Origin of the sequence: Cellulophaga baltica, assembly GCF_900102165.1 — a bacterium.
GTDB classification, from domain to species: Bacteria; Bacteroidota; Bacteroidia; order Flavobacteriales; family Flavobacteriaceae; genus Cellulophaga; species Cellulophaga baltica.
In genome coordinates, this window is record NZ_FNBD01000011.1 from 57,672 (window position 1) to 115,342 (window position 57,671).

Genomic DNA, 57,671 nt, shown 5'->3' on the forward strand with positions numbered 1-57,671 from the left:
ATGATGTTATTTACACTTTCGTAGGTAGATTAGTTAAAGATAAAGGAATCAATGAATTGGTCGCTGCATTTACGCAACTAGAAAAAGAAAAAGATAATGTCAAATTGTTATTAGTAGGCACTTATGAATCAGAATTAGATCCTTTGAGCACTGATACATTACATTTTATCGAAAATAATAAAAATATTATAAATGTTGGTTGGCAAAACGATGTAAGGCCTTATTTTTCCATCTCAAATTTCTTGACCTTCCCTAGTTACAGGGAAGGTTTTCCAAATGTAGTACTTCAAGCTAGTGCTATGAAATTATATAGTATCGTTACGGATATAAACGGTTGTAATGAAATAGTAATTGAGGGTCTAAATGGAACAATTATTCCGACTAAAAACACGGAGCAATTATATACTAAAATGTTAAATCTACATGACAAAAATATTTCAGGTTTAGATCTTGAAAAATGTAGAAGTCTAATAATTGAAAAATATGAGAGAACTTTTGTCTGGAAAAAACTCCTTGAAGAATATCAAAGCTTAGAAAATGAAATTTATTAAGTTCATCAATAGAACTATGTACAAAAAAAAAATAAAGCGATTCATAGATTTCTGTATTGCATTGTTACTATTATTCATTATGTCTCCAATTTTTTTAAGCTTAATTATAATTAACGCAATTATCAACGGAAATCCATTTTTCACCCAACAGAGACCTGGAAAAAATGAAAAAATTTTTCAAGTCCTAAAGTTTAAAACAATGACAGAGAAAAAAGATAAAAACGGTAATCTTTTACCTGATAATGAAAGATTAACAAAATTTGGTGTCTTTTTAAGAAAAACCTCGCTAGATGAGATACCACAATTAATTAATGTTCTTAAAGGAGACATGAGTATAATAGGTCCAAGGCCGCTTTTAGCACAATATTTACCATATTATAATACCCAAGAAAAATTAAGGCATACTGTTAGGCCTGGAATAACAGGTTTAGCGCAAATTTCAGGTAGAAATTTTATTTCGTGGGAAGAAAAATTTAAGTTTGATCTTCAATATGTTAAAGAAATCTCATTAGCGTTAGATTTAAAAATACTATTTAAAACTATATTAAAAGTCATTATTCGTAAAGATGTGGCAGTTGCAACAAACGAAGTAAGTGAGTATTTCGATACTTATAGGAAAAAACAAATTAGCAATGTATAAATTACTAGTAAAGCGAATATTGGATATTATCATCGCTATGATTGCTTTTTTACTGCTATCTCCTTTCTTTTTAGGAGTAGCCTTAATTCTCTTATTTACCAATAACGGGAAGCCCTTTTTCTATCATCCCAGACCCGGTAAAAACGGTGAAATATTCAAAGTAATAAAATTCAAATCTATGAATGATAAAAAAGATGAAAACGGAGAGTTTTTACCTTTTCATTTAAGAGTTACCAAATTTGGTAACTTCATTCGTAAATATTCCTTAGATGAAATTCCTCAATTACTAAATGTTTTAAAGGGTGATATGAGTTTAATAGGGCCTAGACCACTTTTAGTACAATATTTACCCTTATATAATGCAGAACAGGCAAAAAGACATGATCTGAAACCAGGCATAACAGGTTGGGCACAAGTAAATGGAAGAAATGCCATTTCTTGGGAGAAAAAATTTGAATTAGATGTTTGGTATGTGGAGAACATCTCATTTTTTTTAGATGTTAAAATTTTATTTTTAACGCTAAAAAAGGTACTAATTAGAGAAGGTGTAAATGCTAGTGAAAATGTAAACATGACTACTTTTACAGGTAGTAAAAAAGACCAAGGCATTTAAATTATAACCCCCAATAAAAAGCTAAAACATAAAAGCATGAAAAATGCCGTAATATTAGGAGGAGGTACTTATGGTGAAGTATTTTTAACCTATTTAACAGAGCAAGGTTTTAATATTATCGGTTTTGTAGATGATAACAAAGAAAGTCTTGGAAAATTAATTCATGGAGTCCCTGTCTTGGGTAATTTTCAAGATTTAGTGAAAAATAATTTTTCTAAAAAAATACATCAGGTATTTTGCCCTATTGGTGATAATATTATTAGGACCAAATACTTAGGAATCTTAAATAGAGAAGGTTTTGAAACCCCTAATTTTATTCATGATACTGCTTTAATTAATAAAGATGTTCAAATTGGGAATGGTGTTTATTTATTACCTGGAGTAATGATTATGCCACATACCAAAATAGAAGATTATGTAATTATTAGTATGGGGAGTCACGTAGCTCATCATACTTTAATTAAGAGAGGATCTTTTATATCTACAGGGGTTAACATTGGAGCTGGAATATTAATAAAAAGAAAAGCATTTTTAGGCATCAGTTCTACCGTTATGACCGGTGTTAAAATAGTTGGAGAAAATACTATTATTGGATCAGGCGCTGTGGTAATCAGAGATGTTGAAGATAACCATGTAGTTGCGGGAGTACCTGCTAAAACCTTAAAAGTTAGAGATCCTATTAATGATGAAGAACTAATACTAGAGAAACCTAAAAATAAAAATCTTAAATTACTTGGGTATAGCCTGCAGTGTTATAATTTAAAAAGTGAAGATGATATTGCCACCTATAACGTTCATCTAAAAAACTTTGAAGGCTGCGATGTATTCTATAAGACCGCGTTATTTAACATTGAAAATTCTGAAACTGAACATTTAAAATACTTTATTTTAAAGAAAAGAAATACCGTGATCGCTATGATGCCTTTTTCTCTTCGCAAAATTATTTTGCAAGAAAAAAACACGACCTATTATGATGTGAGTTCCTTTTATGGCTATAGCGGCCCACTTTTTAACAAAGAAATAAGCCCAACTGATACGGATACCTTCTGGCATTTAGTAGATGATTGGTACATAAACAATAAAGTTATCACAGAGTTTATCCGCTTCAATTTAGAAGGAAATTATAAGCGATATTCCGGAAATTTAATTCCTACCCTAAACAATGTAAAAGGAACTATTTTTTCTGATGAAACGCTGCAATGGGAAGGATTTACACCTAAGGTTAGAAATAATTACCGCAAAGCCGTTTCAAATGGCTTAACTTCTAAAATTTATCATGGTACCATAGATGAAAATTTAATAGAAGTTTTTCATGAAATCTACATTAGCACAATGAAACGTAATAATGCAGATCAGACTTATTATTTTAGTTTAGGCTATTTTAAAAAATTAATACACGATAACCCCCAAAACACAGTTTTGGCATTAATTTTTAAAGATAAAATTGCCATCTCTTCAGAGCTTTTATTACTGAACAATACTACCATGTATTCTTTTCTTGGTGGAACTTTAGAAAATTACTTTGATTTTAGACCCAATGATTTTTTAAAAATGGAAGCTATTAAATGGGGGCGTAAAAATGGTTACGCCAATTATATTTTAGGAGGAGGAAGATCTAATGATGACAGTTTATATAGGTATAAGAAAAGTTTTTTTCCAAAAAATAATGATGTCATCTATTACACTGGAAGAAAAATAATTAATGAAGTGGTTTATGAAAAATTGACTACGCTAGCTAGAAAATACGCGTACAAGCTAAATAAGAAAGATATCGTCGAAGATTTTTTTCCACTATATCGAAAAGCTGAGAAAGAACAATAGACTAACTTTTTTTGTAAGTTATAAATGACTATTTTACCTGCTTTAAGACAGCTCTCTTTCCTTTTCGTTCTAAATTAGAGAATAGGTAACGTTCATTTTCCGTGCGTGCTCTAATAATTTTTGCAGGACTACCATAAGCCACAATGCAATCAGGAAAATTTTTAGTAACCACTGCTCCTGCTCCTATAATGGTATGATCTCCTATCGTAATGTTCTCAATGACTGTAGCCCCAATTGAGATTGCACTACAAAAACCTAAATTAAAATTCCCGCCAATTTTCACTCCTGGAGAGATGCTAGAGAAATCTTTCAAAATAGCTTCATGACCTACACTAGCATTGGTATTTACAATACATGAGTCTCCGATAGCAGCATCACTGTTGATAATTGCGCCAGGCATCACGACAATACCATTTCCCAAAGCTACATTCTTGCCAAGAACTGCATTAGGATGTATAGCATTAATAAATTGAAGTGTTGGACAAATTTCCTGTACTTTATGCACAATAGTTTTTCGCTTACAATTATCTCCTATAGCCACTATAATTCCGTAAATATTATGTTCTTTTACAAGAGCCGGAAGATCATCTTCATTCCCCAATATTGAATACTCAAATAGGAGCGATTTTTTTGGCTTAAAGGAATCAACAAGTCCAAAAATCTCATATTGGTTTTCCTGCTCGATAATATCAATAACTACCTTAGCATGACCTGAAGCCCCAAAAACGATGACTTTTTTCATTCCTTATTATTTATCAGTTAATAACTTTAATTAAGCATCATATTGATTACTAGTTTCTTTTTTCCAGAATTTAAGGCTGGAATAATATCTACATATTCAATATTCACTTTAGACGCTTCTCCAAAATAAGTCTCATATTCTTCAATAACCTTACGCTCATCTTTAAAAGAATCTTGGTGTAACAATTTTATTTTTATAGTATACGTAGTCTTAGATTCTTGAATAAATTGAAATTGATCTATATTGTCATATTGCAAAATTTTATGGACGATATGCGAAGACAATAATTCTCCGTTTGTTGCTATAAACATATCCATTTTACGTCCATCAATTTTAGAAAAAACAAGATCTCCTTCTATACATTGCATGACACCTACATCTCCAGTATCATAACGAATCATTGGCATCGCATAATTATACAGATCTGTAATTACTATTCGTCCTAATTCTCCTAAAGGAACGGCATCATCAGAATCAAAAGCTAACACTTCAACATGATAGCTAGCCCAATTAATTTTATAGTATTTATGAGTTGCATTAAGTTCTTGTTGCCCTAAAATACCATTCTCACTATTCGAGTATCGTGAAATTGCTTGAACTCCAAAATAATGAAATAACTTATCACTGACATATTCATTTAAAGATTCTGCAATACAGATAATAGAACTACATTTATTTAAAATTGGCTTGCTGTTCGTTTTATCTAAGTAATTACACAAATTTTGAAAAGCAGAAGAGTAGCCTAGTAACCCAATGGAAGCATTTGTGTCCCTTAATTCTTCTACAGCTTTCTTATTTCCGGAATCATCCATTTCATCTACAGAATACATAGCAATGTTCTGAGTCCGTGCCAACCATTTATTCTTTTTATATTGTTTGTCCCACAATCTGAAATAAAAAAGACGATCTCCGATATTATATCCTGCTTTTTCTCCAAAATAAATAGTATCTGCCGTATTTCTCTGCCGTTTGTTATGATCTTGCTCTACGAAAAAAGGTTGTCCCGTAGAACCACTAGTAGCCACTCTATGCAACTTTGCTGTTGCGAATTTATCACTCTTAAAATGATGGCCTCCATTTCTAAGGGCCAACTTATTAACCACAGGAAAAGATGCTAAAGTAAGTGTTTCTCCTGCATATGATTTATAAAAAGAAACCGTATTTGTAGCGTGCTGTAGTAGATCTACTATTTTTGTTGCATTACTATTTACAAGCGCTTCTCTAGAAGTCTTTTCATGCAATGCCTTTATTTCTTTATAATGAAATGCCACCTGCCCTCCTTTGGCAAAGTCTAACAACCAAAATAACTTTCTACGTAAGTTTCCTAACATATCTTAGATCAAGTATTCTATAAAATTTAACGGGGGAACTATGCTACTTAGTACTAATATAAATAATTTTATTCGCTATACTATCAATACTAAATGTCACTCTTTCATTATTTGTCTTTGGCAACACCAAATACCGTGCATAATTAACTTCATTATAAATACCGTAAAATAACGGATCTTGCTTTAATGAGTTATAATTTATGGCGGAATAACTTATCGTATCATAAGCCTTTAAAGTGCCAATATTCTTAGAAAAAACAGAAATGTTTGTAAAATGAAGCGCCGTATTGTTAACAATTCGATACTTTATTTTCAAGATTTCAGTAGATGGTTTTAAGAAAATACAAGAACTCAAAACCAATAACGAACAGAAGCAAAATACAATGTATTTCATCTTTTTCTAATTAATTTTAAAAGTAGGTTAAAATGTATTTTATTTTATAACAAAAGGATGAAATACCAAAAAACTCTATGAAGTACTCTATAGATAAAATAAAACCAGCAGTGTAACCTCATAGAAAAAAAATAAATTAAATTTACCTCACGTATTACTATCTCTTACAGCCTTTTTATATGGTTCTAGAGTTTAAAATGTTTTAATGAAACCTATCCCCTTTTTCATATTACTTCTACTAACTCAATGCGCATTTTCACAATTGAAAATTACGGGAACCGTATTAGAACGCACAGAAAAAGGAGATCCGGATACCCTAGCCGATGTGCATATTTCTTGGCTAAATTCAACTTCCGGCACCGTCACCGATAGTAGTGGTAATTTTTCTTTAACCTATAGCACAGACCATAAAAAAATTGTATTAAGTTATGTCGGATACGTTTCTGATACCATTACTGTAAACAGACCTAACTTAGGAAAACTATACCTGCAACCTAATATTGCTTTGGAGGAGGTTGTGGTGAGAAAAAAAGTTAACTCCATTCAGAAATCTTTATTCAATCCGCAAAATACCGTAAATGTAGATAGTAGAGAAATGTTAAAAGCAGCTTGCTGCAACCTCTCTGAGAGTTTTGAAACCAACCCTTCTGTAGACGTAAGCATTTCTGATGGTATAAGTGGCGCTAAGCAAATTCAAATGTTAGGGATGAACAGTCCGTATTTACTGTTTACCCAAGAAAATATGCCTTTTATAAGAGGTGCCTCTCAGATCTATGGTTTGTCTTTTATACCTGGATCTTGGATTGAAAGTATCCAAATCACCAAAGGCGCAGGAGCTGTTTTAAATGGTTCTGAAAGTATTTCTGGACAGATAAACACAGAGCTAGTAAAACCGCTCACTGACCAAAAGTTTTTCTTAAATACCTACGCCAATAACAATGAACGCTTTGAACTCAACACACGCTATAATACGGTTCTTAATGACAAATTAGCCACAGGCCTTTATCTTCATGCAAATTCACGCTCTGGAAAATTAGATAGAAATGATGATAATTTTTTAGATACCCCTATCGCCAAACAGCTTAATCTAATGAACAGGTGGCAATATGTAGATTTAGAAAAAGGATGGGTGAGTTATCTTAATCTACAATACTTAACCGATAATAAACAAACTGGAGAGACCAGTTACGATCCAGATGTTCATGCCTTCTCTAACCAATTTTGGGGTAGTGAAATTGAAACCCATAGGTTTGATGCTTCTGCTAAGATTGGGTATGTCTTCCCGGAGTTACAGTACCAAAGTTTTGGTTATCAAACTGCTTATAGTAATCATAGACAAAACTCGTATTATGGCAACAAGAGATACGACATTAACCATACCTCTTTTTACAGCAATCTTTTATTCAACAGTATTATAGGAAGCACCCAACATAAATTTAAAACAGGGTTTAGTTTTAATTACGACCAATATGATGAACTCGTAAATTCTGATGTTATTTCTAGAATTGATAATGGCGTAGGCTCCTTCTTTGAATACACGTATGATAGTCTAGAAAGATTAAGTTTTGTTGCTGGTTTGCGAGCAGATCATTCTAATAGGCTAGGTAATTTTATCACCCCTAGACTCCATGTACGCTATTCCCTATGGGACAAAGCTAGCCTTAGATTTAATCTAGGCCGAGGTAAAAGAGCTGCGAATATCTACGCTGAAAATCAACAGCTCTTTGCTTCCAACAGAAACATTACTACCATAAATTCCTTAGGAAAAATCTATGGTTTAGATCCTGAAATAGCTTGGAATTCAGGCGTAAATTTCAGTCAAAAGGGCTATTTATTTAACCGCCTTTTTGATATCTCTATAGATTATTACCATGTAAATTTTAAAAACCAAGTAGTGGTAGACTGGGAAACGCCACAAGAAATTTCATTTTATAATCTTAATGGAAAAAGTACTTCTAATAGCCTTCAATTTGATTTAAATTATGAAATAATACAAAACTTAGACCTAAGAGCCACCTATAAGCATTACGATGTGGAGGTTACCTATAACAAAGGGCTTTTAGAAAAACCTTTACAGCCTAGAAATAGAGTTTTCATAAATTTAAATTATGAAACTCAAAAAAAATATGAAGGGAGACAATGGGTGTTCGATTTCACCTCTAATTGGCTAGGAAAACAACGTTTACCAGATACAAGTACAAATCCTACAATATATCAATTAGACGCCTACGCCGTACCATATACCGTTTTAAACACGCAGATTACAAGAATTTTCAACACTAGCTTTGAAATGTATATAGGTGGGGAAAACATCGGGAATACTATTCAAAAACGACCTATTATTGCAGCAACTGACCCTTTTGGCCCCTATTTTGATAGCACTATTACTTATGCTCCTACATTAGGAGGTATTTACTATATAGGATTACGTTATAAAATAAAATAGCATCATGATAAAATTAAAAGTACTCACAATTTTTAGTACAATCTTAGTTACATTTTCCATGTTTTCTCAGGATAAAAACAAGAATGCATCCTTTAAAGTTCAAGGAAATTGTAGTATGTGCGAATCACGAATAGAGAAAGCCGCTATAAAAACAAAAGGCGTAAAATTTGCCAGCTGGAATTCCAATACGAAAACTTTTGAAATGATTTTCAATGAAAATATGTGTACTATAGCAGATGTAAAGAAAGCCATTGTAAAAGCAGGTCATGATGTAGATAGTCTGAGTGCTGACATAAAAGTATATGAAAAGCTACCGCCTTGCTGTCAATACAGAGATCCTAAATCTATGGAAATGGATCATCATTAATCTATAATTTTACAACTCTTTTAGCGATTACAATGTTTCCTTCGTTATCAACTATACGAATTACATAAAAACCAGATGCTAAGCCATACAAATCTTTAATAATGACTTTATCCGTGTTTTGAAAAGACTCATCACGGATTAACATTCCCATCATATTAAAGACTTCTACCTTGCAATCTATCTTTTTATTTAGATTGATATTAATAGTTTCTGTAAATGGATTAGGGTAGGTAGAAATTATAATAGGGGTATCATCTTTATCATCTTCTTCCCAAACGATCACTTGTAAATTGGATACCACGTCATAAGGCTTATACGTTCTATTGGTACTTTTCTTACCTGTATTAGCATTTTGCACGTCAATAGCAGCAGTAAAATTAGCACCACTATGTGCTTCAAAGCCTGGCTTTAATACAATTTCATTTACCGATTCTATTACACAATTGGTGCCTGTAGGCACTATAAAGTTATCCCCTGCCTCTACCGTAAATTGATAATAAAAAGATTCTAGAGGTCTGTATGTATTACTTACAATGTAATTGTCTAAGGAAGCTAAGCCATTAGTTGCATAAAAAACGCCCAATGCTCTTGTATCAATAATATCATTAGGGTTTACCACGGGCAGTGTTTCTCCATTAAAACTGTAGGTACCATCAAAACGAATCATATCTGTTCTAATAAACGCAGAATTATGATGTAGTTCTTCCCAAGTATTCCACACATAATCTACATAAGTATGGTGTAGAAAAAACACAGGATCTCTTGGGGATAATGGAGTTGGCATCGCCCCGCCTGTCCAAACATGCGAACCTCTATGTACTGGCCTTCTTTCTAATTCATTTGTAAATTCAAAGAAATCTGACATTCCGTACAAGGTGGCCAAATTTGCAGGTGTAGGCATAGGACCATTACCTCCTAAATTTCTATTCAAACTCCAATTGGTATTAAAACTTCCCATAAACTCATCATCCCATAAGACGGAAGTTGTTTCTTGATCTGTTGGAGATTCCCAATAAGGAATACTTAATTTTGGATTGTAATCTTGCACATAGCGTTCCAATTCAAAAACTGCTCTTCTATGCCACGCTAAAAAAATCTCTTTTTCAGATTCATCAGGTAAGTTAAAGTGCAAATCTAACCTTGATGTATCCGTTGTATTATCAAAATTAAAAAAGTTCATGTGAAAGGTAGCAATATCATCAAAGAAATTGTTTCCCGATCGTATATCATAAAAAGAATCAATTAATTCTGATTTTTCATAATCGGTCATTTCTAAATAATTTTTTCTAATACTTTGAGCGTTACTAACGTTCAGTATCAAAAGAAATATACAAATGGACAAGAGTACTTTTTTCATGCTGGTTATGCTATAATATTAAGCTCAATAATTCTTACTTGTTAGATAATGCTTTTTGAATAGCCGCTACTTGTTGTTCTAACAATTTAATTTTCTTTTCTTGGGTTATGGTATACAAAGTTAACTCTTCTATTTTTCTTAAAAGCTTCGCATTCATTTCACCTAATTGAATTCCGTTTTCTTGTACCTCAGATGCACTTGGCATGTGAATTAGATACCCATTTTCATTAATATGGTTTTCAACTTGCTCCAAAGAAGGCAAGTTATAGGCTTTATCGAAAACATAATCTGGCCAATTTACCTGTAAGGCTACTTTTACTTCCTCTGCTACTATATTACCAGCCACAGCTAATCTATATCCTTGCGTATTTGTGGTACCGATCCCTACATTCTGTTCTGCATACAGATCTCTAGCGGTCCAATCTACCGTTGTTAAATTTGAATTTAAGGAGGTATAGTTTATTTCTGGTTGAACACCGGCCAAGGTTACAACCGTTAGTTCTGAGCTCTGCAAAGATGCATTATTAGCTACATCTAAGGCTGCAACAGTAAATATATAGGTAGTTTCAGAAGCAAGTCCGCTTACGACAAAATTGGTGGCTCCCCCTGTTAAACCAATAGTGCTACCATCCTGAAAAATTTCGTAGTCTACAACCCCTACATTATCTGTAGCGGTATCCCAGAAAAGTTCCGTACTTGTTTCTGTCGTATTAGTTGCTAATAGCCCTTCAGGAACCGTTGGTACTTCTGTATCGGATACGGCCAGTGTAAGTACTGTAATACTTTCACTAACTTCGGAATTATTTGCTGCCGCATCTACGGCCGTTATCGTAAAATTATAAGTTGTTTCAGGAGTTAATCCATTTACTGCAAATACGACACTACCACTAGAAAGGCCAATTGCCACTCCATCTTGAAAAATTTCATAATCAACAACGTCTATATTATCTGTAGCTGCAGTCCAACTTAAATTAACACTCGTTGTAGTTATATTATCTACCACTAAATTGGTTGGGATTGTCGGAGCTTCTGTATCAGGAGTAGCTAAGGTGTTTACAGATATACTATTACTTTGTCCTGAGGTATTCGCCGATGCATCTAAAGCGGCAACCGTGAAATTATAAGCAGTTTCAGGTGTAAGTCCATCCACAAGGAATGTTGTTGCACCACCAGATAATCCTAGAGAGACCCCTTCTTGAAAAACTTCATAATCTGTAACGGCCACATTATCTGTGGCTGCTGTCCAATTTAGAGTAATACTAGTTGTTGTTATACTATTGGCAATTAATGCCGTAGGAACTGTAGGTGCTTCCGTATCTGGTAATGCCAAAGTCAAGATGGAAAGGTTATTGCTCTGCGCAGAGACATTCGTCGCTGCATCTAATGCAACTACTGTAAAGTTATAATCTGTTTCAGGCGCTAATGCACTTACTTCAAAAGTCGCAGTTCCTCCCGTAAGTCCTATAGATACCCCATCTTGAAAGACTTCATAATCTATAACTGCCACATTATCTGTAGCCGCTGTCCAATTTAAAGAAACACTAGTTGTCGTTATATTATTGGCAATTAATGCTGTAGGAACCGTAGGTGCTTCGGTATCTGGTAATGCTAAAGTAGTTACGGAAACGCTATTGCTCTGTACAGAAGAATTTGCCGCAGCATCGATCGCCGCTATCGTGAAATTATAGGTGGTTTGAGGCGCTAACCCACTTACTTCAAAAGTTGTATTTCCTCCCGTAAAACCTATAGATACACCTTCTTGAAAAACTTCATAATCTGTAACTGTTACATTATCTGTGGCGGCAGTCCAAGAAAGATTGGTTGTTGTTTCTGTTGTTGCGGTTGCTACTAGATTAGAAGGACTTGTGGGTGCTTGATTATCCAATGCTGTAATGGATACGTTATCTATATAAATAGTATTTCCTGCCACAAGTCTAAACGGATAATTACTGGTATAAATTCGAATCCTAGGATTGGTACTTGTAGCGGTAACATTAAACACATACTCTGTCCATGTGGTACTGGTAATTGGCGTTACATTAAAGCCAGACATGCCCGACCAAACTGCAAAGGCTGGCGAAACAGTTGGACTAGTAAGTGTGCCTATTTTTGCCCAAATTCGGATCACATATTCTTGTCCTACTACGGCATTAAAATTATAATCTAAAGTTCTACCATCTGTTGCTGTAGACACAGCACGAATAGAAAAAGCTCCATTCTGAACGTCTGTAGCTTCGGAAAACCGCTCTGCTAAACCACTCCATCCCGTAGTTCCATTACTCTCATTTAATGGAGAAACGGCATTACTATCATCATGTAAATTTTGTGAAATTAAAGTGCTGCTGGCAAAGATAAAAATTAGTAGTGTGTAGAAATACTTCATGGCGGTTGGTTATAAAGGCTAGTGTAAAAACAAAAAATACATACAAAACAAACCAAAAAAGCGATCACCCTAAAGTATTCTCTTCTAAAAGCTAAAAACATCTGTGAAATACACAAATAGTCTTAATAATTTACTATAAAAATTATCTCCTATTTCTTGCAGGAAAGGCTTTAAACTAATAATTAGTAGCAGATATGTCTAAATAATCTAAAACTAATTTAGCAACTAGACTTCGCCCACTTTTACTCCAATGTTGATCATAAATCAATGTAGTAGGTGTTTTGGCTTTAGAAAATGTGGTATTAATATCTAAAAAATTATATCCGTTGTGGTTAAGATACTCCAAAAACTGAACAGTACATAAACTACTATCTAATAGAAAAGTAAATTTCTCTTTATCAATAGGGTACTCAGCCAATAATGTTTTAAAATTATTTAAACTAAGCTCATTCTTTAATTTTTCTTGCTTCCTTAATTCCTCTTCAGATAGTGAAATTTCTTTCTTTCCGGATATGAAGTTCATGATTCTACCAGGTAACTGCAGCACAGGATCCAATGCGCCAATATCCTTTAGATAAACTAGCAACTTTATTTGTTTCGCAATTCTGGTAAAAGGAGTATCTAATCGTAGCCTTGATGATTCTTGATAAGCATCTCTATCCAAGTCATCTGTAAATCGTATGTAAATAAAAGTATGATCTATCTTCTCAAAAATATCTTTATACGCATGTATTAAATGTAATTCATCTGCTAAATCATAACCCGCATATCCAAACTCTAAAACCGTGGTATTGGAAAGGTTTTTTTCTATTTGTTGCCCTAATGAATTTGTATAATCTTCATGGAAACCTTCTATAAAAGAATCTCCTACTAATGCAATTTCAAAAGCATCTTCTTTTGGTTCATACTTATCATGCACCGAATTAAATCCAAAATCGTTAATTCTATACTGCCCTACATTCTGCTTTCTATTTCCTGTTATAGAATACTCTGATTGATTAGGTACCCATTTCTCGACCCCTTTTGTATCTGCAAACCGATTAGGCATTTCATTATGCAAATGAAAAAGACGCACAAGACCTTCTAAAATTAAAAGAACGAGTACCGCGTATATGATAACTTTTTTTATGATGCTTCCCATGCTTAAAATTGAAAATAAATGAATGATCTATCGACACCATCGTCATAAAACAAAATAATTGCAAATATCATCAGAACATACAAACAGAAACGCAATGCTTTACTCTTGAAATAAAACGGATTCCTTTCATTATTCCTTATAATATATTCAAATACGACAAAGCAAATTATCATTATAAAATAATCTATCATTCGATAGCCACTCGGATGCACATAAACATCTGCTGTAAAATCAAATAACATTTTCTTCAAGTACAACAGCGCCTGATTAATGCTTTCACTTCTAAAAAATACCCATCCAATGGTAACTAAAACAAAAGTTTGTAAAAACCTTAATATATCAAAAATAAAAGTCTTTGGCGATTGAAGCACATTAATAGTTCCTGTAAACTTTCTATTGGTACGCGTAATAAAGGATGGTAAAAATAATAAAGCATGAAAAAGCCCCCAAATAACAAAAGTCCAATTAGCTCCGTGCCAAAACCCACTAACGATAAAAATGATGAAGATATTTCTAATGTTACTAACTTGTGAGCCCTTTGACCCCCCTAATGGAATGTATAGATAATCTCTAAACCATGTAGATAAAGAGATATGCCACTTACGCCAAAACTCTCCTATATTTCTAGAAAAGTATGGGAATTTAAAGTTACTCATTAACTCCACCCCAAAGAGTTTTGATATACCTATCGCTATATCTGAATATCCACTAAAATCTCCGTAAATCTGAAAAGCAAAGAAAACGGCACCAACTATCAATGTGGTACTAGAATAGTCTGAAGAATTATTAAAAATATCATTTACAATAGGAGACAAACTATCTGCTATAACTAGCTTCTTAAAGAAACCCCATAACATTAATTTTAACCCATCGGTAATTTGAGTTTTATCAAAGTTTCGCTTTGTACTTATCTGCGGTAATAAATTTACAGCTCTTTCTATAGGTCCTGCAACCAATTGCGGGAAGAAACATACGAATGCAGAAAAGGCTATAATATCTTTAGTAGGCTCTAACTCTTTTTTATAGACATCAATAGTATAGCTTAAAGTTTGAAAGGTGTAAAAGCTAATCCCTACAGGTAAGATAATATTTAACGAGCCCGCATCTATAGTGCTACCAAAAAAGGTGAAGGCATTAACAAAGCTATCTACAAAGAAATTATAATATTTAAAAAAACCTAAAAAACCTAAATTAATAATAACACTTACCCATAACAGGGCTTTTCTTCTTGAAATACGCTCTTCATTTCTTAAAAAATTTCCTATGCTATAATCTAGAAGGGTACTAAATATGATTAAACCTAAAAAACGCCAATCCCACCAACCATAAAATAAATAGCTCGCAAAAACAATAAATATATTTTGAACCTTTAAATTTCGATTGCATACAAACCAGTATAAAAAGAAAACAATAGGTAGAAATATGGCAAAATCAATGGAGTTAAATAGCACTTTCTTGGTTAAATTTAATAGGTTATTGGCTTTAAGCTTTAATTTTGGTGTGACCCATCATTCAGATTTATATCAATTTCTCTCTCGTGGCAAAAATTACGTAAACACAGGTCTATTTTTACATGAGAACCAATTACTTTCTCTAATCCAAAATCAAAAAAGTAAAGATATTTTTAGGCAAAGACGTACACAATTAAGTCCTACAATCCGTAAGAATATTCGATATAGCGTAGCTTTAATCAGCCTAACACTAATCTGCTTTTACGAACTGTAGCTGTTTGGCTGTTTTTTTAATCCTATACATGGCAAATGGCGATGCCATTACTTCTGTGGAAGCTAAGGGTTCCTGCGAAGAACATTCAATAAAAACAACGCTGCTATCTTCGTCAACAATACGCAATTGAGGAATAGCTGTACTATAGTTTTCGCCACGGGCATAAATAATAATTTGCTCTTTAGAAAAATCTACTTTAGGAAATGCCAAGCCTGGTTTCCTTGTTTTATTTACCGTAGCAAAAAAAGTTCTAAGACTGGAAACTTCTTCAATCACCAATATCTGAGGTGCAGCTATATTACTATGAAGATCGCTCAGAATAAGAGTTAGATTCTCATTATTCCCAGAAGCTTTCGTCGATGTTTTTTGAGCACTACAAGACACAATAAAGAAAAAAAGAATGATATATTTCATAATTAGTGGGCATTTTTAAAGCGTGCATGTAAAGCTCGTTCATAGGCCGCTTCGTACAATGGCAATATTTTTTTGATATCAAATTTATGGGCATTAGCCACTGCATTATCTTTAAACTGCGCTAGAACTTTTGTGTCTCTTAAAATCTTAAGTGCATTTTCTGCCATTTCAGCAACATCTCCTACATCACTTAAGTATCCTGTAACTCCTTGAATGTTTACTTCCGGAATTCCACCCGCATTACTAGAAACCACAGGCGTTTTATTAATCATAGCTTCTAACGCTGCTAGACCAAAACTTTCTGTTTCCGAAGGCAGTAGAAATAAATCTGAGAAACAAAGAATTTTATCAATCTGATTACTATTTCCTAAAAATATCACTTTATCTGATATCCCTAATTCTTCACAAAGCAATTCTGCTTTCTCTTTTTCTGGCCCCTCTCCTACCATCAATAATTTTGCAGGAATTTCTTTCTGAACCTTATTGAAGATTTTAATCACATCGGGTATCCGCTTTACTTTTCTAAAATTACTGATATGTGTAATAATAGACTCATCTTCCTTAGCCATCATAGAGCGTTGACAATCCGTGAAGTTGTTATCATGATTATCTACATCAATAAAATTAGGTATTACTTCAATAGTGTTTTCTATATCGAAAAGCTCTAAAGTAGCATCTTTTAAATTTTGAGAAACAGAGGTTACTATGTCTGATTTATTAATGCTAAATGTTACGGCTGGTTTATAAAAAGGATGTTTTCCTACCAAGGTAATATCTGTACCATGCAGGGTAGTAATCATGGGAATAAAGATACCTTCCTCTTGTAGCATTTTCTTAGCCATATACCCGGCGTACGCATGTGGTATTGCATAGTGAACATGCAATAAATCTATACCATATAAACGTACTGTATCTACCAATTTACTAGACAAAGCCAATTCATAAGGTTGGTAATGGAAAAGTGCATATTCTGGAACATGTACTTCATGAAAAAAGATATTGTTATTTAATAATTCTAACCTTACAGGTTGTTTATACGTCACAAAATGAACTTCATGACCTCTATTGGCAAGTGCGATGCCTAATTCTGTAGCAACAACACCACTCCCTCCAAACGTCGGGTAACAAACAATAGCAATTTTCATCTTTATTAAAAATTTTAATCTCAATAGTACGGACCGACTTTCGGGCTGTAACCTGAAGATAATTTATCACTCACAAGTTTCCTTGATGGAGCTATGAATTTGGAATAGGTCGCAAAATCTTACCCCAAATTACACTCAAATCTAGTATTTAATTTTCTATTGCATCGTAAATTGCTCTTTGAATTCTGGTTCTTAACCCAGATTTAACTAAAAGCGTATTGGTAGCTGAAGGAAATGTTCTATTGGACAAGAATACATAGACAATCTCTTCCTCTGGATCTGCCCAAGTATACGTACCTGTAAATCCGCTATGACCAAAACTTTTCTGAGATACACACCCACAAGTAGGCGATCCTGTTCTAGCATCTGGCTTATCAAACCCTACTCCTCTTCTTACATTCTCTTTGCAAAAATAACAGGTATTAAATTTCTTTATGGTTCTTGAACTAATAAAACGGTCTCCCCCATAAAAACCTCCCTGTAAATACATTTGCATAATTTTAGCAATATCACCCGCATTGCTAAACAAGCCCGCATGACCACCTACACCACCTTGCATAGCTGCTCCCATATCATGCACATAGCCTTGCACTCTTTCATAGCGGTAGTAGTTATCTTCTTCACTAGGCACAATACGATCTTTTGCAAATTTATCTAAAGGATTATAGGTAGTTGTCGTTGCCCCGAGTGGCGCATAAAAATATTTATTCGCTAAAACATCTTGCTTATCGTTGTATGTATCCTCTATATATTTATGAAACACGTAATAACCTACATCACTATACCTATACCGGTTAGACTTCAAATCTTGCCTTCCAATACGGTTATAAATAGAATCTTTGTAGGCATCTGCTAGAAAAAGCTTATCCGTAACTCTTGTTGAAAATCCTGGCAATAGCTTATCTCTATAAAATTCGCCAGAAGGTTTTCTATTCTTATCTAAAGTACTGGTATAAAAAGCAATCCAAGCAGGCAAACGGCCATAATGAGACAATGCTTTTAAAACACTTACATTTTTAAGTTCTGTATCTGCGTACGCAGGTATTAACTCTTGAAAAGTCTGATTTAAAGATAATTTACCATCTTCTTCCATTTTCATTAAAAGTGGTAAGGTTCCTAAAATTTTTGTCAAAGATGCCAAATCATAAATATGGTCTAAGGTTAGTGCTTCATTAGCGTCATACGTAGGTTTTCCAAAGGCTTTTTCATAGACAATCTTTCCTTTCCTGGCTACCAGTATTTGAGCTCCTGGAAACATTAAAGAATCTATCCCTGCTTTTACAAGTCGGTCTATCTCTGTTAATTTAGAAGAATTCAAACCCACACGCTCTGGCAAACTATAGCCTAACCTTAAAATAGAATCAAATTGTATACTCCTATTTACTGGAAGCTCTGGGTGGGCCGTAACAGGCAATTTACCTTTAGCACCTATAGCTCCAAAAATAACTTCGGCTACTTTTTCTTGGGCAATTGTACTATTTTGATAGCCAATAACAACACTATTTATTTTTTCTAAATTTATGGTAGTTAACGCATAGGGCTTTGCAAATTCAGCCAAGATTAAATTAGAGGTTCTTAAGGCTCCGATACTACTTAAGACCTTTAGATCACTGCTAGAATAGCTATACGATTTCCAAGGACTTTCATTACTCTTATGATGTCCTACAATGATCAAATTATATGCTGATAAGCTACTCGGTGATGACAAAACAGTATTCTTATCTACATTTGTTACCGTAGTGTACTTATTTAAAGCATTTAAAAAATCTGCTCCTGAAATATCTCCTAATTCCACATAGGCTATCCTTTTATTTTCTAAGGTTTTCACAGGCAAAAGAGAAAAATCATTTTTAGCTACTGTAATTGCATTTTCAATAGCTCTTTCATACACCAGATCATTTTCCAAACTATTTAAATCTTCATATAAGTTTTTTAAGGCAATAGGTTTATAATTATCTAAACCAACTTTATATTTTGCCATTAAAATTTTCTTCACAGAAGTTTCTAACCTTTTTTCTGAAATCCTTCCTTTCTCATAGGCTTTAAGTAGCCTGCTTTTGGCTGCCAGAACATCTTTAGGCATTAATAAAATATCATTACCTGCATTAAATGCGGCTAGCTCTACATCACCCGGCGTTTTGGAAACCCCTACGCCATTCATATTTAAAGCATCTGTAAATACCAAGCCTTTAAATCCTAATTGATCTTTTAGGATCCCTGATATGATTTGTTCGGATAATGAAGATGGAATGTCTTTTTGGAATTCTAAACTTGGTACACTTAAATGTGCTACCATTATAGAACTGATACCAGCATTAATAAGTTTCTTAAAAGGATACATTTCAATACTATCCAATCTTTTTCTAGAAAAAGGTATCTCGGGTAGTGTCTTATGAGAATCTGATGAAGTATCTCCATGACCTGGAAAATGCTTACCACTAGACAATACTTGCTCACTTTCCATTCCTTTCATGAAAGCAATTCCATTTCGTGTTACATTATCTCTATTTTCTCCAAAAGAACGATTTCCTATAATTGGATTTTTTGGATTGGTATTAATATCAATATCTGGCGCAAAATTGATATGTACTCCTAGGCGTTTAGCATGTTTTCCTATTTGTTTTCCTACCCGTTCTACAATTGTACTATCTTTTATGGCTCCCAATGTCATATTCCAAGGGAAAGCGTAGGTAGAATCTAGGCGCATTGCCAATCCCCATTCTGCATCCATCCCTATCATTAATGGTATTTTAGAAGCAGATTGATATTTATTGGTAAGTTTTGCCTGTTGCACAGGTCCGCCATTAGAAAATATAACCCCACCTATATGATGTTCTGATATGAGTTGTTTTACTTTATCTGTTGCTGCTTTATTTTGGTTTGAAGCGACACTTACCATAAATAACTGGCCTACACGCTCTTCGAGAGACATTGCATTGTAGGTTGAATTCACCCAATTTTTTTGAGAAACACTATCTTTTACAATTAAAGGATTTCTTTGCGCTTGTACAAAGAATGATATACCAAATAGGAAAATTACAAGGGAGTTTTTAAACATAAAAAAGAGAATCTAACTGTAGACAACCAAAAATAATGTCTTTTATTGCATTTTGTCGATTGATTATAGTAAAATTAGGGTTTTTGATTGAAACAAAATTAATTAAAACACTAAATTCTATATAAATTTTAGCCTATTATTTATAAAAAAAGCATCTAATTAGAAGGTTCTAATTAGATGCTTGTTCTTTTATTTTCTTAACTCATTTTTACATGAATCTAGCATGCCAACTTTCTTCGGCAGGAACTTCCCAATGGTTTAAATATTCTTCTTTGTTCGTTACCAAATTATTAAAAACAATCGTATTCTTAGAAACTGATTTATTTTTTGCCATTTTCTTAAAATCTAGTAATGTTTTATAGGCAACAAATTCTCCCTGCTTGTAAGACACATTCATTTTATCTAACAAATCTACCGAATATTTCTGCTCTAAGGCTTGAATAAAACGAACAGAAGCATCTATGGAACATCCTGTAGCTCCGGCAACATTCTGATCTAAGGCGATAACAATAAATCTATTGTAAGGCATTTCATAACCCGCATTCAAATCGCTTCCATGTGCCGTCCAATCTTTTAAAAAGGCATCTAATTCTGAACGTATCTCTGTAAGTTCTTTCTCAGAAAAACTTCTACTAGCTTGATATATCCAAATTCTAGACGAATCTGGTAAGTCTTTAAAATCTATTAACATCTATCTTTTTTATTAAAGATCATCTGCAGAAGCAATAAGCTCCGCAATATCCATTACAGCAATACTTGCCTCTTTTTCTTTATTCTTAACCCCGTCCGTCATCATCGTATTACAGAAAGGACACCCAGCTGCAATAATATCTGGCTGTGTTTCTAAGGCTTGCTCTGTACGCTCAATATTAATGTCTTTAGCACCTTTTTCTGGTTCTTTAAACATTTGAGCTCCACCAGCACCACAACAAAGACCTCTAGTTTTACAGCTCTTCATTTCTACAAGCTCTGCATCTAATTTTCTAATAAGCTCTCTTGGAGCCTCATAAACATCATTGGCACGTCCTAAATAACAAGGATCATGAAAGGTAATACGCTTCCCTTTAAACTTACCACCTTCCATAGTAATACGCCCCTCTTCTAACAATTGTTTTAAAAATTGCGTGTGGTGTACCACTTCATAAGAACCACCTAAGCTAGGGTATTCATTCTTAAGGGTATTAAAACAATGCGGGCAAGCGGTAACTACCTTTTTTACATCATAAGCATTCAAAACCTCTATATTGGTTACAGCCTGCATCTGAAATAAAAACTCATTTCCAGATCTCTTTGCAGGGTCTCCAGTACAACTTTCCTCTGTACCCAGAACCGCAAAATTTACGTTTGCTTTATTTAATATTTTTACAAATGCTTTGGTTATTTTTTTTGCTCGATCATCAAAACTACCCGCACAACCTACCCAAAAAAGGACTTCTGGTTGCTTACCTTCTGCAAAAAGAGATGCCATTGTAGGCACATTTATTTCATTACTCATACCTAATAATTCTTATGATTCGTTAGCCCAGTTTAATCTATCTTGCTGATTAAAAGGCCAAGGTGCTCCATTGTTTTCTATATTTCCCATCATATTATTTAAATCTGATGGTGCAGCAGATTGCTCCATAACTAAATATTGACGCATATCCATAATAATAGATAACGGATCTATACTTACAGGACAAGCTTCTACACAGGCATTACACGACGTACAAGCCCATAATTCTTCATTTGAGATATAATCACCCAACAATTGCTTCCCGTCCGGAACAAAGGTTCCTTTATTAGCATCTATATTCTTACCTACTTCTACCAAACGATCACGTGTATCCATCATGATCTTACGTGGAGAAAGTTTTTTACCTGTAATGTTTGCAGGACATTCACTAGTACAACGACCGCATTCTGTACAGGTATAGGCATTTAATAATTGTACCCAACTTAAATCTGTCACGTCAGACGCACCAAATTTCTCAGGAACTGGAGCATCTTCTGCTGGCGCTGCAAACGGATCTGCTGAAGGATCCATCATTAATTTTACTTCTTTTGTTACCGCTTCATTATTTAGAAACTGTCCTTTAGGTCTTAGCTTACCATAGTACGTATTTGGAAACGCTAAAAGGATATGTAAATGCTTAGAAAAATACAAATAATTCAAAAACACCAATATTCCAATAATATGAATCCACCATGCGGTGCGCTCAATCATATGCAAGCTTCCTTCAGACATACCATCAAACAAAGGAGCAATAAACTGACTGATAACATTTCCTGAACCTAAATTCTGAAACGTAGTATCTGTCGCATTCATAACTAAGAACAAGCACATTAATACAACTTCAAAATACAAAATAATATTCCCATCACTTTTTGGCCAACCCGTCATTTCAGCACTTAAAAAACGCTTAATTTTTATCACATTTCTACGAATCCAAAAAGCAATCACAGCAACTAAAACTAGCAGCGCTAACACTTCAAAAGAACCAATTAGAAAACCATAAACAGAAGCATTCAACACCTGTAAACCTATACGGTGTGTGCCAAATACCCCATCAATAACAATTTCTAAAACTTCTATATTGATAATGATAAAACCTACATAAACAATAATATGAAGAAAACCCGCAATAGGTCTTACGACCATTTTGGATTGACCAAGTGCAATTTTAGCCATGTTCTTCCAACGCTGCGGTTTGTTATCACTAATGTCAAGGTCTTTTCCTAAACTTATATTCCGAAATAGCTTTTTTACATTGGAAGCAAAATAGCCAATACCGGCAATAAGAATAAGGGTAAATAGTATTTGTGAAATGTACTGCATAATTTAGTCTTGAATAGTTTGGGCTGGATCATTCTCAGGCACTTCGTAATCTATCTGTTTTTTTCCAAATACAGAAACATTTACGTAACGCTTAGGATTTAAACGAAAATCTTGAAGTAATAAATCTAATTCTTTAGATGAGTTTGCTAAATTGGTATATAGTTCCTCATCCGTCATCAATTTACCAATCGTACCATCTCCATTTTCCATCTTAGCCAACATAACATCCAAACTTGCAACAGTAGATTCCAAGCTTTTCATAGTTTCTACCAAACCTGCTTTAGAAATAGAGTCTGAAAGGTTTTTAAAATTATCAGTCATGGCAGCCATGTTCTTAATAGAAGTATCTAAATTCCCCTTATTATCTGCTAGAAGACCATTTAAGGCATTAGCACTTCCTTGAAAACTTTTCACTAAACTATTTAAACCGCTAATGCTTTCCCTTAAATCTTTCTTTGTCTTGGTATCTAAAACCTGGTTGAAGTTTATAAGTAACGAATCTGCATTGGTCACTGCTCCTTCTATTTTACTTTGTAAAGGCGCTAAATTTTTCTGGACTAAATCCGTCAGCCCCGGTTTTATGGAAGAGATTAAAGTATCTCCAGATTTTGCTGAGGGCGAACCATCAAACATTGGGATAATTTGAATTCCTTTTCCTCCTATGATACCTGTATCGTAAAGCTCTGCTTTACTGTTATTAGAAAAATCAAACTCATTACTCACAGAAAATGTAACCAACAACTTACCAGAATCGTCTTTAAACTTAATTCCGTTTACTTTTCCAACATTATATCCGTTTATAGATACTGGCGTTCCGGTCTGTAAACCACCAACATTATTATACACAGCATAAAATGTTTTGCTATTATCAAACAAGGATGATGATTTCAAATAACTGAATCCCATTAAAAATAATAGGATACCGCCCACAACTATAATTCCCGTTTTAATCTCTCTTGATATTTTCAAATGAATGAATTTAGGATTTGTAACAAAATTAGAAATAATTTATTTAAGACTTGTTATTTATCTTAAACCTATTTGATTGCTTCTTTAATATTGATTCTAACATCATTTTTATAGGCTACAACATAAGCTCCTTTAAACCCCTTATCTTCCGCATCTTTCCTTAAGGTATTCGCATAATCATAGGATGTAGTACTGCCATACATATACCTATAAATATTCTTAAAAGCTTCTTTTGATATTGTATTTAATCCTTTAAAATTTGCAGGAGTTAAACCCAAATCTTTAGAACTAGCCATTATTTGAACTTTAAATACTACTTCTGACTTCGGTGCTTCTTTTGCTACTACAGGCACTTCCTTAGGCTTCACCACTTTTGGGGCAACCACTACAGGCTCTTTAACCACTTTAGGCACTTCTTTTACAACCGTTTCTTCTTTTACCACTACTGGCGCCACTGGTTTTACTTCCGTTATTTGATCACTTACATTAGAACTAATAGCTTTCTTATATTGAAGAATAGCATTAGCAATAGCATCTCCCATATCATTTTGACCCTTTACAGAATTTAAATATTCTCCTTCTGGCTTATGGGTTAGAAAACCTGTTTCTACCAAAACGCTAGGCATAAATGTTTGATGCAATACAATAAACCCCGCTTGTTTTACTTTACGGTCTACACGCTGTAATTTACCTGTAAAATTATCCTGCATTGTTTTTGCCAACATAATGCTTTGGTCCAGAAACTCTTCTTGCATAATAGTTAACCCGATAACGGATTCTGGAGAGTTAATGTTGTATGCCGCATAGCGCGATTCATAATTATCTTCTAAATAAATAGAAGAGTTCTCTTTTTTAGCAATTTCAAAATTTTGCTTGTTCGCATGTAATCCTAATACAAAGGTACCTGCGCCATGTGCTTCTGATGTATGAGAATCACAATGAACAGACACAAAAAGATTAGCATTTGCTTTATTGGCAATTTCTCCTCGCTTGTATAAATCTACAAAAGTATCATCATCTCTAGTATAGATTACTTTGACATCTTTCTCCTTAGCTAAAATTGCCCCTACGCGTAAAACAATCTTCAGCGCTATGTTTTTTTCTAAAAAGCCATTCCCTAAATTTCCTGGATCATGACCTCCATGACCTGCATCCAAAACAACAATAAAAGGATCTTGTACTGTTTCAATTTTGTCATTTCCACCAAACGAAGTAAGCGTAAAACCTATTAATAAAAGTAATAGTGGATAAAAACAATTCTTAAGCATATGTTATTATATTTGTAATAATGGTTAAATTAATTGTAATGTATCCTATACAGAACAAAAAATATATGTAAGTTTGACTCCGATTCTTTAGTTAACAATGACAAGACAAACTATTACAAAAATAGGATTTATAGCCTTGCAATCAAACAAACAACATCTACTTTTAATTTTACTGCTATTCAGCGGTATTTCTGGTCTGTTTGGCCAAGAAGGAAAAGTAATTACCTTGCCAACTCAGCGCATTTCTGATTCTGTTAAGATTACCGCAACTACAGATTTTTCGGCAATTGCCATTAAAGATAGCATTCAAACAGATTCAATTCCTGCAGATTCTATATCGAAAAAAGAAACCTTACTTTTAGATAAGATCAAATATAAAGCCAAAGATTACGTAAAACTTAGTCAGAAGGATCAAAAAATCTATTTGTACAATGAAGCTGAGATTCTTTATCAAGATACAGAACTTAAAGCCGGCATTATTATCATGGATTATATTAAGAATGAGGTTTACGCCGGAAGGATTAAAGATTCTTTAGGTAACTACTCGCAGACACCCTATTTTAAACAAGGTGATAATGTGGTGATCCCTGATTCTATCCGTTTTAATTTTGATACCCAAAAGGCATTAATTTGGAATTCGAGAACAGAACAACAAGCAGGCTTGGGCTCACTTGGTAGTGACTCCATGAAAGTTTACGCAGAGATTACAAAAAAAGAAAACGATTCGGTTTACTTTCTAAGCAAAGGAAAATTAACCACCTCAAAAGATACGATAAATCCGGATTACTACATCTTAATAAATAAAGCGAAATTTGTCCCTAAAAAGAAGGTTATCGCTGGCTTCAGTAACATGTATATTGCAGATGTCCCTACTCCCATTGCATTACCTTTTGCTTATTTCCCTATGAGTACCGGTAGAACTGGAGGATTAATTTTCCCTACTTTTGGTAGCGTTGATGATCGTGGCTATTTTATACAAGGTGGTGGGTATTATTTGCCTTTAAGCGATTATGCCGATTTAGAAGTTACCGGAGATTTATATACCAATGGTAGTTACGGTCTTAATTCCAGGTCGGTATATGTAAAACGTTACAAGTATAGAGGCGGATTTAATTTACAATACCAAAACATCATTAATAGTCAAAAAGGTTTTGATGACTATAGCAGATCTACGAGTTACAATATTCAATGGAACCATTCTCAAGATCAGAAATCTAATCCTAATTCTACCTTTTCAGCTTCTGTAAACTTAGGTAGTAGCCAATACTACCAAAACTCATTACGTCTGCAAGATATTGCTAATACACAAAATAACACTTTAAACTCATCTATATCTTACTCAAAAACTTTTCCAGAATACCCATCTGTAAACATGAGTTTAACAGCCTCTCATAGTCAGTTAACAAGCACCACTATAGAAGGAGATAATATAGACATTACCTTACCTACCCTTCAAGCAAGTATGGAACGTATCTACCCTTTTGCCAAAAGAGACGGGATTAAAAAAGGAGCCTTTCAAAATATAAATTTTCAATACGATATAAATGCTCAAAACAGGATTTCTACCAATGATGATGATTTCCTAACAGGAAAAATGTTTGATGATGCACGAATTGGAGCAAAACACAACCTACCGATTAGTACTAACTTTAAAATAGCGAAATACTTAAGTGTTACTATGGGAGGTACTTATGAAGATGTGTGGTCTTTACAAACCTACAATCAAACTTATGATAATGATGAGAATGCTATTGTAAGAGATACGATACAAGGTTTTGATAGATTTAATAGCTACAATTTATCTACAAGTATAGGAACTACCGTATATGGTACTTTTAATTTTGGAGAAGACAAAAAAATACAAGCCATACGCCATGTCATGCGTCCTAGTATAAGTTATGGTTACACGCCCGCTTTTGATCAATACTATGACGACCTGTATGATTCTGATGGCGCACCAAGAACAGATACCAATGGTGATATCACTCAATATACTCGTTTTAACGGAACCTTATACGGAGTCCCCAGCCTAAGTAAATCTAACTCGGTTAGTTTCTCGCTTGCCAATACCTTGGAAGCCAAAGTACGATCTAAAGATTCTACCGATTTAGAACCAAAAAAAGTTGATATCCTTAAGAATTTAAATTTCTCAACAAGCTATAATTTTAATGCAGATTCGTTAAAATTAAGTCCAATTAGTGTTAGTGGAGGTACGGCTATCTTGAATAGCAAAATGTCTATAAATTTCGCAGGTACATTAGACCCCTACGCTATAGACAACAACGGAACAAGAATTAACACATTTAATAAAGCAAATGGCGGTAGCCTATTTAGACTAACAACCGCTAGAGCAAACATGAGCTACAGTCTTTCTAGTAAAGATTTTCAGAAAGACGATAAAGACAAAGGCAAAGAGGACGAGAACAAATATGATTATGCTGCAGCTAGTGGAGGTAGAACAGATGATTTATTTGGAGATGCAGATTTTAGCAACAACAGAAGACCTGGAGACGAAGAGGAAGAAGAGCGCGAAACTAAATTTTATTCTAACGCAATTCCTTGGGATCTTCGTTTAGCCTATACCGTTGGATATACAAACCCTAATAGACAAAATAGCATTAACAGCCACAGTTTAATGTTTTCAGGAAATATTGAATTAACTCCTAAGTGGAAAGTTGGAGCTTCTTCTGGTTACGATTTTGTAAACAAAGGATTCTCTATTACACAACTACGTTTTCAAAGAGAGTTAGGTAGTTTTAATCTTAGATTTAACTGGACTCCGTTTGGAACGTATGAGCGCTGGGATTTCTTTATCGGGATCTCTAGTTCTATCTTACAAGATCTTAAATGGGATAAACAAAGTAGAAGAAGTAACTAATAGCATACACAATGAAAAAAATAATAAATACTCCTAATGCTCCTGCCCCAATTGGGCCTTACAACCAAGCTGTTTTAGCCGGAAACATGTTATATATTTCCGGACAAATTCCTATAGATCCTAAGACTGGAAATTTGATAGAAGGAGATATTAAAGAAGAAACAAAGCAATCTATGGAGAATCTTAAAGCGATTCTTGAAGAGGCTGGGATGACATTTGAAAACGTCATTAAATCATCTATCTTTATTAAAGACATGAATCAGTTTGCTCAAATAAATGAAGTATATGCTACTTATTTTGATGCAGAGACTGCTCCAGCTAGAGAAACTGTAGAAGTTGCTAACCTTCCAAAGTTTGTAAATGTAGAAATTTCAATGATTGCTATGCTATAATCATCAGCAACTACTATAAAAAAAAAGCATCTAAGAACTTAGTTCTTAGATGCTTTTTTTATACTAATAACTAAAGAAGTTTATTAGATACTTTTTTGGTGAAACTTTACTAAACCATCAATAGGTTTTTGCAAAATCTGACCTACAATTAAATCATTACGTTCTAATGCTTTTCTAAGCTCATCACGTAAATAATACGCAATACTCCCCACAAACGATACAGGCACTTTAGTTGCCAGATCAAACTGCATGATGTAATTATTTATAAATTGTTGAAATCCTTTTTCAATAACTCCTTTGCAGTAAGGGTGCTCTTTATTCTCTACAATAAAACGCGCAAAAGTAGCCAGGTACGTATTTGGATTAGGCTGCTTATAAAGATTTTCTTTAATCACATCTGCCTCCAAATTATACTCACTTGCAAATTTCTCTGCCAACTCTTTTGGTATTTTGTTGAAATAATAATCTCGGATTAGTTTTCTACCGAAAAAATTACCACTACCATCATCCATAGGAATATATCCTAACGAAGTTACTTTTTGGTATAATTTCTCACCATCATAATAACTACAATTAGAACCTGTTCCCAAAATACACACAATACTTTGATCTCCTATTGCTGTAGTAGCATACACTGCTGCATAAGTGTCTTCACGCACTTCAGCTATAGCGTTAGGAAAGAATACTTTGAAAATTTCTTTTAAGAAATCTTGCATTCTATCCGTTCCACAACCGGCTCCGTAAAAATATAAAGCAGAAACATCTTCTCTATTTTTAGAAAGTTCAAAATTATTAGCCAACCTATCTTCTATAACAGGTCTTGTTAATACTTCTGGACTTAAGCCTAAGGTCTGCGTCAAAAAAAGTCTTTCTCCTTTTTCAGTTAAAGCAATCCAATCAGATTTTGTTGCGCCACTATCTACAATTAATATCATATGTGTTGGGTATGAGTAGTAAAAAAAATCCTGAAAGTAATCTTAGACTACCATCAGGATTTATTAAGATTAAAAATTATAATTTTGAAACGTGCTGAACTAAATCTAACATTTTGTTAGAAAAACCTGCTTCGTTATCATACCATGATACCAATTTGAAGAATTTAGAGTTTAACTCAATTCCTGCACCTGCATCAAAAATACTTGTTCTAGCATCACCAATAAAATCTTGAGAAACTACTGCTTCTTCCGTATATCCTAAAATACCTTTTAGGTCACCTTCTGAAGCTGCTTTGAAAACTTTTTTAATTTCTTCGTAAGAAGTTTCTTTTTCTAAACGAACCGTTAAATCTACAACAGAAACATCTGCAGTTGGCACTCTAAAAGCCATACCTGTAAGTTTTCCTTTTAAAGAAGGAATTACTTTAGTTACTGCAACAGCAGCACCAGTAGAAGCTGGAATAATGTTTAACATTGCGCTACGACCACCTCTCCAGTCTTTTCTAGAAGGACCATCAACTGTCATTTGCGTTGCAGTAGTTGCATGTACTGTAGTCATTAAAGCTTCTTCAATACCGAAGTTGTCATTTAAAACTTTCGCTAAAGGTGCTAAACAGTTTGTAGTACAAGATGCATTAGAAACAATAGTATCAGATGCCTTAGCATCTTTATGATTAACGCCCATTACGAACATTGGAGCATCTTTAGAAGGAGCAGATATAACTACTTTCTTAGCACCACCATCAATATGGTATTGAGCAGTTTCTAAGGTAGTAAAAATACCTGTACACTCTGCTACAATTTCTGCACCAACAGCATCCCACTTAATATTTTTAGGCTCTCTTTCTGCAGTAATACGAACAGTTTTTCCGTTTACTACTAAGTGACCATCTTTAACTTCAACAGTACCATCAAACTTACCGTGAACAGAATCGTACTTTAATAAGTATGCTAAGTGCTCTACATCTAACAAATCATTAATTGCAACAACATCCACACCCTCTTTGGCAACACTAGTTCTAAATACTAATCTACCTATTCTACCGAATCCGTTAATTCCTATTTTTAAATTTGACATTTTAAATTTATTTGTTATTATTATTTGTTTCTAAATTATACGGTCATGATATCTGAAACTCGCATAAGTTCCTTATCTATTTTTGTATGACCTTTTATTGCTTTACTAATTGGCGTAAGCGTTATCTTGTTATCTTGAATACCTACCATTAAGCTAGATTTCCCTTCAAGAAGCGCCTCTACAGCTCTAACACCCATTCTACTTGCCAATACTCTATCAAAACAAGAAGGTGAGCCTCCTCTTTGCATATGCCCTAATACAGAAACACGACAATCATAAATTGGCAAATGCTCCTCTACATATTCTTTTAGTTCAAAAACATTCTTCCCTGTTTTATCCCCTTCAGCAACAACAACAATACTTGAAGATTTCCCTGAAGCTTTACTTCGCTTTAAAGATTCTAACAAGCGCTCTAATCCTAAATTTTCTTCTGGTATAAGAATTTCCTCTGCTCCGGCACCTACTCCTGCATTTAAAGCAATATGCCCCACATCGCGGCCCATTACTTCAACAAAAAATAAACGGTTGTGAGAACTAGCAGTATCTCTAATTTTATCAATTACTTCTACCACTGTATTTAAGGCGGTATCAAAACCTAGTGTATAGGTCGTGCCAAAAATATCATTATCAATAGTTCCAGGGATACCAATAATTGGCACATTGTATTCTTTATGAAATATTAATGCTCCTGTAAAACTACCATCACCTCCGATAACCACTAAACCATCAATCCCTGCGGCTTGCAATTGGTCGTAAGCTTTTTTCCTACCTTCTTTAGTCTGAAACTCCATAGAACGAGCAGACTTTAAAATGGTACCTCCTTTATTTATAATGTTATTTACACTTCGCGCATCCATAGGCTTGAAGTCGCCTTCAATCATACCTTGGTAGCCACGGTAAATTCCCATGCAATCTATTTTCATATATGCACAAGTACGCACAACAGACCTTATTGCTGCGTTCATTCCGGGTGAATCTCCCCCAGATGTAAATACACCTATTTTTTTTATCTCCACTGTCATTTACTTCTATAAGTAACAAATTTAGGAAACTTTTCGGATTTAAATAAGCTATAAAACCCTTTATTTATAATAGTTACAAGCTATAACGTTTTCGTAACAAAGAGTTACATAAAAAAAGGAAATCGAACATTAGGCGCATCAAATTCTTAAGAATAATCTTACGATTTTGCCTTAGGCTTAAAGCGCATGAGGCTGTCCTTTGCCATTTCTGTACGGATAGAATCTGAAGCTATTGTCTTTTGCTTTTTAGGTTTTCGAACAAATAGTTTACTTTTTAGCTCCTTAAAAGAATTAAAATCTACTTGATAAGATAATCCCACTCCTTGGGTATATCCTTGCGTGTCTCCTATTAATTGCTCATCGGCGGTCTCTCTATTAAAGACTTTCCCTTTTAAAGAACCATCTTCATTAAATAAGTACTGCAACTCAAAATCGCCCCCAACATTAGAATTCGTTAGTCCGTCACCACCACCTACAGGAATCCCCACACTACCACTTAACAACCACTTTTCACTTAAGGTAGTCGCAAAATTAAAAATTGCTTTATTCTCGGTTTGATAACTAGAACTACCACTACTCCCCTGCTCATAAGAGAACCCAATATCTAGATTGTCATCATTATTATCAATCACAGAATTTAAAATCCCAGAAGCAGATTGCAATAAATTCCCCGTCAATGCTTGTTGATTAAAACTACCATTAGCCTCATTAACAAATGTACCTTGTGCCAACAGGAAGAAGGCATTATTAGCCGTTACCGTTGGATCTTGCAACTTATAAGCTAACTCTGATTTTATCACAGAACTCGCTGATGGAAAATCTATTTCATAATCAATAGTTGGGTGTTCTAAAGACTCTGATAAACTAATGATTACATTGGTGGCTATTCTTTTGGTGTAATCAGAATTATCCAATAGCGGCGCAGGATTTGCGTTTAAAGAATAAACCGCCTGCATTTTTAGTTGCGCATCCAAGGGGTCTCCTTCCCAATTTATAGTACCCCCAGGCACTACTTTAAATGTTTTATCTATAACCCCACCTAATTTAAACCTATATTCTCCTGTAACCACAACGAAATCTCCGTTCATGATAAACTTATCTCTAGTATTCAGTTCTATCTGGACTAACCCTGCACCAGTACCTTTTAAACTACTTCCTGTTTTCTGATCAACAATAATTTCTACTTCTGCATCTGGTGTAATATCTAAATCAAAGGTCAGTTCTAATCCCTCGTATTTCTTTTCATTACGTCCCGTTTCTTTTTCTTCTACTTTATTTTTGCTGATAAAGTTTATAAAGGAATAATCTCCGACACTAGCTACATCACTAATTGGAATTTTTAAAGATGTGCCTTTTGCCGTTTCTCCTTCTACATTTATAGTCAACGCAGTGGTTGGTCCGTAGATACGTCCTTTCCCATTTAAATATCCTGTACCATAATACAATTGCTCTTCATCAAAACTAGTATTTAAGATTAAGAACCTTTTGTTATTCGTATCCACATTAAGATCTAAATCCCAATCTCTAAAAAAGTTATGATTAATAACTCCGTTCAAAGAAGCCTTTGTTTTATGCAATACATCGGTAAGTTGAATATTCTGAAAATCGAATGTTTGGTCTGATAATACCACTTGCGAATTAAAGCCAAAATCATAATCTACATTCAAATATGGAATACCTAATCCGGCATTTGAAAGGTTTAATACTCCTGAAATATCAGGATTATCTACCCTACCCTCTATTCTTGCATTACCAGAAACATACCCTCGAATATTAGAAAGAATAGGCTCTCCCAAAGGAGCAAACGGTTCTAGATTAAAATCATTAAACGTAGCCATCAAATCTGCTATCGTATTTTTACCACTAATATCTAAACTACCATTTACATCTAAACGATCGACCCCTTTATCTGTAAGACGCGTGTTTAGCGTTATCTTGGTTAAATTTTTATTTCCAATAGCATCCATCATAAGATTTCCTAAGTGAATATCATTCACAGAAAAATCTGTAATATCTAAACTAGAAGTTGGTCTGTAGACCTTATTTTTTTGACGTATATGCAAAGTTCCATCTACCTTACCATCTAATCGTAAGCTATCTATTCTAGGTGTAATCTTATCTAAGGATACTATCTTAAACTCTAGCTGTAAATCTTTATATGTAGAGTCCGCAATCTGACCTCTTAACCGTATTTGCTCATCATTTTCATTATTCATCACAATTTCTTCAATTGTAATGCTATCCAATGTACTGTTTAAAATAACCTTGTTATGAGAATCGCCCTCTTTATTCAGCATCCATTTATTCCCTTTAAAACTTACATCGGATGTTTTTAAACCAATAACAGACTTACGTTGATCATTAAAAGTATGGTAGAAGTTTAAATTAAATTTATCGCTAAAATCTTTACCCCCCTTAAATTCGGTCCTAAAGAACAAAGTATCTTTTAAGGTAGTATTAATCAGGTTAAAATCTTTTACATCGTAATAACCGGTAGACAAATCTGCTACAGAAACGAAGGTATTAAAAAGCGGATTTTTATTATCAATCTTTATATCTAAGCTATCTAACGTATTCCCAAAAGCTTTAATACTAGGCGACTTAAAATTCAATTTAAAGTCACCCTTATCCGCAATAATATCCCCTTTTATAAACGTATTGGTACCAAAAGCGACTTCTGGCAGAAATACTTCTACAATCTTATTATAAATCTTGAAATTAAAGGCTAGTTCTTGGCCTTCTGAAATTTCAAAAGGTTTATAGTTAGTATAAATACTTCCTACAGAATTGGCTGCCAATTTACCTAGCTCTGCCACCTTAAACTTACCCTTCATGTATCCTGTGATGATATCTGGAGAGTTTATATCAATATACCGCACCTGATTTTCTTCAAAACGAGAAGACACTTTAAAGTCATCAAAATAATAGGTGTCATTTTTATTTTGATAACTGGTTCTAGAGAATTTTATATCTCCAACGATGTTATCTAGGGTATTACCCACGATATCCATATTTACATTACCCTTAAATATAGAAACGCTATCTTTTATAAAGTTTAGCTTTCGGAAATCGGCATATTCCACATCCGCTATAAAGTTGAAGTTATTTTGCGCATCAGAAAAATCTGCCAACCCTTTAAAGGTAAACTTCATATTTTCATCCTTAGAAACCAATAAACCGTCAAAAAGCTGTTCCTTTAAAATTCCGGATACTTTTAAATTTTGATAATTGTAATTATTAAAATTGATGGAATACACATCCCCAATGACTTCTGTATTCAAGGTTTCTTTGATAAACCCTTCCCCTTCCACATTTAAATCAAAGGTTGCGTTCCCCAAATCTTCACTACCCACAAAATACCCTAAATCAAAATCTATCAATGAGAAGAAACCTTTATAGGAAGCATTGTCTATATCCTGAATACCGATCATCTCTAAATCTGAATAACTACTCCCAATAGCGGTATTTAGGTTAACTTTTGAATTTATAGTATTCTCTGTTACTGTTGCTTGCCCACGAATAGTAAATTCTCCTAGACGTTCAAATGATGGTGGTATATTTTCTCCTAAAAGTCTAGGCATTAAACTTCTCAGTTGAAAATAACTACTAGATATATTCTTTATCTGAGCTTCCATTACAAATGGATTATCACTCTTAAATAAATTTTTGAAATTAAAATCGCCACGCACCCCCGTGTTGTCTGAAGTTAGAAATAAGTCATCTAAAGTCAAGTCATTTAAAACACCACTAAAATGCGAAGAGAAATAGGCTTCTTTATTTCTTCCAAATTCATTATACAAATGGTTTATTTCGTTAAACGAGAGTTTGGAGTCTACAAAGTCTGCCGTAAATTTCACTTTATTAACGAAGTCCAAGAAATCTCCTGGACCATAGTCCATTATCAAGTTTCCTTTCACATCTGATTCTTTAGATTTTATCTCGAGCGAATCAAACGTCATTTGCTCCTTTGTATACTTAAATGAAGTAGCCATATGCGTTACTTCCAAATCTCGTTTACTCTTAAATGATAAATCTCTAATATTCGTAGTGACCTCTGGCCCTAAAATTTGCAATTTTTCGGCATCAATTTGTAAATCTGTAAACTTTAATACTTCGTAAGTTTCTAGATTTTCATCGGTAAAGGTAAACTTGCTATTTTCTATAAATACCTCCGTTGCCGTAAATAAGAATGGAGGTGTTCCTGGATCTCTAGGCTTTCCATCATCTAGCTTTGCTATAAAAACATTTATATTAGAAGTGGTTTCTCCTTTATATGTTTTTAATTTAAAATTAAGCTCATCTACAGTAATGGCTCCAAACTCCAGATCTCCATTAATTAGATTTCTAATACTTACTATGGATGTGTTTAACTTCTTGATGTAAAAAAGTGTGTCTTTCTGATAATCTTTAATATACACACCTTTCAAATCGGTATCCCAAGTAATAAAAGAAACTTTGAGTTTATCTAAAGAAATGTTTGTCTTATAAGTATCATTAATAGACTTTGTAACCTTTGCCGCTAAAGAAGTCTGCACTATGGGGAGCGAAAAAACAAGCGTCGTCAAAACACAGATAATTAATATTACCAGCAGGAAGCGAACTATTATTTTACCCAGTTTTTTGATAGGACTTTTATGTTTTATCTTTGCACTCCAATTATTATTCCAATTTGCATGGAAAACGAAACAATTTATATACTTGCTATAGAGTCTTCTTGTGATGACACATCTGCAGCCGTTTTACACAACAACAAAAGACTCAGTAACGTCGTAGCAACCCAAAAAATTCATGAAGAATATGGCGGTGTTGTCCCTGAACTTGCGTCAAGAGCACACCAACAAAACATAGTTCCCGTAGTTCATCAAGCGTTAGCTAAGGCAAATATCGATAAAAAACAGTTATCCGCCATAGCTTTTACGCGCGGACCTGGACTTATGGGTTCATTATTAGTAGGAACCTCTTTTGCTAAGTCATTATCCTTAGGTTTAAACATACCTTTAATAGAGGTAAATCATATGCAAGCGCATATTTTAGCTCATTTTATTGAAGAAGAAAATAGCAGAAAGCCTGAGTTTCCTTTTTTAGCCATGACCATCAGTGGTGGGCATACACAAATTGTACTTGTCCGCGATTATTTTGATATGGAAATACTAGGGCAAACCCTGGACGATGCCGTTGGCGAAGCCTTTGATAAATCTGCCAAAATACTAGGCCTGCCTTACCCAGGGGGGCCGTTAATTGACAAATATGCGCAATTAGGAAACCCTAAAGCTTTTCCGTTTCCAAAACCGAAAGTAGGTGATCTCAATTTTAGTTTTAGCGGACTAAAAACAAGCATCCTCTATTTCTGTCAAAAAATGGTTAAAGAGAACCCTAATTTCTTAGTAGAAAATAGAGATGATATTTGCGCCTCTATCCAATATACTATCATAGACATACTAATGTCTAAGCTTAAAAAAGCGGTTAAACAAACTGGCGTAAAAAGAATAGCAATTGGCGGTGGCGTTTCTGCAAATTCAGGCATTAGAAAAGCCTTAGTTGATGCAGAGCAGCGGTATGGATGGGAAACGTTTATTCCTAAATTTGAATACTGTACCGATAATGCCGCAATGATTGGAATTGTGGGGTACCTAAAATATAAAGAAAGTAAGTTCTCTAATCAGAATATTAGTGCCAAGGCACGCTATGTAATTACGGAGTCTGCTAATTAATGGCCTATAACGAGCAACTTTCCAAGCGTATTGAAGCATCTTTGCATTATTTTCCCAAAGATATTTCTGAAGCCATCACTCAAAAAAGAATGTTTGGCGGAATAGTTTTTTTATATAAAGGAAAAATGGCGATTGGCGTTATCAAACAAGACCTCATGGTACGTGTTATTTCAGCAAAAATGGATGAGACCATGAAAAAAGAAGCCGTACGCCCCATGGACTTTACAAAAAAGCCTATCAAAGAATATATCTATGTAGGCGCAAAAGGCATAGAAACTGAAGAAGAATTACAATTTTACATCGAACTTGGGTTAGAGCACGCGCTAACCAAAGTATAATACCACAAAAAAATGCAACTTTTTTACAACCCTGATATTGATCAAAATTCTCCTGAGTTTGTCTTCCCTACCGAAGAAAGCAAGCACATTGTAAAAGTTCTTCGAAAAGCAGAAGGTGACATCCTCCATATTACCAACGGAAAAGGGTTTCTATTTGAAGCTCAAATCTTACGTGCAGATATGCGAAAATGTGCTGCTAGCATCACTAAAGCAACTTTTCATGAAAAGACAACACCAGCATTACACCTCGTGGTTGCACCTACAAAAATGAATGATCGGTATGAGTGGTTTTTAGAAAAAGCCACAGAAATAGGTATTGCAGAGATCACTCCCATTATATGCGACAATTCTGAACGAAAAGTTCTGAAATTAGAACGTATGGAAAAAGTACTACAATCTGCCATGAAACAATCGTTGCAATATCACCTACCAAAATTAAACGAACCTATTAGCGCCAAAACATTTATAGCACAAAACAACCCTGATAACAACAAAGAGCAGGAATTCTATATAGCTCATTGTGAAGAAACTGAAAAAACGGATTTAAAAGAACGCTTAGCGCCAGGCAATAATGCATTGATACTTATTGGCCCTGAAGGAGATTTTAGCGCCTCTGAAATAGCATTAGCGCTGAAACTAGGCTACAAACCTGTTTCTTTAGGAGAAAACCGACTTAGAACAGAAACAGCCGCCATTTTTGCTTGTGCTACCATGAAATTAGTCAATTAAGAACAAGTATTTAAGTTTCCATTAGCTCTAAATACTAACTTTAGTAGCGCCAGTTATATCAAAGTCATTGTTTTCCGCAATAAGTATGAGTGATAGTTTATCGTTTGCTTTTACAATATCCGGGACCTGAAGAACACCTCTGTGAGTCATTTTTAAGTTTACATACTTTTCAGCAACTACGATATTGCTATTCACTAGGGTTCTATTTCTATTTTCACCACGTTTAACCTACGTACTTCTCTGATCTAAAACCAAGACCGCCCGTAATTTTTTATCAGACAAATTACCCGTTATTTTATACTCAAAATTTACTGTAGCTGCATCCAATTTCACCATAGATAAAGTTATCTCATTACTTGCTTTTACTTTTCTAAACGTATTGATATTAGCATACATTTCTGATGAATTAGAGCCTACAAAATGAGTCTTTCCATTTACCACCACTTGCGGGGTATAATTGCTCTTGTTTTTGAATTTATGATTATATGCCGTTTGTTTTTCTGTAAACAACGCCTTACTAAATGGGTCTTTCCAACCTATATAATTCCAATAATCTACATGATAAGATAACGCTATCACCTCTTCACTGTAGGCCTTCTTCACTTTATCCAATAAAACATCTGCTGGAGGACAACTAGAACATCCTTGTGAAGTATACAATTCTAACACCACTATACTTTCATTTATTGATGATTTTACAGTAGACTCTTTAGTATTGAACGCAGATTTAAAAGAGGTTATCGCGAAACTTATTAAAAGTAATCCTAAAAATATCCCTTTATTCTTCATAATATTTTAAATTTGAAACTATACAGAATGTCGATTTTACATGAAAGTACTTACCTTTTTAGCGGTGTTTATTAGTTTTTTAACAATGAACGCACAAGAAATTGCCATTTTAAAATACAATGGCGGCGGAGATTGGTATGCAAACCCTACCGCATTACCCAACCTAATCAAATTCTGCAACACCCATATAGGAACCGCATTAACAGAAAAGCCCGAAATAGTATCAGCCAATAGCCCTGAGGTATTCCAATACCCTTTTCTACATATGACAGGACATGGGAATGTATTTTTCTCACAAGAAGATGCCGATAATTTGAGAACCTATTTATTAGGCGGAGGCTTTTTACATATTGACGACAACTACGGTATGGAACCGTATTTGAAAAAAGAACTATCCAAAGTTTTTCCTGATAAAGAATTAATAGAATTAAGTGCCGAGCATCCCATCTTTAAACAAACTTATAGTTTCCCTAAAGGATTACCAAAAATTCACGAACACGACGGAAAAAGACCTCAAGCTTTTGGTATCTTTCACGAAAACAAGCTTATACTTCTATTTACATTTGAAAGTGATTTAGGTGATGGATGGGAAGACCCTCAGTTACACAATGATCCGCCAGAAGTACGTTTAAAAGCATTACAAATGGGCGCCAATATTATTCAATATGTTTTCAAAAATTAATTAATGACATCAAAAATTATTTCTAAAGGCATTTTAAGAGCCATCGGTATCATTACCGCTATATTGCTTACCCTATACTTCATTTACCAGATACAGTCTGTCATTGCCTATTTGTGTATTGCGGCAGTCATAGCGTTAATAGGCAGACCTGTTGTAATTTTTTTACGTGATAAATTAAAAACACCCAATACCTTAGCTGTTATAATTACCATGCTATTAATGGTGGGGCTCCTATCGGGAATCATTGCTTTATTTATCCCCTTATTAACAGAGCAAGGAAAAAACTTATCTCTTTTAGACATTGATCAATTACAGGAAAATATCAATGATTTATACAATCAAGTTACGCAATACTTTAGCTCATCTCCTGAAAAGGTCACTAAGATATTGGAAGAATCTCACTTAGAAAAAAACATATTAGAAGGCTTAGATGTAGGATTTATTCCGAATTTCTTAAACACCTTTTTAGATGTTTTAAGCACCGCTAGTATTGGTTTATTTTCTGTTTTATTTATATCCTTCTTCTTTCTTAAAGACAGCAATCTTTTACAAAATGGCCTTTTAATGTTTATGCCAAAAGGCAAGGAAGGAAAGATGAAAAACTCTATTCTTAAGATTAATGATTTACTTTCTAGATACTTTGTCGGACTTCTTTTACAGTTGTTCATTCTCTTTGTAATTTACACCATAACACTGCTACTAGTAGGCATAGAAAATGCTATTGTCATTGCATTTTTATGTGCCCTATTTAACATCATCCCATACATTGGTCCCATCATCGGAGGAGTGCTCATGATCATACTCACCATGACTACCAATCTAGGTGCCGATTTCAGCACCATAATACTTCCAAAAACAGGTTATGTTATTATTGGTTTGATCGTAGGTCAACTCATTGATAATTTCTTTTCTCAGCCTTTTATTTTCTCTAATAGCGTAAAATCTCACCCCTTAGAAATTTTCTTAATTATCATTATCGCCGGATTATTATTCGGTATCGTAGGAATGATTGTAGCCGTACCGGGATACACGGTAATTAAGGTGATTCTTAAAGAGTTTTTATCAGAAAATAAGTTTGTAAAATCATTGACCAATAATTTATAGTATTACTTTGAATAAAAATATATTAAATACTGGTGTACAAGATTTTATATCTAATAATTGGAATACTGACATCATGTCAGTATTGCTCAAAAAACAACAATTTACAGCGGTAACTCAAAAAGAGCTTGCAGAACAGTTAGAAGCTAAAAAGAAGTGTAAAGAAAAGCTCCCTACTTGGTTTAATACTCCTGAAATTTACTATCCTAACAAATTGAATATTGAGCAAACCTCCTCGGAAACTACTGCCCAATATAAGATAAATTTAGTGAACGGAAATTCATTGATAGACCTCACAGGAGGCTTTGGAATAGACAGCTATTTCTTTAGTAAAAAAATAGCCAAAATTCACCATTGTGAACTCAACGAAAATCTATCTAAAATTGCAGCACATAATTTTGAAATTTTAGGCAGAAAAAACATTACTTGCATTCCTGAAAACGGACTTGAATATCTCTCCAAAACAGCGCAATTATTTGATTGGATTTTTATTGACCCATCACGAAGAAATGATGCTAAAGAAAAAGTGTTTTTCCTTGCCGATTGCCTACCCAATGTCCCTGAAAATTTACCACTGCTTTTTTCTAAATCTAAACATATTTTAGTCAAGACTTCTCCCCTTTTAGACTTTACTATTGGAATAGGTGAATTGAAGTTTGTAAAAGAAATTCAAGTAGTTGCACTTCAAAATGATGTAAAAGAATTACTATGGATTTTAGAGTTTAATTACTCAGGAGCTATTACCATCAAAACCGTCAATCTTTCAAAGACCGCCACTGAAAAATTTGAGTTTAACCTCCATACAGAAAAAGAAACTAGCTCTAGCTTCTCTCAACCACAAACCTATCTTTACGAACCCAATAGTGCTATTTTAAAATCTGGTGCTTTTAAGAGTGTAGGAGCGCATTTTAAACTCAACAAATTACATGAACATAGTCACCTTTATACTTCTGATCGTCTAGTAGACTTTCCCGGAAGAATATTTAAGATTACGGCTGTGCTTCCCTACCAAAAAAAAGAACTCCAGAAGCAAAAATTTACCAAAGCAAATATCACGACACGCAACTTCCCCGAGCCTGTGGCGTCTATTCGTAAAAAATTTAAAATTAAGGATGGTGGTGACCAATATTTATTCTTTACTACAGCTATAGATGATACGTTAATTGTTCTTAACTGCACTAAAGCATAGAAACTATTGCTTTGTTTTCAAGGAACCAATCCACGTCAGCAATTGATTAGGCCATTCTTTTAAAAACTCATTATGAAGTCCTAGTCCAAATCCATGTCCGCCATCAGGGTAAATAAAAAGAGACGCCAGCACCTTATTTGCTCTTAAGGCATTATAAAACAATAGACTATTCTCAACTGGTACAGCCGTGTCATCTGTAGCATGTATCAAAAATGTAGGAGGCGTATTGGCGCTCACCTTCATTTCGTTAGAAAAATATTCCACCCGTTCTTGCGATGGGTTTTTTCCTAAAAGGGAATTTTTAGATCCTTGATGTGTTTTCTCTTTCATGGTAATTACCGGGTACACTAATGCCATAAAATCTGGCCTAGCACTAACATCATCTATATTGTCTTGCTTAGCATACACCCCTTCATTAAAATGGGTTCCTAAAGTAGCTGCTAAATGTCCTCCTGCAGAAAAACCAATAATTCCAATTTCATTAGGATTAATGTTCCATGTTGTAGCGTTTGCTCTCGTCATGCGCATTGCCCGCTGCGCATCTTGTAAAGGCACATTATGTGCTTCTATTAAAGATTTGGAATTAGGTAATCTAGATTTTACAACAATAGCTGCAATACCCTGTGCATTTAAAAATTTTGCCACATCTGTACCCTCCCAATCATACGCTAGAAACTGGTAACCGCCTCCAGGGAATATAAGCATCGCCTTACCATTAGCACTTCTTTTTGCTGGTAAAAATACTTGTATTGTAGGCTCTTGAACTAACCTATACCGCAAAATTTCGCTATATTCTTTTACCTCTCTTTCATCGGTATCAATTCTATTCGGAATTTCCTTAGGCCAAATGGGAAGAATCGTATCTTGAGCCGTTAGCAATCCTACTTCAAGAAAAAGTAAAAAACAACCGATCACAATCTTTGTCATAATTTATAATTGATTAAGACTCACAGTCCCATTTAAAATTAGCAATCTTGGCATTACTCCCTGCACTCAAATTATAATGCCACCACTCTGTTCTAATAGACCAAAAGCCAAAAGACTCCATAGTTTCTTTCAACACTTTTCGATGGGTTAATATTTCTTCTGGCAAATTGTAGTTATCATGATACGCTTTCTTTCCGAAAAAGTCAAAATCTGTTCCCATATCTACTGCTGCTCCTTCCATGGTAACAAGGGTAATATCTACCGCTCCACCTTTGTTATGAATAGAGCCTTTTACAGGATTTGCAACATATTGCGGGTTTGGCACAATCTCCCACATCTTGTATTGCACAGAATTAGGCCTATAACAGTCATAAAACTTAATCTTATAGCCTTTCTCCATAAAGGCAGCGTTTGCCTTAAGTAATGCTTTAGCGGTCCTTACACGTGTATAACATTCCGCACAATCATAAACTTTAGCTTTTAGAAAATTATTGGTTGTTGCATAGCGTAAGTCATATACAAAATCCGCACTATAATCTGCTAAACGAATGAAGGTGGTGTCGGCTAAGCCTGCTAGGCTTTTTAACTTAGGTAATACTGGAATTTTAGACGGTATCGTTTTTATAGTGTCTAGTTCTTTTTCCACTACTTTAACCGTATCCTGAACCACTTCTTTGGGTTTGTCTTTACACGATACAAAGAACAAAAAAACGACCATAACACAACTAATTCTAACCCACTGCATACTTCACTATAATTCAAAAATTGGAGCGTAAATTACTAGAAAGTTTTTAGAAATCCCTTTTTCAAGTCTAAAATATAGTTGTTTCACAAAACTTAGCATGTTATTTCACTGTAAAACGCTCTAGCAGGAAGCAAGTCATTCACTCGAAATATTAGGTTAATAAATTCCCTTTTTCATCCCATGCTGCTTTCGTATTTCGCTTGCTTTGATCTACACATTTTGCTAGCCATTCTTCCTCATAGGCCATTCCATGTTGTTTCAAAATATCCTCAGGCACGCCATCCCACACATTAGGAGAATTCCCGACATACCCCAAATCTTTAATTCCCATTTTTGAGGTGTAATAACCCGTCAAGGTTAAATTTCTTATTAGTGAGAAAAATTGAACCTCTAAAGGTCTTTCATTTTCAGGAACCTCAACATCGGGATAGGCAATAGCATCTAATACTATTTTTTGCTGTTCAGGCGTAGCTGCAATAAATTCAACACTAAAATCTGTATTACTCTTATGATCTAACCACATTAAACCACCACGTATAGGGGTTTGAAATTTAGGATAATCTTTCGTCATAAACTCAATGAAATCTGGCACTCCAGCATCTAAAGCACTACCGTAACTTTCATTAGCGGGCAGAATTAACGCTACTAAAACATTTAATGTTGCCAATTCATGAGGGTGTAAAAACTGTTCTGCATTGAGTTTTTCTATCAATTCTTTTTCCTCAGGAGTTCTCCCAAAATGGTTTTCTGCAGCTAAGGCTATATTTTCTCCTGTTGGCTCAACATTTTCGGGCTTACAGCCATTGAGCGCTAAACCACCTGCTACGCCACCTAAAATAATCGATTTTATACTTTTCCTTCTATCCATTTCTTTAGATGTTTTGCATTTTAAGCTGTTCTACAATATAGTCTGATGTTCTCCAGGATAGGGCTAGAATAGTCCAAGTAGGATTCTTATCTGCCTGAGATACAAAAGGACCTGCATCTACAATAAAAACATTATCAACCTCATGCAGTTGTTGATGTTGATTTACAACAGACGTTTTTGGATCATCACCCATTCGGGTAGTACCTACTTCGTGTATAATTTCTCCAGGAGCATAAATACCATTTTTCTGGGCCATTGTTGGTTTATCACCTAAAACAGTACCGCCCATATTATGAATAATCTCTTCAAAACTTTCATGCATATGCCCTACTTGTTTTATTTCATGGTCTGTCCATTCGTACTTAAACTTCAACACTGGAATCCCGAATTCATCTACTTTAGTAGGGTCTATATCACACTTATTCTCTTTTTGAGGTATAGACTCTCCACGGCCACCAAAACCAACGGTAGAACCATAATATTTTTTTACTTCCTCTCTTAATGGGTTTCCGTAGCCCCCCACTTTTATACCGAAATATTTATTAAAATCGTTGTGATTAAATCCAAACCCATAGCTAGGCATTCCCATTCCTCCCCATACTTCAATATGGTAGCCTCTCGCAAAATCTAGTTTTTTATTATCCAACCACCATGGTGTATAGACATGCATTCCTCCTACACCATCTTCGTTATACATTTTACGATTCATTAAATCAGGGATAAAAGCAGACCTACTCCCTCCTGTTGAATCATGTAAATATTTTCCAACAATATCACTACTATTCCCTAAACCATTAGGGTGTTGTTTGCTCTTTGAGTTCAAAAGAATACGGGCAGAGCTACAGGCTGACGCTGCTAGGACAACGATTTTTCCTTTTAATTTATATTCTTTCCTATCTTCTTTATTAATATAAGAAACTCCTGTGGCTTTCCCTTCTTCATTGGTTGTAATTTCGCGTACCATGGCATTGACAAAAAGATCTATTTGTCCGCCATTTTTTTGAGCAGGGAAAATTAAACAAGTCCCTGATGAAAAATCTGCATGCACAGAACATGCGCGAGAGCATTGGCCGCAATAAAAGCAAATTCCTCGTTCATCATTTATTCTTTTAGTAAGCATGGACATTCGCGATGGGAACACCGGAATATTAGACTTTCTAGCTCCTTTGATATAAAACAACTCATGCAATCTTGGTTTTGGCGGGGGAAGAAAAAATCCGTCTGGATCATTAGGCAAGCCTTCATTGGTACCAAATACTCCTATTAACTTATCTACTTTATCATAATATGGCTTTACATCTTCATAGCCAATTGGCCAGTTATCTCCTAAGCCATCAATACTTTTACGTTTAAAATCATTAGGACCAAAACGTAATGAAATTCTACCCCAGTGATTGGTTCTACCTCCTAACATTCTAGATCTAAACCATCTAAAATTTGTCCCTTCTTCATTTGTATAGGGCTCTCCATCAATATCCCATCCGCCATAGGCACTATCAAAATCTCCAAAAGGTCTAACTGTATTTGCCCCTCTTCTAGGAGACTCATACGGCCATTTAAGTTGTGTTTGCTGTTCTGGAGCTCCAGGATCAAAATAAGGACCTGCTTCTACAACAGCTACTTTTAAACCTGCTTCTGCCAGAATTTTGGTCGCCATGCCTCCTCCAGCTCCCGAACCTACGATTATGACATCGTACATGGTAGAATTTTCTATAATCTGCATAAATTGATACGTTTGGTTGCTAATTTATCGGAGTTAAGTTACATCTTTTTTTGATTCTTAAACCATTTATACAATTTTGGATCCTTATAAACTACATCCCAAATGGCATGACCGTAATGTTCATAACTCGTTAAAGAAACATTATATCCTAAAGATTTTAGCCTATGCACCATTTCTTCAGATTCCGCATACGGAATAATAGTATCATTCTTTCCGTGAAAGACTTTTATAGGTAAATTTTTGTCCATCCAATGCGCATAAGGTGTTGGTGCCATTCCGCAAACAACCGCCAATGCTGCAAATTTTTCAGGAAATGCTATAGCTAAGTCCCAAGCCGCAGCTCCACCACGACTCAGCCCTGTTAGATATATTTTTTTTTCATCTATTCGGTTTTGCGCAACCACGGTATCCAACAATTGCATTACCGCTTCTGTATTCCACATTTTTGTAGGCTCTTGTAATTGTGGCACAAGAATTAAAAATGGATATTCCGTACCGTCTATCAAGGCATCTGGTGGAGGCATTTTTTCTTGTCCTTTCTTGGGGATGCTTCCAGAGCCATGTAAAAACAAAAGAATTCCATATGTTTTTGTCGTCTGTACCTCATAGTCTTCCGGATAATACAGATAATAATCCATTGGTTTTGTTACTACTGTTTCTAGATGCCCTTCTATAACGGTAGATTGACTAGCACAGGATAGTATTTGAAAAGTAAAAAATATTAGGGCTGTAATTTTCATTATTTTAATCATGTAGCATTTTAAAAAGGAAAAGTTACAAAAAAGACACGTGGCTGCATAAAAAAAGCCCTGATCATCAAAATTGAACAGGGCTTAGTGGTTGTAGTTGTTTCTATGTAAAACTTACGCTCTTAATCTTTTGATTAAAGCTAATGTTTCTCTAACTGTTTTTTCTAAACCAGCATAATCTTTGTTTGCTAAGACTTCTTTGCTAATAAGTTTAGATCCCATACCTACACAAGTAACACCAGCATCAAACCAACCTTTTAGGTTAGCCTCATCTGTACTTACACCACCTGTAGGCATAATGCTTGTCCATGGTTGTGGGCCTTTAATTCCCTTTACAAATCCAGGACCATATAAATCTCCAGGGAAAAGTTTTACAACTTCACATCCTAATTCTTCAGCAGCATTTATTTCTGTTAAAGAACCACAGCCAGGAGACCATAATACTTTTCTACGGTTACATACTTTTGCAATATCAACACGTAATGAAGGAGTAACGATAAAGTTAGCACCCATTTGCATAAACATAGAAGCTGCAGCTGCATCTGTAATAGAACCTACTCCTAAGATCATTCCAGGAAGTTCTTTGATTGCATACTTGTTTAATTCAGAAAAAACTTCAAAAGCGAAATCTCCTCTAGCCGTAAACTCCATTAAACGAGCTCCACCATCATAAACTGCTTTTAATACTTTTTTTCCTAACTCAACATCAGGATGATAAAATAAAGGAACCATTCCGTTTTCCTTCATCACATTCGCTACTTCAATTCGAGTGTACTGTGCCATTTTTTAAATATAGTTTTAGTTTTAAAACTAGGCTGAAATCAAATTAAAATCAACCTACTTATAATTTTATTTGTTGTTAAATTGAATTCAAATGTACAATTTATAATTTTTATTTAAACGATTAACCACCAATAAAAACGCAATAATTTTAAAAATTCACATTTTGATTATCTATCGTATAAAAAATGAAATAGCAAGATACCCTTCTGGAATCTTTGAAAATTACAACTGCTCTAAAAACTGATGAAGGGCGGCATTTTCATTCGCCTTCTTCCATACCGCAAAAAGGGATGTGGTATGACTGACATTAGTTAATTCTATAAATTTTATTTTATAATTAAAGTCGTCTCGCAAAGAATTTGGCACAATTGCAATGCCCATTTTATTTTCTACCAATTTAAAAATAGTAGGCCCGTGAATAGATTTATGAGAAATTTTAGGACTAAAACCATATTCCGCACATAAATTCAAAATCTGTTGGTAATACAACGGACTATTCTCATTAGGAAACAGAATGAAAGATTCTTCAGAAAGTGCTCCTATATTCTCAAAATTACTGGCGTCAATAGCATGATCTTCTGGCAGCACTAAAGAAAAATTTTCCCGGTACACCAATTTTAGCTGCATATTAGAAGTCACCGAATTAGAGCGCATAAAACCAACATCAAGCGTATCATTTTCCAGCGCTCTTAATTGCTCTTTATTAATAAGCTCTTCTAATTTCAAATTAATCTTAGGGTGCAATGCACTGTATTTTTTAATTATTGGCGGCAAATAGCGGTACATCGCAGAACCCACAAAACCAATAGTAAGCTGGCCTTCTTCTCCTGCTAACTGAGAATGCCAATGTGCAAGAGCATCATCTACTTGTTTTAGTATCTGTTTTGCTTGCGTTACAAATAAGGTGCCTGCCGTAGTGAGTTCTACCTTTCTATTGGTTCTCTTAAACAATTGACGGCCAAGAATTGCTTCCAGCTGTTTTATTTGCTGGCTTAATGCAGATTGTGATATAAAGAGAAGCTCCGCACTCTGCGTATAGTGCAAATTTTCTGCCAACACCAGAAAGTAACGAAGCAATCTAAACTCTAATTGATTTGTTTTACTTATCATTTAACACTTAATAAGAATTGTTTCAAATTAAAAGTACACTTATTTTTGATTAAAAATAAACTTAGCAATGGTTACATCTAAAATAAAAGCCTTAGAGGCTATACTAGAAGCCTTATTTATTCCCTACAGAAATAGCGTCCCTGATGTTTTAAAAGTTACCAATGGAATGATTGCCGAGGGTATAATTACTGAAGAGCGCGAAATTATTAATGATCATATTGCTTTTAGAACATTAGGAGTACCACACTTGGGGATCACTTCTTTTGAAAAGATATTTTTGCACTATGGTTATGAAAAAAAAGACTATTACTTTTTCGAAGGAAAAAAGTTAGACGGCTACTGGTATGCCCCTACGGCAGATCACCTACCAAGGATTTTCATGAGTGAATTGCGCGTTCAAGACTTGTCTGAACAAACGCAACAAATTATCTATAAATACACAAAACACATCACTAGTGACCCTGTAGACGCATTAGACTTAGATGCTACTGAAGCTGTAGGATCTTTTTTTCACAAAGCACTTTGGGAACTCCCTACCCTACCAGATTATTTAGCACTTGCAGCTGAAAGCGAGTATGCGGCTTGGGTTATTTACAACCGCTACTATTTAAATCATTACACCATTAGTGTACACGACTTACCTGGCAATTACAACACAGTAGAAAAATTTAATGCCTTTCTTGAAGGCTTAGACATTAAACTAAATACCGCCGGAGGTAAAATTAAAGTAAGTCCAGACGGACTCTTAAAACAAAGTAGTACGGTGGCCAAAACATTTGACGCAACATTCGCCAACGGAGAAGTCTATACTATATCTGGAAGCTATGTAGAGTTTGCCGAGCGTTTACCACTGCCTGAATTTACCGCTAAAGGACTTACTAGTTTTACACGCCAGCAAAGGCGTGATGGCTTTGAATCTGCCAATGCCGATAAAATATTTGAAAGCACGTATAACGAGCAGACAAAAAAATAAAAGATTCAGACTACTTGAACCCACAAAAATCCCTTGATGTAACTCAAGGGATTTTTTTTTGTAGCACCCTAGGCATACATATGGCAAAAATGTACTTTTTATGATGCCCAAACATATCCACAACTAGAAATTTTGTCAGCTTTACACCTGTGGCATTATTACTGCAATTAGATGTAAAAGGAAGTTCCTATTTTATAGAAAAATTAAGTTCGATGCGTCAAGAAGTCCCCTTAAAAAACAGCAGCTATATACCTGATCTTCTGGGTGATGGATTTGAACGATTGACGCTAGAATTTCCCCCTGATTACGAAGGAGAAGTTATCGCTACTTTAATTCGCAGCACTACGCACAAAACATCTGAAAAAGCGGTTTTATATGTTCACGGTTTTAATGATTATTTCTTCCAAAAAGAAATGGCATTAAACTTTAATGATCATGGATATAATTTCTACGCGCTAGACTTGCGGAAATATGGAAGGTCTTACCTGAAGCATCAAAAATTTAATAATGTCCGCGCTCTATCAGAATATGATGAAGAAATACACCAGGCATTACAGCTCATCAAATTAGAAAACAATCATCAGGTACTTTTAATGGGGCATTCTGCTGGCGGATTGATCACCACCAATTATGCGGCAAACCATTTGCATAGTACATTATTTCATGGCTTGATAGGCAACAGTCCGTTTTATGAGTTTAATTTAGGGCATTTTACTAGAACACTGGTAGTTCCTGTTGTTGCCTTCCTAGGTCACTATTTTCCTAATATTCGTATTTCAGGAATACCTTCTGGAAGTTATGGAAAAAGTATCCATGCAGAGAGTCATGGCGAATGGGCCTATTCTCTGACGTGGAAACCTCATGAAGTGCCCAAAATAAATTTAGGTTTTATCACTGCCATCTATACTGCTCAAAAAAACATCCGAAGAAAACAAGTTATAGGTATTCCTACTCTTATACTGCATAGCAGCACTACTGTTCATGAAAAAAATTGGTCTGAAAAATTCCAAGAAGGAGACGCCGTTTTAAATGTTGATCACATAAAAAAATACGCAAACAAATTAAAAGGCACTATTACGGTGGTGGAGATAAAAAAAGGCTTACACGACTTAATTTTATCAAAAAAACCAGTAAGAGAAGCCGTTTACAAAGTATTATTCGATTGGATTAACACTAATTTTAATAGGACGCACTAAATATTATATACCGCCGTATCTATGCAAAAGATATGCAAACAACAACTTTACAACATATATTCAGAGTCCTATTAGCACTCTTTATGATTTACGCTGGCTATAGCCATTTAACGTTTAATCGGATAGATTTTCAAGCCCAAGTACCTGACTTTATTCCTATAAGCAAGGACTTTGTTGTGGTAGCATCAGGCTTTGTAGAAATAGCATTAGGGCTTGCCCTGTTGCTATGGACCCAGCATAAAACAACTATAGGGTGGATTCTTGCCTTATTCTTTATCTTAGTATTCCCAGGAAATATTGCGCAATACTTAAATCAGAAAGATGCCTTTGGTGCTCTAAACTCAGATAAAGCCCGATTAATAAGACTCTTTTTTCAACCTGTGCTCATTGCATGGGTACTTTGGTCTACTGGCGCATGGCAATCTTGGAGAACCGCTAAAAAATAACATATTATGAAAGCATTACAAATAATTCAATACGGAACCCTAAAAGACAGTCTATCTATACAAGAAGTAGAAAAACCAGAAATTAAGGCCAATGATATTTTAGTAGAAGTTAAAGCAGCCTCGCTAAATCCTATAGATTACAAACTAGCCGAAGGACACTTAAAAGATATGGTTCCTCTAAACTTACCTACCACCATTGGATATGACGTAAGTGGAATTGTGATAGCACTAGGCGATGACGTTCAAAATTTTGAACTTGGTGATGAAATTTATGCTAGGGTTCCTCAGGAGCAAATGGGTACCGTAGCCGAATATGTAGCTATTAACGTTAAATACGCGGCCAAAAAACCACTAAATAGTTCTTTTGAAGAAGCTGCTGCACTGCCTTTAGCTGGTCTTACTGCGATACAAGCTCTAGAACGTGTAGGTATTAAAAAGGACGACAGAATTTTGATCCATGCGGGATCTGGCGGGGTCGGGAGTTTCGCTATTCAGTATGCAAAAATTAAAGGAGCTATTGTGTATACCACCACCAGTACTAAAAATGTAGATTGGGTAAAAGCCCTAGGTGCAGACCGTGTTATAGATTATAAAACTGAAAATTACCAAGATGTTGCTGAAAATTTAGATATTGTTTTTGACACCTTAGGAAATGACTATACACTTGATGCTTTTAACATCATTAAAGACGGCGGGAGCGTAACGAGTATTGTTGGGCCGCCAGATGAAGAAACAGCAAAGCAAATGGGAATGACAGATTACACGCTTCCAGAAAAGTTAGCGCAGTTAATAGAAAAAAAATTGGCCACTTACAAGCTTACTTGGATGCAACCAAACGCAGCCCAATTACAAACCGTTGCAACAATGGTAGATGCCGGAGCTATAAAACCTATTATAGATTTAATTTACCCATTTGAAGATGGTGTTTCTGCCTATGAATATTTAGCGGAGGGTAGCGCAAAAGGAAAAGTAATTATTAGCCTTACGTAAACTAAGAACACTACCTCCTAGAAATTATAAAAGCAACTACTACTAGCATGTATACAAACAAAACAAGTCTCTTTAAGTTTCCCGCACTGCTCCTAATCATAACGTGTATCTTTTCAAATAGTGTAAAGGGGCAAACCCTAACACGTGAGGCATTTAAAGATACCATGCAACAAATTCCCTATTTCACCATTCATAAAGATAATTACTTTATAACGGGTGTACCCACTAATAAGGAGATAAATAGTACCACGGCCAACGCTAAATATCAAGTTAGTTTTAAACAAATGATTACGCGCGATGTTCTGCCTTGGGAAACATATTTGTTCTTGACCTATAGCCAGAAAGCATTTTGGGATGTCTACAAGGACTCTTACCCGTTCAAGGAAATAAATTTTAACCCTACTCTTGGTGTGGGTAAAGCTTTTTTTGATAAGAACGATAGGATACGAGGTATCGGTAATTTATATTTTGAGCATGAATCTAATGGAAGAGATAGTATTTATTCCAGAAGTTGGAATCGGCTTAGCGCAGAATACCACCGTGCAGTCGGACCTAAAACGATACTGACTATAAAAGGATGGATCCCGTTTGGCTATAAAAGCGGAAACCCAGAGTTATTAGACTATGTAGGTTTGGGGGAATTGACGGTATCTCATGATTTTAGGGAAGATAAATTTAGTCTTGAAGTAAAATTAAGAAAAGGGTTACAATGGGATGCCAAAGGCATGCTCCGAACTCGTTTTTACTACAGACCTTCTAAGCACAAATCTAATCAATACATTATGCTAGAATGGTTTGCTGGGCAAGCAGAAAATCTAATTAATTACGATCGGTTTACTTCAATGGTTCGTGTAGGGTATGTGATTAAAACCGATGAGCTTAATTTTTTAAAAGGGCGAAAGTGCTACTACCCATTTAATGAATAGCACTCGTACAAGTGTTTTGGATAAGGTTAGATCGTATATAGGTCAAAAGCCTAAAATTAAGTCAGTGACAAGAAATTTATTACTTCTGAATTTACAGCTATTTCAAAATTAAATTCATTTATAAAGCAGCAAAAGCAATGTAGATTCTAAATCAAGAGACTTTGAAGAGCGGGAGTAAGCTATTTAGCTGTAAATCTCCATTTTCAATTACTTTTCAACTTTTATCGTATGTCCCAGACCTAATTCATTTTCATAATTATAAAAACTAAAGGAGAGATACCCTCTTATGTCATCAGTAATCTTCTGTTCAAAAAAACGAACTGCTATTTCACTTTTACTAAGATCATAGACTTTTCTCCCTCCATTTTCTTCTAAATACACCGCATTTTCAAAGAGGCTATTTTTTTCTTTACTTTTAATAAACATCCTATATCCAATGTAAATATCGAAAACCTTAGTATCGTGACCCGAAAACTTAACGCCTGTTGGAGGAGGAGCTAATTTATGCTTATCTGTATAAATCAAATACTTACTGGGATTATGATATCCAGAACCACCTCCGGAATTCATACTAAGCCTGCTTGTTCTTATAGTGTTTGAATAATTACTTTTTACCTTAATTCTATAGGGTTTTAATAAAATTACAACCACACTATCAGCCATAGTGATAGACTCCATAACTTTAAGGGGCGCATCGGTTTTCTCAAAACTTAATTCTACGTTATCTTCCTGAGATCTACAAGAAGTGACTATTGACACAACTAAAGCAAAAAGGATATAGGCATGTTTTCCCATTTTAAATTATATTATTAATTCTAAGGCTTAATGTAAGTCCACCGAAAGTTCCTGAATTTCTGCAATATCTAAAGCACCTATAGCGACATCAAATTTTAAATAATTCTTGTTCATTTTTAAAAGATTAGAAAACACACAGGCTTTATTTTCATGCTGAAAATCTTTAAAAGAAGCTTTAACACTAGCTCTAAATTTCAACGGCACTCCATTAATAGCAATATTATAATAACTAAGGGTATCTATATTTTTTGCTTTTACCGTTAGTAATATCTTATCAATAGCACCGTCCTTGACCTCTTGAACCACATGATGGACATTTGTATTTAAAAAAGCTTTATGATCTAAATAGGTCTGTTCCATTTTAGCCAAGGCCAATGAATTTTCATAAGGGTACAAATTTGAAACTACAGTTTGTCCTTTTTCAACTCCTATAGTATTTACTTGTATATAATTAATAGTACTTAAAGTAACACCAGTAATTGGAAATGTAGCGGTAACAAAACCAGTTTGAGAATTTAAATAGAAATTTGATGCGCTTTTTTGTCCGATAAGATAACTGGAATCTTTTTCCATGTAGCCCATACTTGCCAACACATTCTCTAAACTGTAGTCGTTTTTATTTTCAAAAGATCGTTCGTCTAGCTCAAAGCTTACTTGAATAGAATCTATTGTACAATTTTCGTTAAAATAACTTTTTAATTCTACTTCATTTGTACTCGAAATTTTATGACTGGTAACTAAATCACATTTTGAACTACTTTGTTGTTGCTCTTCCTTTTTTTTAGGCATGCATGACGAAAGCAGGAGAATGATACCTAGTACTTTTATAAAAATAAATTTCATGGCGATTTAATCAAGGTACTAAAATAATAGTTTGGAATTTCTCAAACCATCTATCTGAGAATAAATTTTTAGAAAATTTTAATTCATCGTGTGCTATTTATCTCAATTCTTGCTCAAACCTCAAGACCCTCCCATCATTAGACCTCAGGATTATATTCTTTCCGTTCCATTTAAATAAGTAATTAATATCATCCAATTTCATTTGGTAATATCCATCTAAATAGTAACCTGTGAAATTAAATGTCTTGAAATTTTGAGAGTTTACAACTTCATTTTTTAATACATCAAAAGTAACAGCCTCATCAATTTTATTTTCATCAACATCAAACAAATTATAAGAGTTATTAAACACTGAAACTGCAAGAATATTTTTTAGCAAGTCAGGATCAGTAAATTGAAAAGAGCCAATACCATCAGTATACGAAATACTATCACTTTCAGTAATAAAGCTGATCTGATTTTTACGCTTAGCTATAAAAATTGAATCCGAATATTTATAATTGTTCTTATTCCAATTAGTTAAATAGTAGGTAGAATCATTAATTTCTAAAACTCTGACTTTTCTATAATCAAGATTAGCACTTTGGGAAAAAATAATTTTCTTTTCCCAATTTTCAATATGAACAGATTCAAAAGGATATTCCGTACTATTTCGTTCTACATAACTAATTCCTTCGCAATAAATATCTTTTACAAAATTAGTGGGAAGCCATGATTTATTGTTAACTGACTTTAAATAATCATGCATTAAATTGATACTGCAGGGTGTAATGCCCTTTTGCAAATCTAAAGGACTAGTATTTATACTTACTGAATCTGGCTTTGTGGTCTTTTTATTTATACAGGAGTTTAATATAAAAAAAAGCATAATAGCGTTAACTGCATTCCTCATTTGACACCTTTTATTTTGATAAACTTGCCATCATCTGAAATTTTATAACGCTCATAGCTAACAGTTTCTACTTCAAAGCCATCTATATTTTGAAAAGTCTTTACATGCCAAATGTAGTTTTCATCTATATAACAAGTTTTATTCACTAGCGTTTCTATGCGAGAAAATTCGTAAGTAGGTAGAACATCTAGAACCAGACCATTTTTCACGACTAAATATATGGGATTATAATGTATATTATTCTCGTAGGCAACAAACCCAAAGACCCTATTTCCCTGTGTATCTGGCAGTTTTATAAATGCTGAAACCTTAGGATTTAATGGGGTAATTCTGGAGTCATTATATTTCAAAAGTATTTTATTAATTTCAGAAATACTTTCTCCTAAATTGAAACTTTTATTTTCGGGTTGAGAAGCTAAATTGTCTTCTTGATTAAAGTGAATAATTGAAAAATATGCTTATGCATAATCTATACTATCTTTAGACGTATACCCCTCTTGCAGTAAAGAGCCCTCTAAATAACCCCCACCACAATACCAATGATCTGGAAAATCAGAATCTATTATCTCCTTTTTCCCATAAGGGAGTTCCATTTTCAGTGACAAAGAATCTAGTATTTTTACATCAATAAAAGTATTCTCTTTTTTCGGAGAATTAAAATTTTCAAAAGATTCTAAATAATTTGTACACTCCTCTGCTATATCAACAGTTATTTTATCCTTACTTGAGTTCTTACAAGATAAAACGTTAAATACACTAATTAATAAAAGACCTACAGTTAATTTAAACATCGCCCCTAAAGTATTATAGTTTTTTTTAATTTATAATAGATTCGGAAATTGTAAATTATCTCGCTCCCTCTTTATTAATAGACATTACAATTTAGAACAATTAATCGATCATATTAAAGTAACCTTCTTTATTAATTGCAAACCTCTCTTTTCGCTTTATAACCTTTGGTTCATCATTGTCATCAATAAAACCATCCTTCTCTTCGTCGTAAAAATTTTCTTCTATTTCATTTAGTTCTATATTAAATTCTTCATCTATTATGAAATTATATTCATAATTAATTTCCCACAAGAATCGGATATAAACGATAAGATAATCTATTTGTTCTCTGTTTTTGTTGAAATTGGTCAAAATAAAGAATACTCCTGGAATATCATTTTCCCCAAAATATTTGACTAAACTTCCTACCGTAGTAAAAGCACCATGCGAATATTTAAAAATCGGATAAAATTCTTTTTCTGGTATATTATAAAAAAAATTATCTACTGGTTTAGGAGACATTTCTTCATTGAAGATATCACCTACAAATACCTTGTTTTTTTTATAAAATCACTCTTAATTCCATAAATACCATCAACCTCATAAACAAATTTAGCTATAGAATCATGAGAAAAAGGCAAAATTAATTCTCTTAATTCGGGAAATAATGAATCTTTTGAAAGTAAACCATTTTGGACATCTATATTTTCTCGAACTTCTCTTTTATCGTTAATAGCCTGTTTTTTGTTTGCATCTAGGCAATTAATGTTCAGTACTATTATCAGTAGAAGTAAAATTCTCATTTTATAATAATTTTAGAATGATGGAAACAAACTTCGTAATTTCTCCCGACTTAGCGGAACTTACAAAGTCAAAAAAACTATTCTGAGCTCAAAACATGAAAGTA

General features: G+C 34.3%; 54 protein-coding genes (1 of these 54 only partly in view). 19 read left to right on the forward strand and 35 right to left on the reverse strand.

What is annotated here, in order from left to right; genetic code table 11:
• The 4 genes in view from BLQ19_RS16725 to BLQ19_RS20950 are tightly spaced (at most 36 nt apart) and all read left to right on the forward strand, a layout consistent with a single transcriptional unit that may run on beyond the window.
• On the forward strand, positions 1-551 hold the 3' end of the coding sequence (locus tag BLQ19_RS16725; RefSeq protein ID WP_024480303.1) for a glycosyltransferase family 4 protein. 607 nt of this gene lie to the left of the window's left edge; only the last 551 of its 1,158 coding nucleotides appear in the window; the start codon falls outside the window, past its left edge; its stop codon occupies positions 549-551.
• Between the two features lie 16 nt (positions 552-567).
• Positions 568-1,191, forward strand: a complete 624-nt coding sequence (locus tag BLQ19_RS16730; protein ID WP_074539140.1) for a sugar transferase — start codon at positions 568-570, stop codon at positions 1,189-1,191.
• The gene (locus tag BLQ19_RS16735) at positions 1,184-1,804 is read left to right on the forward strand and encodes a sugar transferase (protein WP_024480301.1); all 621 of its coding nucleotides are present in this window, start codon (positions 1,184-1,186) and stop codon (positions 1,802-1,804) included. Before BLQ19_RS16730 ends, BLQ19_RS16735 begins: the two co-directional genes overlap by 8 nt.
• Positions 1,805-1,840: 36 nt before the next feature.
• On the forward strand, positions 1,841-3,625 hold the full coding sequence (locus BLQ19_RS20950) for a NeuD/PglB/VioB family sugar acetyltransferase (protein WP_083332281.1): 1,785 nt from the start codon (positions 1,841-1,843) through the stop codon (positions 3,623-3,625).
• Positions 3,626-3,653: 28 nt separating this feature from the next.
• Here the strand turns inward: BLQ19_RS20950 and BLQ19_RS16750 are convergent, their stop codons facing one another.
• The 3 genes from BLQ19_RS16750 to BLQ19_RS16760 are packed head-to-tail and all read right to left on the reverse strand — an operon-like array spanning position 3,654 to position 6,092.
• A complete protein-coding gene (locus tag BLQ19_RS16750) occupies positions 3,654-4,367 on the reverse strand; it encodes an acetyltransferase (protein ID WP_074539101.1) in 714 nt (237 codons plus the stop codon).
• A 26-nt stretch (positions 4,368-4,393) separates the two neighbouring features.
• Complete coding sequence (locus tag BLQ19_RS16755; protein ID WP_074539102.1) at positions 4,394-5,698, reverse strand: phenylacetate--CoA ligase family protein; 1,305 nt, start codon at positions 5,696-5,698, stop codon at positions 4,394-4,396.
• A 43-nt stretch (positions 5,699-5,741) separates the two neighbouring features.
• Complete coding sequence (locus BLQ19_RS16760; protein WP_074539103.1) at positions 5,742-6,092, reverse strand: hypothetical protein; 351 nt, start codon at positions 6,090-6,092, stop codon at positions 5,742-5,744.
• Between the two features lie 205 nt (positions 6,093-6,297).
• Here BLQ19_RS16760 and BLQ19_RS16765 point away from each other — a divergent pair, with 205 nt between their 5' ends.
• The gene (locus BLQ19_RS16765) at positions 6,298-8,538 is read left to right on the forward strand and encodes a TonB-dependent receptor (protein ID WP_074539104.1); all 2,241 of its coding nucleotides are present in this window, start codon (positions 6,298-6,300) and stop codon (positions 8,536-8,538) included.
• Between the two features lie 4 nt (positions 8,539-8,542).
• Positions 8,543-8,905, forward strand: a complete 363-nt coding sequence (locus BLQ19_RS16770) for a heavy-metal-associated domain-containing protein (protein ID WP_254788407.1) — start codon at positions 8,543-8,545, stop codon at positions 8,903-8,905.
• A 1-nt stretch (position 8,906) separates the two neighbouring features.
• Here BLQ19_RS16770 and BLQ19_RS16775 read toward each other — a convergent pair whose 3' ends face one another.
• The 12 genes from BLQ19_RS16775 to BLQ19_RS16830 form a co-directional block, all read right to left on the reverse strand.
• Positions 8,907-10,175: a tyrosinase family protein gene (locus tag BLQ19_RS16775; RefSeq protein WP_226989909.1), complete on the reverse strand. Its 1,269-nt coding sequence runs from the start codon at positions 10,173-10,175 to the stop codon at positions 8,907-8,909.
• Between the two features lie 121 nt (positions 10,176-10,296).
• The gene (locus BLQ19_RS16780; protein WP_074539105.1) at positions 10,297-12,645 is read right to left on the reverse strand and encodes a fibronectin type III domain-containing protein; all 2,349 of its coding nucleotides are present in this window, start codon (positions 12,643-12,645) and stop codon (positions 10,297-10,299) included.
• A gap of 175 nt (positions 12,646-12,820) precedes the next feature.
• Positions 12,821-13,786 (reverse strand): hypothetical protein, encoded by a 966-nt coding sequence (locus tag BLQ19_RS16785; protein WP_074539106.1) that lies wholly within the window; start codon positions 13,784-13,786, stop codon positions 12,821-12,823.
• A gap of 2 nt (positions 13,787-13,788) precedes the next feature.
• On the reverse strand, positions 13,789-15,237 hold the full coding sequence (locus BLQ19_RS16790) for an MBOAT family O-acyltransferase (RefSeq protein ID WP_074539107.1): 1,449 nt from the start codon (positions 15,235-15,237) through the stop codon (positions 13,789-13,791).
• Positions 15,238-15,487: 250 nt separating this feature from the next.
• Positions 15,488-15,925, reverse strand: coding sequence for a hypothetical protein (locus BLQ19_RS16795; protein ID WP_074539108.1), 438 nt, complete (start codon positions 15,923-15,925; stop codon positions 15,488-15,490).
• A gap of 2 nt (positions 15,926-15,927) precedes the next feature.
• The gene (gene bshA / locus BLQ19_RS16800; RefSeq protein ID WP_024480290.1) at positions 15,928-17,070 is read right to left on the reverse strand and encodes an N-acetyl-alpha-D-glucosaminyl L-malate synthase BshA; all 1,143 of its coding nucleotides are present in this window, start codon (positions 17,068-17,070) and stop codon (positions 15,928-15,930) included.
• A gap of 148 nt (positions 17,071-17,218) precedes the next feature.
• The gene (locus BLQ19_RS16805; RefSeq protein ID WP_074539109.1) at positions 17,219-20,128 is read right to left on the reverse strand and encodes a serine hydrolase domain-containing protein; all 2,910 of its coding nucleotides are present in this window, start codon (positions 20,126-20,128) and stop codon (positions 17,219-17,221) included.
• A gap of 208 nt (positions 20,129-20,336) precedes the next feature.
• A complete protein-coding gene (locus BLQ19_RS16810; protein ID WP_024480288.1) occupies positions 20,337-20,819 on the reverse strand; it encodes a hypothetical protein in 483 nt (160 codons plus the stop codon).
• A 12-nt stretch (positions 20,820-20,831) separates the two neighbouring features.
• Entirely contained in the window at positions 20,832-21,623 is a 792-nt protein-coding gene (locus BLQ19_RS16815) for a (Fe-S)-binding protein (RefSeq protein ID WP_024480287.1), read from the reverse strand.
• Positions 21,624-21,635: 12 nt separating this feature from the next.
• Positions 21,636-22,946, reverse strand: a complete 1,311-nt coding sequence (locus BLQ19_RS16820) for a 4Fe-4S dicluster domain-containing protein (protein ID WP_074539110.1) — start codon at positions 22,944-22,946, stop codon at positions 21,636-21,638.
• Between the two features lie 3 nt (positions 22,947-22,949).
• Positions 22,950-23,915, reverse strand: coding sequence for an MlaD family protein (locus tag BLQ19_RS16825; RefSeq protein ID WP_024480285.1), 966 nt, complete (start codon positions 23,913-23,915; stop codon positions 22,950-22,952).
• Positions 23,916-23,983: 68 nt separating this feature from the next.
• Positions 23,984-25,183, reverse strand: coding sequence for an N-acetylmuramoyl-L-alanine amidase family protein (locus BLQ19_RS16830; RefSeq protein WP_074539111.1), 1,200 nt, complete (start codon positions 25,181-25,183; stop codon positions 23,984-23,986).
• Between the two features lie 97 nt (positions 25,184-25,280).
• Between BLQ19_RS16830 and BLQ19_RS16835 the strand changes: the two genes are divergently transcribed.
• Positions 25,281-28,061, forward strand: a complete 2,781-nt coding sequence (locus BLQ19_RS16835; protein ID WP_074539112.1) for a putative LPS assembly protein LptD — start codon at positions 25,281-25,283, stop codon at positions 28,059-28,061.
• An 11-nt stretch (positions 28,062-28,072) separates the two neighbouring features.
• Positions 28,073-28,453, forward strand: a complete 381-nt coding sequence (locus BLQ19_RS16840) for a RidA family protein (protein WP_025614766.1) — start codon at positions 28,073-28,075, stop codon at positions 28,451-28,453.
• 83 nt (positions 28,454-28,536) lie between these two features.
• Here the strand turns inward: BLQ19_RS16840 and BLQ19_RS16845 are convergent, their stop codons facing one another.
• From BLQ19_RS16845 to BLQ19_RS16860, 4 genes are all read right to left on the reverse strand, one after another.
• The gene (locus BLQ19_RS16845) at positions 28,537-29,388 is read right to left on the reverse strand and encodes an N-acetylglucosamine kinase (RefSeq protein ID WP_025614765.1); all 852 of its coding nucleotides are present in this window, start codon (positions 29,386-29,388) and stop codon (positions 28,537-28,539) included.
• A 76-nt stretch (positions 29,389-29,464) separates the two neighbouring features.
• The gene (gene gap, locus BLQ19_RS16850) at positions 29,465-30,466 is read right to left on the reverse strand and encodes a type I glyceraldehyde-3-phosphate dehydrogenase (protein WP_024480280.1); all 1,002 of its coding nucleotides are present in this window, start codon (positions 30,464-30,466) and stop codon (positions 29,465-29,467) included.
• A gap of 35 nt (positions 30,467-30,501) precedes the next feature.
• On the reverse strand, positions 30,502-31,488 hold the full coding sequence (gene pfkA / locus BLQ19_RS16855) for a 6-phosphofructokinase (protein WP_024480279.1): 987 nt from the start codon (positions 31,486-31,488) through the stop codon (positions 30,502-30,504).
• Positions 31,489-31,646: 158 nt separating this feature from the next.
• Positions 31,647-36,053 carry a translocation/assembly module TamB domain-containing protein gene (locus BLQ19_RS16860; RefSeq protein ID WP_074539113.1) on the reverse strand — a complete coding sequence of 1,469 codons (4,407 nt, stop codon included), beginning with the start codon at positions 36,051-36,053 and terminating at the stop codon, positions 31,647-31,649.
• Between the two features lie 108 nt (positions 36,054-36,161).
• Between BLQ19_RS16860 and tsaD the strand changes: the two genes are divergently transcribed.
• The 3 genes from tsaD to BLQ19_RS16875 are packed head-to-tail and all read left to right on the forward strand — an operon-like array spanning position 36,162 to position 38,266.
• Positions 36,162-37,199: a tRNA (adenosine(37)-N6)-threonylcarbamoyltransferase complex transferase subunit TsaD gene (gene tsaD / locus BLQ19_RS16865; RefSeq protein WP_024480277.1), complete on the forward strand. Its 1,038-nt coding sequence runs from the start codon at positions 36,162-36,164 to the stop codon at positions 37,197-37,199.
• Positions 37,199-37,537, forward strand: a complete 339-nt coding sequence (locus BLQ19_RS16870) for a TfoX/Sxy family protein (protein WP_024480276.1) — start codon at positions 37,199-37,201, stop codon at positions 37,535-37,537. Before tsaD ends, BLQ19_RS16870 begins: the two co-directional genes overlap by 1 nt.
• 12 nt (positions 37,538-37,549) lie before the next feature.
• On the forward strand, positions 37,550-38,266 hold the full coding sequence (locus BLQ19_RS16875) for a 16S rRNA (uracil(1498)-N(3))-methyltransferase (protein ID WP_024480275.1): 717 nt from the start codon (positions 37,550-37,552) through the stop codon (positions 38,264-38,266).
• Positions 38,267-38,293: 27 nt separating this feature from the next.
• Here the strand turns inward: BLQ19_RS16875 and BLQ19_RS21355 are convergent, their stop codons facing one another.
• Both BLQ19_RS21355 and BLQ19_RS16880 read right to left on the reverse strand, forming a co-directional pair.
• Positions 38,294-38,461, reverse strand: a complete 168-nt coding sequence (locus BLQ19_RS21355; protein ID WP_175444445.1) for a hypothetical protein — start codon at positions 38,459-38,461, stop codon at positions 38,294-38,296.
• Between the two features lie 33 nt (positions 38,462-38,494).
• Positions 38,495-39,055 (reverse strand): DUF1223 domain-containing protein, encoded by a 561-nt coding sequence (locus BLQ19_RS16880; RefSeq protein ID WP_074539114.1) that lies wholly within the window; start codon positions 39,053-39,055, stop codon positions 38,495-38,497.
• Positions 39,056-39,095: 40 nt separating this feature from the next.
• Between BLQ19_RS16880 and BLQ19_RS16885 the strand changes: the two genes are divergently transcribed.
• The 3 genes from BLQ19_RS16885 to BLQ19_RS16895 are packed head-to-tail and all read left to right on the forward strand — an operon-like array spanning position 39,096 to position 42,027.
• Positions 39,096-39,737, forward strand: a complete 642-nt coding sequence (locus tag BLQ19_RS16885; protein ID WP_074539115.1) for a DUF4159 domain-containing protein — start codon at positions 39,096-39,098, stop codon at positions 39,735-39,737.
• Positions 39,738-39,740: 3 nt separating this feature from the next.
• Entirely contained in the window at positions 39,741-40,841 is a 1,101-nt protein-coding gene (locus BLQ19_RS16890; protein WP_074539116.1) for an AI-2E family transporter, read from the forward strand.
• A 7-nt stretch (positions 40,842-40,848) separates the two neighbouring features.
• Complete coding sequence (locus BLQ19_RS16895; RefSeq protein WP_074539117.1) at positions 40,849-42,027, forward strand: THUMP-like domain-containing protein; 1,179 nt, start codon at positions 40,849-40,851, stop codon at positions 42,025-42,027.
• Between the two features lie 3 nt (positions 42,028-42,030).
• Here the strand turns inward: BLQ19_RS16895 and BLQ19_RS16900 are convergent, their stop codons facing one another.
• The 7 genes from BLQ19_RS16900 to BLQ19_RS16930 form a co-directional block, all read right to left on the reverse strand.
• Positions 42,031-42,954 (reverse strand): alpha/beta hydrolase, encoded by a 924-nt coding sequence (locus BLQ19_RS16900; protein WP_025614757.1) that lies wholly within the window; start codon positions 42,952-42,954, stop codon positions 42,031-42,033.
• Between the two features lie 13 nt (positions 42,955-42,967).
• Positions 42,968-43,672, reverse strand: a complete 705-nt coding sequence (locus BLQ19_RS16905; protein ID WP_139150273.1) for a M15 family metallopeptidase — start codon at positions 43,670-43,672, stop codon at positions 42,968-42,970.
• 178 nt (positions 43,673-43,850) lie between these two features.
• Positions 43,851-44,567, reverse strand: coding sequence for a gluconate 2-dehydrogenase subunit 3 family protein (locus tag BLQ19_RS16910; RefSeq protein ID WP_074539119.1), 717 nt, complete (start codon positions 44,565-44,567; stop codon positions 43,851-43,853).
• 4 nt (positions 44,568-44,571) lie between these two features.
• Entirely contained in the window at positions 44,572-46,290 is a 1,719-nt protein-coding gene (locus BLQ19_RS16915; protein ID WP_074539120.1) for a GMC family oxidoreductase, read from the reverse strand.
• A gap of 38 nt (positions 46,291-46,328) precedes the next feature.
• Complete coding sequence (locus tag BLQ19_RS16920) at positions 46,329-47,042, reverse strand: carboxylesterase family protein (RefSeq protein WP_074539121.1); 714 nt, start codon at positions 47,040-47,042, stop codon at positions 46,329-46,331.
• Positions 47,043-47,153: 111 nt separating this feature from the next.
• Positions 47,154-47,822, reverse strand: coding sequence for a bifunctional 4-hydroxy-2-oxoglutarate aldolase/2-dehydro-3-deoxy-phosphogluconate aldolase (locus BLQ19_RS16925; RefSeq protein WP_024480265.1), 669 nt, complete (start codon positions 47,820-47,822; stop codon positions 47,154-47,156).
• A gap of 222 nt (positions 47,823-48,044) precedes the next feature.
• The gene (locus BLQ19_RS16930) at positions 48,045-48,932 is read right to left on the reverse strand and encodes a LysR substrate-binding domain-containing protein (RefSeq protein ID WP_074539122.1); all 888 of its coding nucleotides are present in this window, start codon (positions 48,930-48,932) and stop codon (positions 48,045-48,047) included.
• A 67-nt stretch (positions 48,933-48,999) separates the two neighbouring features.
• On the opposite strand from BLQ19_RS16930, the gene BLQ19_RS16935 reads away from it, so the two are divergent.
• The 5 genes from BLQ19_RS16935 (at position 49,000) to BLQ19_RS16955 (ending at position 53,463) form a co-directional block, all read left to right on the forward strand.
• Positions 49,000-49,905, forward strand: coding sequence for a DUF1338 domain-containing protein (locus tag BLQ19_RS16935; RefSeq protein ID WP_074539123.1), 906 nt, complete (start codon positions 49,000-49,002; stop codon positions 49,903-49,905).
• 149 nt (positions 49,906-50,054) lie between these two features.
• The gene (locus BLQ19_RS16940) at positions 50,055-51,101 is read left to right on the forward strand and encodes an alpha/beta hydrolase (RefSeq protein WP_254788413.1); all 1,047 of its coding nucleotides are present in this window, start codon (positions 50,055-50,057) and stop codon (positions 51,099-51,101) included.
• 32 nt (positions 51,102-51,133) lie between these two features.
• Positions 51,134-51,547, forward strand: a complete 414-nt coding sequence (locus BLQ19_RS16945; protein ID WP_029448747.1) for a DoxX family protein — start codon at positions 51,134-51,136, stop codon at positions 51,545-51,547.
• 6 nt (positions 51,548-51,553) lie between these two features.
• On the forward strand, positions 51,554-52,537 hold the full coding sequence (locus BLQ19_RS16950) for an NADP-dependent oxidoreductase (RefSeq protein ID WP_074539124.1): 984 nt from the start codon (positions 51,554-51,556) through the stop codon (positions 52,535-52,537).
• A 47-nt stretch (positions 52,538-52,584) separates the two neighbouring features.
• On the forward strand, positions 52,585-53,463 hold the full coding sequence (locus tag BLQ19_RS16955) for a phospholipase A (protein ID WP_074539125.1): 879 nt from the start codon (positions 52,585-52,587) through the stop codon (positions 53,461-53,463).
• Between the two features lie 207 nt (positions 53,464-53,670).
• Here BLQ19_RS16955 and BLQ19_RS16960 read toward each other — a convergent pair whose 3' ends face one another.
• The 7 genes from BLQ19_RS16960 to BLQ19_RS16990 form a co-directional block, all read right to left on the reverse strand.
• Complete coding sequence (locus BLQ19_RS16960) at positions 53,671-54,258, reverse strand: hypothetical protein (RefSeq protein ID WP_024480258.1); 588 nt, start codon at positions 54,256-54,258, stop codon at positions 53,671-53,673.
• Positions 54,259-54,285: 27 nt separating this feature from the next.
• Positions 54,286-55,047, reverse strand: a complete 762-nt coding sequence (locus BLQ19_RS16965) for a hypothetical protein (RefSeq protein WP_074539126.1) — start codon at positions 55,045-55,047, stop codon at positions 54,286-54,288.
• A gap of 151 nt (positions 55,048-55,198) precedes the next feature.
• Positions 55,199-55,993, reverse strand: coding sequence for a hypothetical protein (locus tag BLQ19_RS16970; RefSeq protein WP_074539127.1), 795 nt, complete (start codon positions 55,991-55,993; stop codon positions 55,199-55,201).
• Positions 55,990-56,343, reverse strand: a complete 354-nt coding sequence (locus BLQ19_RS16975) for a hypothetical protein (RefSeq protein WP_074539128.1) — start codon at positions 56,341-56,343, stop codon at positions 55,990-55,992. The genes BLQ19_RS16970 and BLQ19_RS16975 overlap by 4 nt, the downstream gene beginning before the upstream one ends.
• A gap of 108 nt (positions 56,344-56,451) precedes the next feature.
• Positions 56,452-56,784 (reverse strand): hypothetical protein, encoded by a 333-nt coding sequence (locus BLQ19_RS16980; protein WP_074539129.1) that lies wholly within the window; start codon positions 56,782-56,784, stop codon positions 56,452-56,454.
• 100 nt (positions 56,785-56,884) lie between these two features.
• The gene (locus BLQ19_RS16985) at positions 56,885-57,286 is read right to left on the reverse strand and encodes a hypothetical protein (protein WP_074539130.1); all 402 of its coding nucleotides are present in this window, start codon (positions 57,284-57,286) and stop codon (positions 56,885-56,887) included.
• Between the two features lie 20 nt (positions 57,287-57,306).
• Complete coding sequence (locus BLQ19_RS16990; RefSeq protein WP_074539131.1) at positions 57,307-57,567, reverse strand: hypothetical protein; 261 nt, start codon at positions 57,565-57,567, stop codon at positions 57,307-57,309.
• Between the last annotated feature and the right edge of the window lie 104 nt (positions 57,568-57,671).

Bases quoted from the DNA above. Each gene is read 5' to 3' on its own strand.
- BLQ19_RS16755 (WP_074539102.1), bottom strand. From the start codon at position 5,698: ATGTTAGGAAACTTACGTAGAAAGTTATTTTGGTTGTTAGACTTTGCC.
- BLQ19_RS16795 (WP_074539108.1), bottom strand. From the start codon at position 15,925: ATGAAATATATCATTCTTTTTTTCTTTATTGTGTCTTGTAGTGCTCAA.
- BLQ19_RS16980 (WP_074539129.1), bottom strand. From the start codon at position 56,784: ATGTTTAAATTAACTGTAGGTCTTTTATTAATTAGTGTATTTAACGTT.
- BLQ19_RS16935 (WP_074539123.1), top strand. From the start codon at position 49,000: ATGGTTACATCTAAAATAAAAGCCTTAGAGGCTATACTAGAAGCCTTA.
- BLQ19_RS16845 (WP_025614765.1), bottom strand. From the start codon at position 29,388: ATGATATTAATTGTAGATAGTGGCGCAACAAAATCTGATTGGATTGCT.
- BLQ19_RS16885 (WP_074539115.1), top strand. From the start codon at position 39,096: ATGAAAGTACTTACCTTTTTAGCGGTGTTTATTAGTTTTTTAACAATG.
- BLQ19_RS16890 (WP_074539116.1), top strand. From the start codon at position 39,741: ATGACATCAAAAATTATTTCTAAAGGCATTTTAAGAGCCATCGGTATC.
- BLQ19_RS16970 (WP_074539127.1), bottom strand. From the start codon at position 55,993: ATGAGGAATGCAGTTAACGCTATTATGCTTTTTTTTATATTAAACTCC.
- pfkA (WP_024480279.1), bottom strand. From the start codon at position 31,488: ATGACAGTGGAGATAAAAAAAATAGGTGTATTTACATCTGGGGGAGAT.
- BLQ19_RS16925 (WP_024480265.1), bottom strand. From the start codon at position 47,822: ATGGCACAGTACACTCGAATTGAAGTAGCGAATGTGATGAAGGAAAAC.
- gap (WP_024480280.1), bottom strand. From the start codon at position 30,466: ATGTCAAATTTAAAAATAGGAATTAACGGATTCGGTAGAATAGGTAGA.
- BLQ19_RS16820 (WP_074539110.1), bottom strand. From the start codon at position 22,946: ATGCAGTACATTTCACAAATACTATTTACCCTTATTCTTATTGCCGGT.
- BLQ19_RS16870 (WP_024480276.1), top strand. From the start codon at position 37,199: ATGGCCTATAACGAGCAACTTTCCAAGCGTATTGAAGCATCTTTGCAT.
- BLQ19_RS16830 (WP_074539111.1), bottom strand. From the start codon at position 25,183: ATGCTTAAGAATTGTTTTTATCCACTATTACTTTTATTAATAGGTTTT.
- BLQ19_RS16785 (WP_074539106.1), bottom strand. From the start codon at position 13,786: ATGGGAAGCATCATAAAAAAAGTTATCATATACGCGGTACTCGTTCTT.
- BLQ19_RS16920 (WP_074539121.1), bottom strand. From the start codon at position 47,042: ATGATTAAAATAATGAAAATTACAGCCCTAATATTTTTTACTTTTCAA.
- BLQ19_RS16750 (WP_074539101.1), bottom strand. From the start codon at position 4,367: ATGAAAAAAGTCATCGTTTTTGGGGCTTCAGGTCATGCTAAGGTAGTT.
- BLQ19_RS16915 (WP_074539120.1), bottom strand. From the start codon at position 46,290: ATGCAGATTATAGAAAATTCTACCATGTACGATGTCATAATCGTAGGT.
- bshA (WP_024480290.1), bottom strand. From the start codon at position 17,070: ATGAAAATTGCTATTGTTTGTTACCCGACGTTTGGAGGGAGTGGTGTT.
- BLQ19_RS16760 (WP_074539103.1), bottom strand. From the start codon at position 6,092: ATGAAATACATTGTATTTTGCTTCTGTTCGTTATTGGTTTTGAGTTCT.
- BLQ19_RS16950 (WP_074539124.1), top strand. From the start codon at position 51,554: ATGAAAGCATTACAAATAATTCAATACGGAACCCTAAAAGACAGTCTA.
- BLQ19_RS16770 (WP_254788407.1), top strand. From the start codon at position 8,543: ATGATAAAATTAAAAGTACTCACAATTTTTAGTACAATCTTAGTTACA.
- BLQ19_RS16815 (WP_024480287.1), bottom strand. From the start codon at position 21,623: ATGAGTAATGAAATAAATGTGCCTACAATGGCATCTCTTTTTGCAGAA.
- BLQ19_RS16805 (WP_074539109.1), bottom strand. From the start codon at position 20,128: ATGTTTAAAAACTCCCTTGTAATTTTCCTATTTGGTATATCATTCTTT.
- BLQ19_RS16835 (WP_074539112.1), top strand. From the start codon at position 25,281: ATGACAAGACAAACTATTACAAAAATAGGATTTATAGCCTTGCAATCA.
- BLQ19_RS16960 (WP_024480258.1), bottom strand. From the start codon at position 54,258: ATGGGAAAACATGCCTATATCCTTTTTGCTTTAGTTGTGTCAATAGTC.
- BLQ19_RS16900 (WP_025614757.1), bottom strand. From the start codon at position 42,954: ATGACAAAGATTGTGATCGGTTGTTTTTTACTTTTTCTTGAAGTAGGA.
- BLQ19_RS16730 (WP_074539140.1), top strand. From the start codon at position 568: ATGTACAAAAAAAAAATAAAGCGATTCATAGATTTCTGTATTGCATTG.
- BLQ19_RS16810 (WP_024480288.1), bottom strand. From the start codon at position 20,819: ATGTTAATAGATTTTAAAGACTTACCAGATTCGTCTAGAATTTGGATA.
- BLQ19_RS16780 (WP_074539105.1), bottom strand. From the start codon at position 12,645: ATGAAGTATTTCTACACACTACTAATTTTTATCTTTGCCAGCAGCACT.
- BLQ19_RS16930 (WP_074539122.1), bottom strand. From the start codon at position 48,932: ATGATAAGTAAAACAAATCAATTAGAGTTTAGATTGCTTCGTTACTTT.
- BLQ19_RS16945 (WP_029448747.1), top strand. From the start codon at position 51,134: ATGCAAACAACAACTTTACAACATATATTCAGAGTCCTATTAGCACTC.
- BLQ19_RS16965 (WP_074539126.1), bottom strand. From the start codon at position 55,047: ATGCCTAAAAAAAAGGAAGAGCAACAACAAAGTAGTTCAAAATGTGAT.
- BLQ19_RS16985 (WP_074539130.1), bottom strand. From the start codon at position 57,286: ATGTCTCCTAAACCAGTAGATAATTTTTTTTATAATATACCAGAAAAA.
- BLQ19_RS16955 (WP_074539125.1), top strand. From the start codon at position 52,585: ATGTATACAAACAAAACAAGTCTCTTTAAGTTTCCCGCACTGCTCCTA.
- BLQ19_RS16990 (WP_074539131.1), bottom strand. From the start codon at position 57,567: ATGAGAATTTTACTTCTACTGATAATAGTACTGAACATTAATTGCCTA.
- BLQ19_RS16735 (WP_024480301.1), top strand. From the start codon at position 1,184: ATGTATAAATTACTAGTAAAGCGAATATTGGATATTATCATCGCTATG.
- BLQ19_RS16910 (WP_074539119.1), bottom strand. From the start codon at position 44,567: ATGGATAGAAGGAAAAGTATAAAATCGATTATTTTAGGTGGCGTAGCA.
- BLQ19_RS16875 (WP_024480275.1), top strand. From the start codon at position 37,550: ATGCAACTTTTTTACAACCCTGATATTGATCAAAATTCTCCTGAGTTT.
- BLQ19_RS20950 (WP_083332281.1), top strand. From the start codon at position 1,841: ATGAAAAATGCCGTAATATTAGGAGGAGGTACTTATGGTGAAGTATTT.
- BLQ19_RS16880 (WP_074539114.1), bottom strand. From the start codon at position 39,055: ATGAAGAATAAAGGGATATTTTTAGGATTACTTTTAATAAGTTTCGCG.
- BLQ19_RS16905 (WP_139150273.1), bottom strand. From the start codon at position 43,672: ATGGTCGTTTTTTTGTTCTTTGTATCGTGTAAAGACAAACCCAAAGAA.
- tsaD (WP_024480277.1), top strand. From the start codon at position 36,162: ATGGAAAACGAAACAATTTATATACTTGCTATAGAGTCTTCTTGTGAT.
- BLQ19_RS16840 (WP_025614766.1), top strand. From the start codon at position 28,073: ATGAAAAAAATAATAAATACTCCTAATGCTCCTGCCCCAATTGGGCCT.
- BLQ19_RS16765 (WP_074539104.1), top strand. From the start codon at position 6,298: ATGAAACCTATCCCCTTTTTCATATTACTTCTACTAACTCAATGCGCA.
- BLQ19_RS16775 (WP_226989909.1), bottom strand. From the start codon at position 10,175: ATGACCGATTATGAAAAATCAGAATTAATTGATTCTTTTTATGATATA.